The sequence below is a fragment of the Nocardioides sp. HB32 genome, from assembly GCF_054058995.1.
The window spans coordinates 1-55,802 of sequence record NZ_JBSSBS010000001.1 but is presented as its reverse complement, the minus strand read 5'-3'; the positions used below and the strand labels follow the sequence as shown (position 1 = coordinate 55,802).

At 72.4% G+C, this 55,802-nt stretch carries 56 protein-coding genes, 1 tRNA gene and 1 pseudogene (1 of these 58 running past the window's edge); 33 read left to right on the top strand and 25 right to left on the bottom strand.

What is annotated here, in order from left to right; all coding sequences use genetic code 11:
- The 4 genes from ACVW2K_RS00290 to ACVW2K_RS00275 all read right to left on the bottom strand — a co-directional run.
- Positions 1-832, bottom strand: partial view of a hypothetical protein gene (locus ACVW2K_RS00290; RefSeq protein WP_457201119.1) — the 5' portion only. It extends 836 nt beyond the left edge of the window; the window shows 832 of its 1,668 coding nt (coding positions 1-832); the start codon lies at positions 830-832; its stop codon lies off the left edge, out of view.
- Complete coding sequence (locus ACVW2K_RS00285; RefSeq protein ID WP_457201118.1) at positions 829-2,964, bottom strand: glycosyltransferase; 2,136 nt, start codon at positions 2,962-2,964, stop codon at positions 829-831. Before ACVW2K_RS00285 ends, ACVW2K_RS00290 begins: the two co-directional genes overlap by 4 nt.
- Complete coding sequence (locus ACVW2K_RS00280) at positions 2,961-3,227, bottom strand: hypothetical protein (RefSeq protein ID WP_457201117.1); 267 nt, start codon at positions 3,225-3,227, stop codon at positions 2,961-2,963. The genes ACVW2K_RS00285 and ACVW2K_RS00280 overlap by 4 nt, the downstream gene beginning before the upstream one ends.
- Before the next feature lie 188 nt (positions 3,228-3,415).
- Positions 3,416-4,594: a cellulase family glycosylhydrolase gene (locus ACVW2K_RS00275; RefSeq protein WP_457201116.1), complete on the bottom strand. Its 1,179-nt coding sequence runs from the start codon at positions 4,592-4,594 to the stop codon at positions 3,416-3,418.
- A 45-nt stretch (positions 4,595-4,639) separates the two neighbouring features.
- Between ACVW2K_RS00275 and ACVW2K_RS00270 the strand changes: the two genes are divergently transcribed.
- The 8 genes from ACVW2K_RS00270 to ACVW2K_RS00235 all read left to right on the top strand — a co-directional run bounded on the left by ACVW2K_RS00270 (position 4,640) and on the right by ACVW2K_RS00235 (position 13,027).
- Positions 4,640-5,866, top strand: a complete 1,227-nt coding sequence (locus ACVW2K_RS00270; RefSeq protein ID WP_457201115.1) for a hydroxyacid-oxoacid transhydrogenase — start codon at positions 4,640-4,642, stop codon at positions 5,864-5,866.
- Between the two features lies 1 nt (position 5,867).
- On the top strand, positions 5,868-8,531 hold the full coding sequence (locus ACVW2K_RS00265) for an FAD-binding and (Fe-S)-binding domain-containing protein (protein ID WP_457201114.1): 2,664 nt from the start codon (positions 5,868-5,870) through the stop codon (positions 8,529-8,531).
- A 79-nt stretch (positions 8,532-8,610) separates the two neighbouring features.
- The gene (locus ACVW2K_RS00260; RefSeq protein WP_457201113.1) at positions 8,611-9,804 is read left to right on the top strand and encodes a class I SAM-dependent methyltransferase; all 1,194 of its coding nucleotides are present in this window, start codon (positions 8,611-8,613) and stop codon (positions 9,802-9,804) included.
- Positions 9,804-10,580: a hypothetical protein gene (locus tag ACVW2K_RS00255; RefSeq protein WP_457201112.1), complete on the top strand. Its 777-nt coding sequence runs from the start codon at positions 9,804-9,806 to the stop codon at positions 10,578-10,580. Before ACVW2K_RS00260 ends, ACVW2K_RS00255 begins: the two co-directional genes overlap by 1 nt.
- Positions 10,564-11,568: a DNA topoisomerase IB gene (locus ACVW2K_RS00250; RefSeq protein ID WP_457201111.1), complete on the top strand. Its 1,005-nt coding sequence runs from the start codon at positions 10,564-10,566 to the stop codon at positions 11,566-11,568. Before ACVW2K_RS00255 ends, ACVW2K_RS00250 begins: the two co-directional genes overlap by 17 nt.
- Positions 11,569-11,571: 3 nt before the next feature.
- The gene (locus tag ACVW2K_RS00245) at positions 11,572-12,063 is read left to right on the top strand and encodes a macro domain-containing protein (RefSeq protein ID WP_457201110.1); all 492 of its coding nucleotides are present in this window, start codon (positions 11,572-11,574) and stop codon (positions 12,061-12,063) included.
- Complete coding sequence (locus ACVW2K_RS00240) at positions 12,060-12,494, top strand: hypothetical protein (RefSeq protein ID WP_457201109.1); 435 nt, start codon at positions 12,060-12,062, stop codon at positions 12,492-12,494. The genes ACVW2K_RS00245 and ACVW2K_RS00240 overlap by 4 nt, the downstream gene beginning before the upstream one ends.
- Complete coding sequence (locus ACVW2K_RS00235; protein WP_457201108.1) at positions 12,491-13,027, top strand: ATP-binding protein; 537 nt, start codon at positions 12,491-12,493, stop codon at positions 13,025-13,027. The genes ACVW2K_RS00240 and ACVW2K_RS00235 overlap by 4 nt, the downstream gene beginning before the upstream one ends.
- Positions 13,028-13,101: 74 nt before the next feature.
- On the opposite strand, the gene ACVW2K_RS00230 is transcribed toward ACVW2K_RS00235, so the two are convergent.
- On the bottom strand, positions 13,102-14,322 hold the full coding sequence (locus ACVW2K_RS00230; RefSeq protein ID WP_457201107.1) for an HNH endonuclease signature motif containing protein: 1,221 nt from the start codon (positions 14,320-14,322) through the stop codon (positions 13,102-13,104).
- A gap of 554 nt (positions 14,323-14,876) precedes the next feature.
- On the opposite strand from ACVW2K_RS00230, the gene ACVW2K_RS00225 reads away from it, so the two are divergent.
- Positions 14,877-15,011: a hypothetical protein gene (locus tag ACVW2K_RS00225; RefSeq protein ID WP_269320327.1), complete on the top strand. Its 135-nt coding sequence runs from the start codon at positions 14,877-14,879 to the stop codon at positions 15,009-15,011.
- On the opposite strand, the pseudogene serC reads toward ACVW2K_RS00225, so the two are convergent.
- From serC to ACVW2K_RS00210, 3 genes and pseudogenes are all read right to left on the bottom strand, one after another.
- Positions 15,012-16,134 (bottom strand): annotated as a pseudogene (gene serC, locus ACVW2K_RS00220) (phosphoserine transaminase).
- A gap of 79 nt (positions 16,135-16,213) precedes the next feature.
- Complete coding sequence (locus tag ACVW2K_RS00215) at positions 16,214-17,074, bottom strand: ABC transporter permease (RefSeq protein WP_457201106.1); 861 nt, start codon at positions 17,072-17,074, stop codon at positions 16,214-16,216.
- Positions 17,071-18,003, bottom strand: coding sequence for an ABC transporter ATP-binding protein (locus tag ACVW2K_RS00210; RefSeq protein ID WP_457201105.1), 933 nt, complete (start codon positions 18,001-18,003; stop codon positions 17,071-17,073). The genes ACVW2K_RS00215 and ACVW2K_RS00210 overlap by 4 nt, the downstream gene beginning before the upstream one ends.
- Before the next feature lie 130 nt (positions 18,004-18,133).
- On the opposite strand from ACVW2K_RS00210, the gene ACVW2K_RS00205 reads away from it, so the two are divergent.
- From ACVW2K_RS00205 to ACVW2K_RS00195, 3 genes are read left to right on the top strand one after another with little or no spacing between them, the layout of a single operon-like run.
- Positions 18,134-19,219, top strand: coding sequence for a sensor histidine kinase (locus ACVW2K_RS00205; protein ID WP_457201104.1), 1,086 nt, complete (start codon positions 18,134-18,136; stop codon positions 19,217-19,219).
- Entirely contained in the window at positions 19,216-19,884 is a 669-nt protein-coding gene (locus tag ACVW2K_RS00200; RefSeq protein WP_028637340.1) for a response regulator, read from the top strand. The genes ACVW2K_RS00205 and ACVW2K_RS00200 overlap by 4 nt, the downstream gene beginning before the upstream one ends.
- A 59-nt stretch (positions 19,885-19,943) precedes the next feature.
- Positions 19,944-20,228 (top strand): hypothetical protein, encoded by a 285-nt coding sequence (locus ACVW2K_RS00195; RefSeq protein WP_457201103.1) that lies wholly within the window; start codon positions 19,944-19,946, stop codon positions 20,226-20,228.
- Here the strand turns inward: ACVW2K_RS00195 and ACVW2K_RS00190 are convergent.
- Entirely contained in the window at positions 20,225-20,815 is a 591-nt protein-coding gene (locus ACVW2K_RS00190) for a class I SAM-dependent methyltransferase (RefSeq protein WP_028637342.1), read from the bottom strand. The two genes, ACVW2K_RS00195 and ACVW2K_RS00190, sit on opposite strands and share 4 nt — an antisense overlap.
- 248 nt (positions 20,816-21,063) lie before the next feature.
- Between ACVW2K_RS00190 and ACVW2K_RS00185 the strand changes: the two genes are divergently transcribed.
- Complete coding sequence (locus ACVW2K_RS00185) at positions 21,064-21,438, top strand: hypothetical protein (RefSeq protein WP_457201102.1); 375 nt, start codon at positions 21,064-21,066, stop codon at positions 21,436-21,438.
- A gap of 124 nt (positions 21,439-21,562) precedes the next feature.
- On the opposite strand, the gene ACVW2K_RS00180 is transcribed toward ACVW2K_RS00185, so the two are convergent.
- From ACVW2K_RS00180 to ACVW2K_RS00170, 3 genes are read right to left on the bottom strand one after another with little or no spacing between them, the layout of a single operon-like run.
- A complete protein-coding gene (locus tag ACVW2K_RS00180; RefSeq protein ID WP_457201101.1) occupies positions 21,563-22,060 on the bottom strand; it encodes a YciI family protein in 498 nt (165 codons plus the stop codon).
- A gap of 9 nt (positions 22,061-22,069) precedes the next feature.
- The gene (locus ACVW2K_RS00175; protein WP_457201100.1) at positions 22,070-22,897 is read right to left on the bottom strand and encodes an SDR family NAD(P)-dependent oxidoreductase; all 828 of its coding nucleotides are present in this window, start codon (positions 22,895-22,897) and stop codon (positions 22,070-22,072) included.
- Positions 22,894-24,000: a citrate synthase 2 gene (locus tag ACVW2K_RS00170; protein WP_457201099.1), complete on the bottom strand. Its 1,107-nt coding sequence runs from the start codon at positions 23,998-24,000 to the stop codon at positions 22,894-22,896. Before ACVW2K_RS00170 ends, ACVW2K_RS00175 begins: the two co-directional genes overlap by 4 nt.
- 23 nt (positions 24,001-24,023) lie before the next feature.
- Between ACVW2K_RS00170 and pdxH the strand changes: the two genes are divergently transcribed.
- Genes pdxH through ACVW2K_RS00150 form a run of 4 tightly spaced genes read left to right on the top strand, consistent with a single transcriptional unit; the run spans position 24,024 to position 29,007 of the window.
- Entirely contained in the window at positions 24,024-24,656 is a 633-nt protein-coding gene (gene pdxH, locus ACVW2K_RS00165; RefSeq protein ID WP_457201098.1) for a pyridoxamine 5'-phosphate oxidase, read from the top strand.
- A gap of 42 nt (positions 24,657-24,698) precedes the next feature.
- Positions 24,699-25,307, top strand: a complete 609-nt coding sequence (locus ACVW2K_RS00160) for a TetR/AcrR family transcriptional regulator (protein ID WP_457201097.1) — start codon at positions 24,699-24,701, stop codon at positions 25,305-25,307.
- Entirely contained in the window at positions 25,307-27,043 is a 1,737-nt protein-coding gene (locus ACVW2K_RS00155) for an ABC transporter ATP-binding protein (protein WP_457201096.1), read from the top strand. Before ACVW2K_RS00160 ends, ACVW2K_RS00155 begins: the two co-directional genes overlap by 1 nt.
- Complete coding sequence (locus ACVW2K_RS00150; protein WP_028637349.1) at positions 27,040-29,007, top strand: ABC transporter ATP-binding protein; 1,968 nt, start codon at positions 27,040-27,042, stop codon at positions 29,005-29,007. The genes ACVW2K_RS00155 and ACVW2K_RS00150 overlap by 4 nt, the downstream gene beginning before the upstream one ends.
- Positions 29,008-29,269: 262 nt before the next feature.
- Here ACVW2K_RS00150 and uvrA read toward each other — a convergent pair whose 3' ends face one another.
- From uvrA to ACVW2K_RS00135, 3 genes are read right to left on the bottom strand one after another with little or no spacing between them, the layout of a single operon-like run.
- Positions 29,270-31,723 carry an excinuclease ABC subunit UvrA gene (gene uvrA, locus ACVW2K_RS00145; protein ID WP_457201095.1) on the bottom strand — a complete coding sequence of 818 codons (2,454 nt, stop codon included), beginning with the start codon at positions 31,721-31,723 and terminating at the stop codon, positions 29,270-29,272.
- A 47-nt stretch (positions 31,724-31,770) separates the two neighbouring features.
- Positions 31,771-32,391: a hypothetical protein gene (locus ACVW2K_RS00140; protein WP_457201094.1), complete on the bottom strand. Its 621-nt coding sequence runs from the start codon at positions 32,389-32,391 to the stop codon at positions 31,771-31,773.
- Positions 32,388-32,906, bottom strand: a complete 519-nt coding sequence (locus ACVW2K_RS00135; protein WP_457201093.1) for a SigE family RNA polymerase sigma factor — start codon at positions 32,904-32,906, stop codon at positions 32,388-32,390. The genes ACVW2K_RS00140 and ACVW2K_RS00135 overlap by 4 nt, the downstream gene beginning before the upstream one ends.
- A gap of 197 nt (positions 32,907-33,103) precedes the next feature.
- On the opposite strand from ACVW2K_RS00135, the gene ACVW2K_RS00130 reads away from it, so the two are divergent.
- From ACVW2K_RS00130 to ACVW2K_RS00120, 3 genes are all read left to right on the top strand, one after another.
- Entirely contained in the window at positions 33,104-34,726 is a 1,623-nt protein-coding gene (locus tag ACVW2K_RS00130) for an MDR family MFS transporter (RefSeq protein ID WP_457201092.1), read from the top strand.
- Position 34,727: 1 nt separating this feature from the next.
- A complete protein-coding gene (locus ACVW2K_RS00125) occupies positions 34,728-35,204 on the top strand; it encodes a MarR family winged helix-turn-helix transcriptional regulator (protein WP_457201091.1) in 477 nt (158 codons plus the stop codon).
- Between the two features lie 61 nt (positions 35,205-35,265).
- Positions 35,266-35,442, top strand: a complete 177-nt coding sequence (locus ACVW2K_RS00120) for a hypothetical protein (RefSeq protein ID WP_155992057.1) — start codon at positions 35,266-35,268, stop codon at positions 35,440-35,442.
- On the opposite strand, the gene ACVW2K_RS00115 is transcribed toward ACVW2K_RS00120, so the two are convergent.
- Together ACVW2K_RS00115 and ACVW2K_RS00110 are read right to left on the bottom strand one after the other, a co-directional pair.
- On the bottom strand, positions 35,403-36,983 hold the full coding sequence (locus tag ACVW2K_RS00115) for a glycoside hydrolase family 13 protein (RefSeq protein WP_457201090.1): 1,581 nt from the start codon (positions 36,981-36,983) through the stop codon (positions 35,403-35,405). The genes ACVW2K_RS00120 and ACVW2K_RS00115 overlap by 40 nt on opposite strands.
- Before the next feature lie 51 nt (positions 36,984-37,034).
- Positions 37,035-38,354 (bottom strand): cryptochrome/photolyase family protein, encoded by a 1,320-nt coding sequence (locus ACVW2K_RS00110; RefSeq protein ID WP_457201089.1) that lies wholly within the window; start codon positions 38,352-38,354, stop codon positions 37,035-37,037.
- Between the two features lie 48 nt (positions 38,355-38,402).
- Between ACVW2K_RS00110 and ACVW2K_RS00105 the strand changes: the two genes are divergently transcribed.
- Together ACVW2K_RS00105 and ACVW2K_RS00100 are read left to right on the top strand one after the other, a co-directional pair.
- A complete protein-coding gene (locus ACVW2K_RS00105; RefSeq protein ID WP_028637356.1) occupies positions 38,403-39,089 on the top strand; it encodes a metal-dependent transcriptional regulator in 687 nt (228 codons plus the stop codon).
- A 66-nt stretch (positions 39,090-39,155) separates the two neighbouring features.
- Positions 39,156-40,586, top strand: a complete 1,431-nt coding sequence (locus ACVW2K_RS00100) for a serine/threonine-protein kinase (RefSeq protein WP_457201088.1) — start codon at positions 39,156-39,158, stop codon at positions 40,584-40,586.
- A 12-nt stretch (positions 40,587-40,598) separates the two neighbouring features.
- Here the strand turns inward: ACVW2K_RS00100 and ACVW2K_RS00095 are convergent, their stop codons facing one another.
- A complete protein-coding gene (locus ACVW2K_RS00095) occupies positions 40,599-41,408 on the bottom strand; it encodes an NAD-dependent protein deacetylase (RefSeq protein WP_457201087.1) in 810 nt (269 codons plus the stop codon).
- Entirely contained in the window at positions 41,405-41,674 is a 270-nt protein-coding gene (locus ACVW2K_RS00090) for a DUF2277 domain-containing protein (protein ID WP_028637357.1), read from the bottom strand. Before ACVW2K_RS00090 ends, ACVW2K_RS00095 begins: the two co-directional genes overlap by 4 nt.
- 43 nt (positions 41,675-41,717) lie before the next feature.
- On the opposite strand from ACVW2K_RS00090, the gene ACVW2K_RS00085 reads away from it, so the two are divergent.
- Positions 41,718-42,875, top strand: a complete 1,158-nt coding sequence (locus ACVW2K_RS00085) for a saccharopine dehydrogenase family protein (RefSeq protein WP_457201086.1) — start codon at positions 41,718-41,720, stop codon at positions 42,873-42,875.
- Positions 42,876-42,912: 37 nt separating this feature from the next.
- Here the strand turns inward: ACVW2K_RS00085 and ACVW2K_RS00080 are convergent, their stop codons facing one another.
- Positions 42,913-43,278, bottom strand: coding sequence for an ArsR/SmtB family transcription factor (locus tag ACVW2K_RS00080; RefSeq protein WP_457201085.1), 366 nt, complete (start codon positions 43,276-43,278; stop codon positions 42,913-42,915).
- Positions 43,279-43,386: 108 nt separating this feature from the next.
- Between ACVW2K_RS00080 and ACVW2K_RS00075 the strand changes: the two genes are divergently transcribed.
- Positions 43,387-44,403 (top strand): cation diffusion facilitator family transporter, encoded by a 1,017-nt coding sequence (locus tag ACVW2K_RS00075; protein WP_457201084.1) that lies wholly within the window; start codon positions 43,387-43,389, stop codon positions 44,401-44,403.
- 45 nt (positions 44,404-44,448) lie between these two features.
- Here the strand turns inward: ACVW2K_RS00075 and ACVW2K_RS00070 are convergent.
- Positions 44,449-44,524 (bottom strand) — tRNA-Arg (locus ACVW2K_RS00070).
- 159 nt (positions 44,525-44,683) lie between these two features.
- Here ACVW2K_RS00070 and ACVW2K_RS00065 point away from each other — a divergent pair.
- Both ACVW2K_RS00065 and ACVW2K_RS00060 read left to right on the top strand, forming a co-directional pair.
- Positions 44,684-45,868, top strand: coding sequence for an LCP family protein (locus tag ACVW2K_RS00065; RefSeq protein WP_028637361.1), 1,185 nt, complete (start codon positions 44,684-44,686; stop codon positions 45,866-45,868).
- 24 nt (positions 45,869-45,892) lie between these two features.
- Positions 45,893-46,063: a hypothetical protein gene (locus ACVW2K_RS00060; protein ID WP_197025306.1), complete on the top strand. Its 171-nt coding sequence runs from the start codon at positions 45,893-45,895 to the stop codon at positions 46,061-46,063.
- On the opposite strand, the gene ACVW2K_RS00055 is transcribed toward ACVW2K_RS00060, so the two are convergent.
- The 3 genes from ACVW2K_RS00055 to ACVW2K_RS00045 are packed head-to-tail and all read right to left on the bottom strand — an operon-like array spanning position 46,064 to position 47,427.
- A complete protein-coding gene (locus ACVW2K_RS00055) occupies positions 46,064-46,438 on the bottom strand; it encodes an MscL family protein (protein ID WP_028637362.1) in 375 nt (124 codons plus the stop codon).
- A gap of 9 nt (positions 46,439-46,447) precedes the next feature.
- Entirely contained in the window at positions 46,448-47,068 is a 621-nt protein-coding gene (locus ACVW2K_RS00050; RefSeq protein ID WP_457201083.1) for an SAF domain-containing protein, read from the bottom strand.
- Between the two features lie 53 nt (positions 47,069-47,121).
- Positions 47,122-47,427, bottom strand: a complete 306-nt coding sequence (locus ACVW2K_RS00045) for an FmdB family zinc ribbon protein (RefSeq protein ID WP_457201082.1) — start codon at positions 47,425-47,427, stop codon at positions 47,122-47,124.
- Between the two features lie 81 nt (positions 47,428-47,508).
- On the opposite strand from ACVW2K_RS00045, the gene ACVW2K_RS00040 reads away from it, so the two are divergent.
- Positions 47,509-50,091 (top strand): penicillin acylase family protein, encoded by a 2,583-nt coding sequence (locus ACVW2K_RS00040; protein ID WP_457201081.1) that lies wholly within the window; start codon positions 47,509-47,511, stop codon positions 50,089-50,091.
- An 8-nt stretch (positions 50,092-50,099) separates the two neighbouring features.
- Here ACVW2K_RS00040 and ACVW2K_RS00035 read toward each other — a convergent pair whose 3' ends face one another.
- The gene (locus ACVW2K_RS00035; protein ID WP_457201080.1) at positions 50,100-50,687 is read right to left on the bottom strand and encodes a 5-formyltetrahydrofolate cyclo-ligase; all 588 of its coding nucleotides are present in this window, start codon (positions 50,685-50,687) and stop codon (positions 50,100-50,102) included.
- 23 nt (positions 50,688-50,710) lie between these two features.
- Here ACVW2K_RS00035 and ACVW2K_RS00030 point away from each other — a divergent pair, with 23 nt between their 5' ends.
- From ACVW2K_RS00030 to sepX, 6 genes are all read left to right on the top strand, one after another.
- Positions 50,711-52,111 (top strand): UTP--glucose-1-phosphate uridylyltransferase, encoded by a 1,401-nt coding sequence (locus tag ACVW2K_RS00030; protein WP_457201079.1) that lies wholly within the window; start codon positions 50,711-50,713, stop codon positions 52,109-52,111.
- Entirely contained in the window at positions 52,104-53,336 is a 1,233-nt protein-coding gene (gene glp / locus ACVW2K_RS00025) for a molybdotransferase-like divisome protein Glp (protein ID WP_457201078.1), read from the top strand. The genes ACVW2K_RS00030 and glp overlap by 8 nt, the downstream gene beginning before the upstream one ends.
- A complete protein-coding gene (moaC, locus tag ACVW2K_RS00020; protein WP_457201077.1) occupies positions 53,336-53,821 on the top strand; it encodes a cyclic pyranopterin monophosphate synthase MoaC in 486 nt (161 codons plus the stop codon). The genes glp and moaC overlap by 1 nt, the downstream gene beginning before the upstream one ends.
- Positions 53,818-54,297 (top strand): MogA/MoaB family molybdenum cofactor biosynthesis protein, encoded by a 480-nt coding sequence (locus ACVW2K_RS00015; RefSeq protein ID WP_457201076.1) that lies wholly within the window; start codon positions 53,818-53,820, stop codon positions 54,295-54,297. Before moaC ends, ACVW2K_RS00015 begins: the two co-directional genes overlap by 4 nt.
- Positions 54,294-54,905 (top strand): GNAT family N-acetyltransferase, encoded by a 612-nt coding sequence (locus tag ACVW2K_RS00010; protein WP_457201075.1) that lies wholly within the window; start codon positions 54,294-54,296, stop codon positions 54,903-54,905. Before ACVW2K_RS00015 ends, ACVW2K_RS00010 begins: the two co-directional genes overlap by 4 nt.
- Positions 54,906-54,966: 61 nt before the next feature.
- Positions 54,967-55,773 (top strand): divisome protein SepX/GlpR, encoded by an 807-nt coding sequence (sepX, locus tag ACVW2K_RS00005; protein WP_457201074.1) that lies wholly within the window; start codon positions 54,967-54,969, stop codon positions 55,771-55,773.
- Positions 55,774-55,802 lie beyond the last annotated feature (29 nt).

The window sequence follows — 55,802 nt, the reverse complement described above, 5'->3', positions numbered from 1 at the left end:
CGAGGCCGCCGGACGCCGCGGCGTCGCTGCTCCGGGTGATCCACGAGAACGGGCTCAGCAGGAGGACCAGGTTGAAGACGGTCCACAGCGCGATGACGTACACCGTCGGAGCGGCGAACCCGACCACCGTCCCCTCGACCTCGGTGCCGTCGGCGCCGAGCCGGGCCAGGATCGCGCCGATCATGATCGCGCTCAGCACGAAGAACGTCAGCGACGAGTAGCCGGAGAGCGCGGCCACGGAGTAGGCGATGCCGGCGAGCATCACGAACCGCACGTCCGCGGTGATGTACCAGGCGAACAGCGAGCCCAGCCCCGTGACCACGAACGCGATCCACACGAAGTGGCGGGTGCCGGTGGTCGCGTAGAGCAGCACGAGCGGGTTCGCGCCGAGCGCGAGCAGGAGCGCGTACCGCAGCGGGCCGGCGACCAGCGCGCGGCGCATCATGGTGTTGAGGCCGACCATGGTGATCGCCGCGAAGATCGCCGAGGCGAGCGGTACGGCGGCCATCGAGGTCACGAAGCCGCGGAAGACCGCGAGCGGCGCGATGAGCAGGGTCGCGAGCGGCGGGTAGTCGAAGCCGATCGCGGACAGCTTGGCCGGGTCGTTGTGCCAGACCATCAGCGCGCGGTTCAGGCGGTCGAGGGTCTCGAAGCCGACCACGTGCTGGTCGACCACGACCCAGTAGCCGAACCACGTGTAGCCGACGGTGAAGAACAGGAAGACCAGCGCGCTCTCCCACCAGCGGCGGGGCACGTCGCTCGGCCGGCGGCCGACCGACTGGACGACGCCGCTGAGGCGCTCCTTGGTGTGGACGACGGTGGCGGTGCTCACGACTGGCCCGCCGATCCGTCGTCGAGGCCGTGGGTCGTCTTCTCCCAGTAGAACGGGTTCGTGAACAGCTGGATGAAGCCCTTCCAGGCGGCCCAGCTCATCAGGCCCCAGTAGACGGGCGACAGCAGGGCCGTGCGGGTCAGGCTGAACTCACCGCGCTGCAGGCTGCCGGCCACGCTGAGGTACACGAAGATGAAGTTGCCGACGAAGAGCAGGGCGCTCGCGACGTAGAAGATGATGCCCGGGAAGAGCTGCTGGATGATCCCCGCCTGGGTGAACACGTAGAGCGTGGTCAGGCCCCAGAAGATCGGGTTCAGCAGCAGCACGAACGCGGTCCCCATCGTGAGGTTGATGCTGAGGAACCCGCGCAGGCCGGTGGCCGCGAGCAGCTGGAACGGGTGCCGCATGTGCACCAGCCAGGTCTGGATGTAGCCCTTGTTCCAGCGGCTGCGCTGGCGGATCCAGTTCGGGACCTGGGAGTTGGCCTCCTCGAGCGTGGTCGAGTCGATCATCGCGGTGCGGTAGCCCTCGCGATGCAGCCGGATGCCGAGGTCGGCGTCCTCGGTCACGTTGAACGGATCCCAGGCGCCCAGCTCGCGGAGCTTCGAGGTGACGAAGTGGTTCGAGGTGCCGCCCAGCGGGATCGGCGACTCCGCTGCGCCCATCGCCGGGAGGATCAGCTCGAAGTGCATCGAGTACTCGTTGGCGAACCACGCGGTCAGCAGGTTCTGGTCCTGGTTGAAGTGGTTGAGCTTCGCCTGGACGCAGACGACGTTGTCGGCGACCCGGCCGAAGGCGATCACCGCCTTCTTGAGCTGGTCGGGGTCCGGCCGGTCCTCGGCGTCGAAGATGACGCAGTACGAGCCGGTCGCGAGCTGGAGGCCGTAGTTGCAGGCCTTGGGCTTGGTCTTCGGCTGGCTGTCGGGGACCACCACCAGGTGGAAGTGCGGCGGCAGCTCCATCGCACGGATCTTCGCGACCGTCTCCTGGTCGTCCTCCTCGCAGAGGAGCTTCACGTCGAGCCGGGTGCGCGGGTAGTCGAGCGCGTTGATGTCCCGCACCAACCGCGGCACGATCGCCGCCTCCTTGTAGAGCGGGACGAGGATCGTGTACCTCGGCAGGTGCCGCTCGTCGAGCGCCGCGATCTCCTCGTCGGTGACGTCGGTCTCGAGGTGGGTGCCGAGCGCCCGCAGGGTGAGCCGGAACTTGTAGAACGACACCACCAGATACAGCAGGCTGCAGGCCGCGATCACACCGATCACGGTGCTCATCGGCCAGATCACGCCGCACACCACGACGACGATCGCCACGAGCACGAAGGTCGCCTTCTGGCCCCCGGAGACGACGATGTGCGCCGACTCCTCGGGGCGGGTCTCCATCAGCAGCCGGGTCGACACCTCGGCGTAGTGGCGCGAGTGCACGTGCTGGATCAGCTGGTCGAGCTCGGTGCGGTTCGCGAGCAGCTGGCGGAACGGCGAGCCGAGCGCCTCCTCGACCTCGCCGGCCTGCTCCGCGTCCAGCGGGCGGGCGACGGCGAGCAGGACCAGCTCCTCGGTCGCGGCCACGGGCACCACCTGGAAGGCTTGGGCGATCGGCTCGGGCAGTCGGCGGGCCACCTCCATGTCGGGCGCGAACTCCGACAGGCCGACGCGCTGCATCTGGTACATCTCCGAGAGCGCGGCGACCAGGACGTCCTCGGTGATCGCCCCGTGCGAGACCAGGATGTCGCCGAGCGGGTCGCCGGTGCGGGAGTACTCGAGCATCGCGCGCTGCAGCTGGTCGTCGGTGATCAGCCCGCTGCGGGTCAGCATCTGGGCCATCTGCATCCGGGCCCGGCGCGCCTCCGGCGTCTCGACCTCGGTCTCCTGGGGCGGGTACACCGTGTCGATCGCCGAGACGATCTCGTTGACGGTGTGCCGCACCAGCAGCACCGGCCGGTCGATCCGCTCCGCCACGACGTGCGCGGTGATGGTGTCGTCGGCGTCCGCCGCAGCCACCAGCACGGTGCCGTCGACGGCCGCGTACGGCATCACCCGGAACGTGCGGCAGATGCCCTCGGGAATGAGGTGCCGCAGGTCCTGGTCGACACCGTCGGTGAGCCGCGGGTTCCGGCGGGTCTGGGTGGTGGTCATGTCGCCGTTCCTGCTCCGAAGCCATGGGCGGGTCCGGCCGGCCCGGCCGGGCCACCGCCGCCGCCGGCCGCGGGTGCGGCCTTCCTCTTCCCGCGGGGCCGCAGCACGGCGTACACGAGGTAGGCGATGGCCAGGGCGAGGAGCGGCGCGATCAGGAACGAGAGCAGCACGACGACGAGGATCACCAGCGTCAGCACGATGTCCACGAAGGCAGCGCCGATCGACTTGGCAGCCGGACGTGACGGGCTCGCCTGCACCGACATGATGCATCCCCCCTGCTCGGCGCCCCCCGGACGCCGCCTCGAATCGACCACCCCCATGGTGGACTCGATCGCTGTCACCGTAGTCGGCTTTCCGGCACATCCCGGAGCGGTCTGGTCCAGCGTTGATCGACTGTGGCAGAGACGTTGACGGGGCGTGGACCGGCTGTGGATCTGCGGGCCCGGACGGCCTACTCCTGGTGGCCCGTGAGCCAGTTCCTGGCGGCCGTGCCGTACGCCGTCGGGTGGCCCCGCTCGTCGGTCACCAGCGCCATGGGGTCGGCCGGATGGTCCGCCCAGACCCAGAACAGCGCCCCGAGGTTGTGGGCGTCGGACCAGTCCAGGTAGCGCTCGACGTACCCCTGCTCCGGGTGGTCGGCGCCCAGCTCGGAGGTGAGCACCGGGACGCTGTCGGCCAGCTGGCCGAGGATGCCGTTCCAGCAGTCCTCGTCCGCGCACTTCTTGAAGTCGTAGGAGTGGAAGGCCGCGACCAGCTGGTCGTCGTCGGGCGCGAACTCCAGCCAGTGGCCGAGGTCGTTGGCGTAGTCGAGCCCGCCGAGCAGCACCGGCTGCTCGGCGCCGGCGTTCCTGATCGCGGAGACGACCGCCGCCATGCCCTGCACCGGGTAGGTGACCCGGCCGGTGGACGCCGTCTGGTCGTCGTCGACGGGCGCCTGGCAGCCGCCGTCGCGCCAGCACTTCCAGGTCAGGTCGAACACCGAGCGGGTGCCGCTGGCGTTGTAGCGCGAGTAGGGCTCGTTGAATGCGTCGAACATCACCGACTGGTTGCCGGCGTACGCACCTGCGACCGAGGTCCAGAACGCGATCGACTCCGAGTCCGGCATCGCCAGGTTGCCGAACTCCGGCTGCCCGATCCGCTTGCGGCTGTGCAGGTCCAGCACGACCACGATGCCCTCGTCGTTGAGGGCGTTGACGAACTCGTGCACCTCGGAGCGGTAGCCGTCGACGGTGCGCTCCTCGTACTGGTCGCTGACCGGAGCGCCGCGGGTGCCGAGCCAGCAGTCCTGGTTCAGCGGCAGGCGGACCGTGTTCGCGCCCCACTTGGCGATCATCTTCGCCTCGGTCGCGTACGGGTCGCGGGCCACGACGTTGTCGAGCGCGGAGTAGCCCCAGCCCTGCGCACAGGCGTACTCGAAGCTGCTCCAGTTCACCCCGCGCGGGACGAACTCGCGACCGCTGCGGGCGTCGACGATCCGATTGCCGTCGACGACGGGCTGCGCGGCGCCGGTGTCGGGCGCGGCGAGGGACGCGATCGGCGACCTCAGCTGGGCGTACAGGGCGCCCCCGGAGACGAGCACGACGACGACCGCCAGCACGACCCACCGCGCACGGCGCCACACGTGACGCATGGAAGCCCCCCTCTTCGCCGCGCCCCAGCCTAATAGGTTGGCAGGGTGAGCGAGACCGTATTCACCTATGCAGCCCCGGCCCTGAAGTTCGGCATCGGCGCCGCCGCCGAGATCGGGCACGACCTCACGACGTACGGCGCCCGCCGGGTGCTGCTCGTCACGGATCCGGGCGTCGCCGCCACCGGTCACCCCGCGCGGATCGCGGAGCAGGTCGCCGCCCGCGGGGTCGAGGTCACGACGTACGACGGCGTGCACGTCGAGCCCACCGACGAGTCGCTGCGGGAGGCGATCGACTTCGCCCGCGATGCCGGCCCGTTCGACGCGATCCTGGCCGTCGGGGGCGGGTCGTCGATCGATACCGCGAAGGCCGTCAACCTGCTCACGACCAACCCCGGCGAGCTGCTGGACTACGTCAACGCGCCGATCGGGAAGGCGCTGGCGCCGCGGGAGAAGCTGCTGCCGCTGGTCGCGGTCCCGACCACGACGGGGACCGGCGCGGAGAGCACCACGATCTGCGTGCTGGACGTGCTGTCGCTGCACGTGAAGACCGGCATCAGCCACCCGGCCCTCCGGCCCACGCTCGCGGTCGTGGACCCCCTGCTGACGGTGACCCAGCCGGCGTCGGTGACGGCGGCGGCCGGCATGGACATCCTGTGCCACGCGCTCGAGAGCTGGACGGCGCGCTGGTACGCCGACTTCGACGCCAAGCGCCCCGAGCAGCGGGTGCCGTACTGCGGCGCGAACCCGATCGCCGACATGTGGGCCGAGAAGGCGATGACCCTGCTCGCGGGGGTCTTCCGCGACGCCGTGCGCGACGGGAGCGACCTGGCCGCCCGTGAGCAGATGGCGATGGCGGCGACGTTCGCGGGCCTGGGCTTCGGGAACGCCGGCGTGCACATCCCGCACGCGAACGCCTATCCCATCGCCGGCCGCGCCGCGGAGCTCGTCCCGCACGGGATGGCGGTCTCGCTGACCGCGCCGGAGGCGTTCCGCTTCACCTTCGACGCCGCGCCCGAGCGGCACGTGCACGCCGCCCGCCTGCTCGACCCGTCCGCGACGCCGGGGCCGGACGCCCTGCCGACGGCGCTGACGGCGCTGATGCGCGACATCGGCATCCCGAACGGCCTGGCCGCCGTGGGGTACGGCGCGGCCGACGTGGACGACCTGGTGGCGGGTGCCCTCCAGCAGCAGCGGCTGCTGGCGACCGCGCCGAAGAGTCCCACGGACGAAGACCTTGCGTCGGTGTTCCGGGGCTCGATGGAACACTGGTGACGTGACGAACCCCGCCCCGGACCTGGTCGCAGCGTTGCGCCAGCGGGGGGTCTCGGACGTCGACGACTCGACGCTCACCCGGGCGCTCTACTCCTCCGACGCGTCGCTGTACCGGGTGGTGCCGCAGGTCGTCGTCCGGCCGCGGCACGCCGACGAGCTGGACGCGATCCTCGACGCCTCGGCGGGGACCGGCGCGCCGGTCACGATGCGCGGCGCCGGCACCTCGATCGCGGGCAACGCGGTCGGCGCCGGCATCGTCGTGGACACGGTGCGGCACCTCAACGCCGTCCTCTCGGTGGACCCGGACGCCCGGACCGCCGTCGTGCAGCCGGGGGTGGTGCACGCCGACCTCCAGCGCGCGGCCGCGCCGTACGGGCTGCGCTTCGGGCCGGACCCGTCGACGCACACGCGCTGCACGATCGGCGGGATGATCGGCAACAACGCGTGCGGCTCGCGGGCGCTCGGCTACGGCCGCACGGTCGACAACGTGGTCGGGCTCGACGTCGCGTACGGCGTCGGCGCCACCGACGTCGAGGCGCGGCTCACCGCGCTGGTCGACCAGCACCTCGCCCACGTCCGCACGACGTTCGGCCGGTTCTCCCGGCAGGTGAGCGGCTACTCGCTCGAGCACCTGCTGCCCGAGAACGGCCGCTCGGTCGACCGGTTCCTCGTCGGCTCCGAGGGCACGCTCGCCGTGGTCCGCGGCGCCACCGTCCGGCTGGTCGAGGACGACCCGGACCGCCGGCTGGTGGTGCTCGGCTACCCGTCGATGGCCGATGCCGCCGACGCCGTCCCCGCCCTGCTGGCGGCGGCTCCGGCCATGACCGCGTGCGAGGGCCTCGACTCCCGGATCGTCGACCTCGTCCCGGGCGCCCCGGAGCTCCCGCGCGGCGCCGGCTGGCTGTTCGTCGAGGCGCGCGGCGCCGACACGGCCGCGGTGGTGGCGGCCGCCGGCGCGCTCGGCCACCGGGTCGTCGAGGACGCCGCCGAGGCCGCCGCGCTGTGGCGGATCCGCGAGGACGGCGCCGGGCTCGCGGCGCGCTCGCTGTCGCGGCCGGCGTACTCCGGGTGGGAGGACGCCGCGGTGCCGCCGGAGCGGCTCGGCGCGTGGCTCCGGGACTTCGACGAGCTGCTGAAGGAGCACGGCCTGGACGGCGTGCCGTACGGCCACTTCGGTGACGGCTGCGTCCACGTGCGGATCGACTTCCAGTTCGCGGACGGCGGGCTGGCGTTCCGCGAGTTCCTCACCGCGTGCGCGCTGAAGCTGAAGGAGCACGGCGGCTCGCTGTCCGGCGAGCATGGCGACGGGCGGGCGCGCTCGGAGCTGCTCGCGACGATGTACGACGAGGAGTCGCTCGCGCTGTTCCGCGCGGTCAAGGACGTGTGCGACCCCCGCGGCCTGCTGAACCCCGGCAACATCGTCGAACCCGCGCCGCTGGACGCCGACCTCCGGCCGGCCCGGCCGCGGCCGTCGATCCCGCTCGCGGACGCGGTACACCGCTGCACCGGCGTCGGGAAGTGCGTGGCGCCGCGGACCAACGGCGTGATGTGCCCGTCCTACCTCGCCACCCGCGAGGAGAAGGACTCGACCCGAGGCAGGTCGCGGGTGCTGCAGGAGGCGCTCGACGGGTCGCTCGTGCACGGGCTCGCCGACCCCGCGGTGCACGAGGCCCTCGACCTCTGCCTGTCCTGCAAGGGCTGCGCCTCGGACTGCCCGACCGGGGTGGACATGGCGAGCTACAAGGCCGAGGCGCTGCACGCGACCTACGCCGGCAGGCGGCGGCCGCGCAGCCACTACCTGCTCGGCCGGCTGCCGACCTGGGCCCGACGGGCCGCGCCGATGGCGACGACCGCGAACCGGCTGATGAGGCTCGCCCCCGTCGCCCGGCTCGCGAAGGCGACGGCCGGCATCGACCAGCGCAGGTCGATCCCGGCCTTCGCTCCCCGCACGCTGCGGCGCACGACGGGGGTCCCCGACGTGGTCCCCGACGTGTGGATCTGGGCGGACTCCTTCACCGACCACTTCTTCCCCGCCAATGCGCTGGCCGCGATCGACTTCCTGGCCTCGGCCGGCGTCACCGCTCGGGTGATCGCGGACGACGCGTGCTGCGGGCTGACCTGGATCTCGACCGGGCAGCTCGACCAGGCCCGCACGATCCTGTCGCGAACGGTGCGGACGCTCACGCCGTACGTCGAGTCCGGGGTGCCGGTGGTGGGGCTCGAGCCGTCCTGCCTCGCGACGCTGCGCAGCGACGCCGAGGAGCTCGCGGGTTCGGCGGTCGGGGTGCTGACGTTCGCCGAGCTGCTGGAGCGGCTGGACGTGCCGCTGCCGTCGCTGGCGGGCGTCGAGGTGGTCGCGCAGCCGCACTGCCACCACGCGTCGGTCCTGGGCTGGGCGGCGGACCGGCGGATCCTCGAGAAGGCCGGCGCCCGGGTCACCCAGGTGGCCGGCTGTTGCGGGCTGGCCGGGAACTTCGGGATGGAGAAGGGGCACTACGAGGTGTCCGTGGCGGTCGCGGAGACGCACCTGCTGCCCGCCGTGCGCGCGAACCCCGGCGCCGTCGTCCTCGCCGACGGGATGTCCTGCCGGGTCCAGCTCGACGACCTCAGCGGGACCCCCACGATGCACCTGGCCGAGCTGCTCGCTTCTACACTCAGGGCGTGAACCCCCGCCACCGCCGCCTCGTCATCCCGATCGCGCTGGCGGCGCTGCTGGTGATCGTCGTCCTGGCCGCGGTGCTGTGATGGACGAGCCGCTGCTGCGCGCGCTGAACCGGATGCGCGGCTTCATCCTCGACCCCGACGTCCTGGTCAAGGCCGTCGCGTCGGGCAAGCAGAAGGGGACGCAGCCGACCTGGCGGCGGGCCGAGCTGCGCTACGTCGACCTCAAGGCCGGCCGGCACCTGCAGGTCACGACGTACGACGCGACCCAGGCGCACACCGCCAACCACGTCGGTGAGGCGGCGCGGGACGCGGTGGACGCGCTCCTGGACGAGCCGTTCGGCAACTGGCACGTCGACACGACGACGCAGTCGCACCAGGTGCGGGTGACCAAGAAGCTCGAGGCGGTCGTGCACACCACCGACCGCACGGAGCCGGTCGAGGCCGAGCGCGGGCACGACCGGGACAAGTCCCGGCTGCTGGCCGAGGACGACCCGGTCTTCGTCGCGCTCGGCATCTCCGACGCGTCCGGTCGGCTGAAGCCGAGCCGGCAGGCGAAGTACCGCCAGGTCGAGGAGTTCCTGCGGCTGCTCGACGCCTCGATCACGGACGCGCTGGAGAAGGGCCACCTGCGCCGGCCCACGGCCGACGACCCGCTGCGGATCGTGGACCTCGGCTGCGGCAACGCCTACCTGACCTTCGCCGCCGAGCGGTACCTGTCGCAGAAGCTGCCGGTGCGGCTCACCGGCGTGGACGTGAAGGAGCAGTCGCGCGAGCACAACGCGGAGGTGGCCGCGGAGCTGGGCGTGGACGCCGAGTTCGTGGTCGGCACGATCGGCGGTGTCGTGCTCGACCCCGCGCCCGAGGTGGTGCTGGCGCTGCACGCCTGCGACACCGCGACCGACGAGGCGCTGGCGCAGGCGGCCGCGTGGGAAGCGCAGCTCGTCCTCGCCGCGCCGTGCTGCCACCACGACATCGCCGCCCAGCTGCGCAGGGCACCGACGCCCGCGCCGTACGCGATGGTCACCCGGCACGGCATCCTCCGCGAACGGCTGGCGGACACGCTGACCGACGCGCTGCGCGCATCGCTGATGCGGCAGCAGGGCTACCGCGTCGACGTGGTGCAGTTCGTCGAGAGCCAGCACACGCCGCGGAACACCATGCTGCGCGCCGTCCGGACCGGGGGACCGGTGAAGGGCGGCTCGGTGCGCAAGGAGTACGACGACCTCGTCGCCACGTGGGGGCTGCAGCCGAAGCTTGCCGAGCTGCTGGCGTGATGCTGGTCGCGGACTTCGCCTGGCAGGACCCGGCCATCGTCGAGTCCAGCGGGCTGGTGGTCAGCGACGGGCTCTTCGTGACCGTGAACGACTCCGGCGACACCGGCCGGGTCTTCACCGTGGACGCCGCGGGCACGACCGTCGGCGTGACCTCGTGGCCGGGCGAGCCCACCGACGCCGAGGCGCTGGCGCCCGCCGGGCCGAGCGAGGTATGGGTGGGCGACATCGGCGACAACACCGCGTCGCGGTCGTCGGTCACTGTCATGCGGGTGCCGTTCGGCCCCGGCGACCGGACGGTCACGCCTCCGGCGTACTCGCTGGTCTACCCGGACGGGCCCCACGACGCCGAGGCGCTGCTCGCGGCGCCGGACGGCCGGCTGCTCGTCGTGTCGAAGGAGCTGTTGGGCGGCGCCGTGTACGCCGCGCCGCAGCACCTGTCGGCGACCGGGCCGAACGAGCTGCAGAAGGTCACCCGGACGATGGGGTTCGTCACCGACGGCGCGTTCTTCCCGGACGGCCGGCACTACGTGCTGCGTGACTACGGCACGGCGGCGGTGTACACCTACCCGCGCAACGTGCGGGTCGCGTCCTTCCGGCTGCCGGACCAGCAGCAGGGCGAGGGGATCGCCGTCGACGAGGACGGCTGGGTGCACGTGAGCTCGGAGGGCGAGCACTCCGACGTCCTGCGCGTGGTCTCGGTGTCGGTGTGGGGCTGGCTGCGCGCGTTTGTCGCGACGGCTGCGCGGCTACTCAGCGGCCATGCCGCGGCTGCGTAGGACATCGCCCGACCAGCCGGGGTGGACCCGGCGGCGGGTCGGACGGGGCTTCGTCTACCTGGACCGGTCCGGCGACCGGCTGCCCGCCGAGGACGTGGAACGCATCAAGTCGTTGGTCATCCCGCCTGCGTGGACCGACGTCTGGATCACGCCGTACGAGAACGGTCACCTGCAGGCGGTCGGCACGGATGACGCGGGCCGGCGGCAGTACCTCTACCACCCGCAGTGGCGGGCGCGGCGGGACGCCGAGAAGTTCGACCGGATGCTGGAGTTCGGGCGCGCCCTCACCCGGGCGCGGGAGCGGGTGGTGGGCGACCTGGGGCGCGACGGGATGCCGCTCGAGCGCGCGTGTGCAGCCGCCGTACGCCTGCTTGATCTCGGGTACTTCCGGATCGGGAACGACGTGTACGCCGACACCCACGGCTCTTTCGGACTCACCACCCTCGAGCGCAGGCACGTGCGGAAGCACCGGGGCCGCCTGGTGTTCGCGTTCACCGGCAAGTCCGGGGTCGACCACCGGATCGAGATCGACGATCCGGTCGTGATCGAGACGATCGAGATCATGCGGCGCCGCCGGGGCGCCGACGCCCGGCTGCTCGCCTACAAGAACAGCCGGGGTTGGCGCTCGCTCCTGCCGGAGCTGGTCAACGACTACGTGCGATCCACGACCGGGCTGCAGGCGACCGCGAAGGACTTCCGCACCTGGCACGCGACCGTGCTCGCCGCCGCGGCCCTCGCCGAGACGCAGGAGCCCGGAGACACGAAGGCCTCGCGCAAGCGCGCCGTCGCCGGTGCGATGAAGGAGGTCTCGGAGTTCCTCGGCAACACTCCGACGCTCGCGCGCTCGTCGTACGTCGATCCGCGGGTCATCGACGCCTACGAGGAGGGCCGGACCATCGAGCGGGCGACCCGTCGCACCTACGACAGTCCCGACGAGCGACAGGCGGCGCTGGAACGTGCGACCGTGAAGCTGATCCGCAATCCTTGACCCGTGGACATCACGGTCGTCCCGGGCGACATCACGACCCAGCAGGTCGACGCCGTCGTCAACGCCGCGAACCGCGCGATGCGTGGCGGTGGCGGCGTCGACGGCGCCATCCACCGGGCCGGCGGGTCCGCCGTGCTCGAGGACTGCATCGCCCGCTTCCCCCACGGCCTCGCCACCGGTGACGCCGGCTGGACGACCGCCGGCAACCTGCCCGCGCGCTGGGTGATCCACGTGGTCGGGCCCGACTACACCGCCGGCGAGCGCGACCGGTCGCTGCTGCTCTCCTGCTACTCCCGGGCGCTCGCCGTCGCCGACGAGCTCGGCGCCGCCACCGTCGCCTTCCCGCTCGTCTCCGCCGGCATCTACGGCTGGCCGAAGGCCGACGCCATCGCCGCCCCCCTCGAGGTCTTCCGCTCCACCTCCACCTCCGTCACCGAGGCCCGCCTCGTCGCCTTCGACCGGTCGACGTACGAACAGATACTGTCCGCCGTGTGAGGCTCCTGCTCGCGGCCCTGCTGCTCGCGCTCGCGGGCTGCTCGTCGTCCCCGTCCTCCGCGTCCCCCGACCCGGTCGTCGCCCCCGACTCCTGGCTCGGCATGCCGCCCGGCGACGCCCGCGCCTTCCACGGTCCCGGCGGCAAGCTGATCCTGATCGCCGTCGACGAGACCTACGCCATCGACGGCACGAACGCCTCCGCCGTCACCTGGGAGCTCGGCGACCACTACACCACCGACTACTGGGTCGAGACCGACGACGGCACCGTCCAGTGGTACGGCCGCAGAGGCTCCTGGCGTGCGGGCCGTCAGGGCCAGGAACCCCGCGACGTACCCATCGTCGACGGCACGGCGACGTTCGGCGACCGGTCCATCACCGTCGGTGACGACGGTCCGACGGAGCTCGAGACGCCTGACGGCGTCTACCGGTGACCCACCCGACCCTGTTCCTCACGGTCGGACTTCCCGGCACCGGCAAGACGACCGCCGCTCGACGCATCGAGCTCGAGCACGGGGCGCTCCGCCTGACGAAGGACGAGTGGGTGAAGGCCCTCTACGGGCACGAGAACCCCTCGTCGGCCCAGGACGTCATCGAGGGACGCCTCATCCAGATCGGCCTACGTGCCCTCGAGCTCGGCGCTGACGTCGTCATCGACTTCGGCCTCTGGAGCCGGGACGAGCGCTCCGCCCTGCGACAGGCGGCAGCAGACCGCGGCGCGGCGGTCGAGATCCGCTACTTCGAGCTCACCCCGGCCGAGCAGCGGAGACGGCTTGACGAGCGCGCGACCGAGTCGGCCCACACGACGTGGCACATGTCCGACGAGGAGCTCGCCGAGTGGGCTGCGCGCATCGAGGTCCCGACGCCGGGCGAGCTCGACGGCAGCGAGCCCATCGACGACCCGCCTGCGGGATGCACGACCTGGGACGAGTGGCGCGGGCGTCGCTGGCCGCCGTCGGTCGCTTGATCGCAGAGGTGCTCGCCTCCGCGTCCGCTTGTTTCAAGGACGACCGATCCCACGTCGAGCGTGGTCCAGCAGGCTCAGTTGAGCGCGGTCGTGCCGTCGGGGGTGACGTGGTACTGCCGGTGGTGGAGGCCGGTCCAGGTGTAGGTGCCGTCGGGGTCGCGTTGGTAGCGCCATCGGCGTCGGGTCTTGGCGCGGTGGTGGCGTCGGCACAGCGGTGCCAAGTTCGACGGGTTGGTACGGCCGAGCGGCCAGGGGGTGATGTGGTCGAGGTCGCAGGATCGGGCGTCGGTCTGGCAGTGCGGGAACACGCAGTGCTGGTCGCGGAGGATGACGAGCTCCCGCATCCACGCCGGCGGGTCGTGCCGGTCCACGGCGTCGTCGCGGTCCATGCGCAGGACGGGGAGGATGTTGACCTGGGAGTGGCCGACCCAGTCCTTGATCCGGGCGGTGGTGAGGGGTCCGAGGCGTTCGACGGAGCCGGTGCCGATGGTGTGGTCGGTCAGGTCGGTGAGGTCGGCGTGCACGATGAGCTTGATGCGGGGTGAGCGGCCGCCGTTGATCTTGCGGGACACGATGCCCACGGCCATGGCCTGGCGCACCTCGAGGGGGTCGTCGGTGTCGATGGTGGCGGCCTCGGTGGTGATCTGGTCGTAGAGGTCGGTGAGATCGTGGGTGTCGCCGGTGATCTGCAGGATCGAGGTGCCGGCCCAGCGGCCGGGTCCGGCCATGGGTCCGTGGAAGAGCCGGACCTCCCAGTGGGACCGGTCCAGGGCTTCCTGCTGGTCCTGGACCTCGACGTCGGTGGCTTCGGCGATGGCCTTCTCGATGGCCCGGGTCCCGCACTTGTCCGCGCGGGGCGCGAGGATGGCGTCGACGGCGGCAGCCTGCTCGGCGGTGAGCTGGCCGGTGGCCTGGGCGATCCGGCGGGCACGCCAGGCGGGCACCTCGAGCGCCTCGACGCGGGCCCAGGTCTGCGGGAGCCGGTGGTGCAGGTCGAGGGCGTCGGAGATCAGCTGGAGGGCGGCGTGGGCGGTGATCCCGAACGCCGCGGCGAGGGGCTCGGCGGTGAACTCCTCGATGTCGGGGGTGCCGTCTCCGCCGACGGCGTCGACGTACCCCAGGGCGGCCTGGTCGGGGTCGGCGGGGTGCAGGTGTGCCCACTGCAGGGCGTACCGCAGGCGGCGGCGGTCGGCCTCGCGGGACTGGATCTCGGCGTCCTCGCACAGCGCCAGCAGCCAGTCGGCGTCGACGTCGTCGACGCGGAATGGCTGGTGGGTGCGGTCGGTCTCGATCACGTGTCCACTCAAGCACCGGCCACCGACAGCCGAAGGCCCAGAACCCTTGTTTTGACCGGCATGTGAGACACCTTGTCGAATTTTTTCGAGCAGTTCCGGAAGGCCGGAAAGCCGCCGCAACCAGCCGCCTGCCGCACCCGCTTCGCTGCCTCTCGGTCGCAACCCGACACGAACCCGCAGCCCACCGACAGTCACGCCGAGAACCGCTGCTTGAACGGGAGACACTCTCCAAGTCTTTCGGAGCAACCTCAGGGGCTCCTCGAGCAGGTACGACGCCGGCCGGAGAGCCGGGAAGCGGCCGCAACCAACCGCCCGCCGCACCCGCCTCGCTGCCCGTCGGTCGCAACCCGACACGAACCCGCAACCCACCGACAGCCGCCCCGGATGGACCCCAGACAACGGTGGCCACGACGGTCGACCCGGGCGGACGGCGAGCCGGGCGACGGCCGCCACCACCTGCCGCAACCACCGCGGACGATGACCACATGGGACGTTCTCGTCGGTCGGAAGCCGGCGGCCCGTGAGCCGCCGGCGAACGTGGGTACCGGCCCCGCATGACGAGCGAACCGAACGGCCACGACCAGGACTCCGAGCCGCCGACGCCGGACGGCAAGGAGCCGGACACCGAGCAGCTGAAGCCGGACTCGGAGCCCGCGAGCGACCCGGACCCGGAGCCAGGGGACGGGTGACTAGAGGTTCTCGACGAGCCAGTCGATGCAGCGGGTGAGCGCCTCGATGTCCGCGGGGTCGATGGCGGGGTACATCGCGATCCGGAGCTGGTTGCGGCCGAGCTTGCGGTAGGGCTCGGTATCGACGATGCCGTTCGCCCGCAGCACCGCGGCCACGCGCGAGGCGTCGATGGACGGCTCGAAGTCGATCGTGCCGATCACCAGTGACCGGTGGGCGGGGTCGGCGACGTACGGGAAGGCGTACGGCGACTTCTCCGCCCAGGTGTAGAGGATGTCCGACGACTCCCTCGTCCGAGCCACCATCCCAGCGAGCCCGCCGGACGCGTTCATCCAGTCCAGCTGCTCGGCCATCAGGAAGAGCGTGGCGAGCGCGGGGGTGTTGTAGGTCTGGTTGAGCGCGGAGTTGGAGATCGCCGTGGGGAGGTCGAAGAACGCCGGGACGTGCCGGTCGGAGGCCGCGATCGACGCGGCCCGCTCCAGGGCAGCCGGCGAGAACAGCGCGATCCAGAGACCGCCGTCGGAGGCGAAGCACTTCTGCGGCGCGAAGTAGTAGACGTCGGACTCGCGTACGTCGACCGGCAAGCCGCCCGCTCCCGACGTCGCGTCGATGAGCACGAGCGCGTCGGGCGAGGCGCCGGCGGGCCGGACGACCGGCGCCATCACAGCTGTCGAGGTCTCGTTCTGTGCCCAGGCGTACACGTCGATGCCGTCCTCGGCGACGGCGACGGGAGCGGACCCCGGCTCCGAGGTGATCACGGAGGGCGCGGCCAGCCACGGCGCGGCCGAGGCGGGCTGCGGCGAACTTCGACGAGAACTCACCGAACGACAGGTGCTGCGAGCGCTCGCGGATCAGCCCGAACGTCGCGATGTCCCAGAACGCGGTGGCGCCACCGTTGCCGAGCACGACCTCGTACCCGTCCGGCAGCGAGAAGAGGGAGGCGAGGCCGGTCCGCACACGACCCACGAGGGCCCGCACCGGCTCCTGGCGGTGCGACGTGCCCATCAGCGACGTACCCGTCGCGGCGAGCGCGTCGAGGTGCGACGTCTGGATCTTCGAGGGCCCGGCGCCGAAGCGGCCGTCGGCGGGGAGGAGGTGCTGCGGGATCCGCGGGGCGTCGGTCATGAAAACCTTCCGGGGTGGTCGGGCGGTGCTTCCTGACGACGCTGTCAGCGACCCCATTGTGACACCTGCCGCGCCGGGGTCAGGACGCGACGTCGCGTCGCCGCACCAGCGCCAGGGAGAGCAGGGGCAGCGCGACGACGTACGCCAGCACGGTCCACGCCGCCTGCGTCCCCGAGATCGTGTCGACGACGCCGGGCGTCCCGCCGCCCGCGTCGACGCCGATGATGGAGCCGACCAGGGAGCCCGCGGCGGTGCCGGGCAGCACGTGCGTGAGTGCCTCGACGGCACCGAGCAGGTTCCCCACGCCGCGCAGCAGGTTCTCGACCACCAGTGCCCACACCAGGCCGAGGCCGACCGAGAGGGCGGGTCCGCGAGCGAGGGTTCCGAGGGCGAAGCCCGCCAGTGCCCACATCTCCAGCACCAGAACGCCGGCCAGCGTCGACTCGGCGAGCGACCCGGCCGAGGGCCACACGACGTCCTGCGACTCGCTGACCGCGATCGTCAGGGAGACGCCCAGGTAGAGGACCAGCGTGAACAGGACGGTGCCGACCACGAACACCGTCGTCGCGGCCAGGGAGCCGGCCAGCGTGGCCGCGCGCGACGGCCCCTGGGTGAAGACGGTCTTCCAGGTGCCCCAGCCGTAGCCGCTGCCGGCCACGATCGCACCCAGCACCATCATCAGCGCGCCACCGAACATCGGCATGCCCTGGAGCAGCACGTCGGGGACCGACACCGGCATCAGATCGTGGAGCACCGAGTCCATCGTCTGGCCCTCGTTGGAGAACGAGTTGTCGCCGGTCTTGTAGGCCAGGTAGCCGAACACGTAGCCGAACATCAGGGCCAGCGCCGTCCAGGCGCCGAGGATGACCCACACCGCCGGCCACCTCCGCAGCCGGAGCAGCTCCGCACGGGTGCTCCTCATCGCGTCGGTCGCCTTCATCGCACTGCCTCCTCGGTCTCGGGTGTCGGGTGGTTGGTCATCTCGAAGAACACCTCTTCGAGGGTGCGCTCCACGACCGCGAGCTCGAGCACGTCGACCTGGTCGGCGACGAGCTGCCGCACGAGCTCGGGTGCAGCGGCGGCGGGCAGGTCCAGTGCGAGCCGGTCCTGCTCGAGGCGTACGGCGTCGTCGCCCGCGATCCGGGACGCCACCGCGAGCGCCCGGTCGAGCGGCTCGGCCCGGAGCCGCAGGGAGGCGTGGCCGCGGAGGTCCGCAACCGTCGACTCGCGCAGCAGGCGGCCGTCGGCGATCACCCCGACCCGGTCGCAGATCTCCTGGACCTCGGCGAGCAGGTGGCTGGAGAGCAGCACGGTCTGCCCGGCGCGGGCGAGTGCCACGATCAGCGCCCGCATGTCCGCCATGCCCGCGGGGTCCAGGCCGTTGGTCGGCTCGTCCAGCACGATCAGCTCGGGGTCGCCCATGAGCGCGGACGCCACGCCGAGGCGCTGCTTCATCCCGAGCGAGTAGCTCTTGAAGCGGTCGGTGCCGCGGCTCGCCAGGTCCACCCGCTCCAGGGCGTCGGCGACGGCGGCCTCGCCCAGCCCGCGGTACCGGGCCATCACCAGCAGGTTGTCGCGCCCGCTCAGGTAGGGGTAGAAGCCCGGACCCTCGACCAGTGCGCCCACCCGCGCCGTCACGTCCGGGCGACCCGCCGGCCGGCCCAGGACGCTCACGCTCCCCGCGGTCGGCCGGACCAGCCCGAGCATCATCCGGAGCGTGGTCGTCTTGCCGGCTCCGTTCGGGCCGAGGAAGCCGTACACCTCGCCGCGCCGCACCGTCATGCTGACCCCGTCCACGGCCAGCCGGCTGTGGTCGCCGCGGCCATAGCGCTTGGTCAGGCCCTCGGTCTGCACCATGAGTTCGGTCATGGCCCCACCGTCGTCGGATCGACGCGCCGGCGCATCCGCTCGCGCGCGGCACCGGCGTACGCAGATCCGCGTACGCCGGTGCCGCGCCGCGCCGTACGTCCTCGCAGTCCTGGCCGCCTAGCCTCTGAGAGTGCTCCGATCGCCCTGGCTCTGGCTGCTGCCCGCCGCGTTGCTCGTCGTCGGCTCGCTGGGCGCCAACCACGCGAGCGGGGGCGGGCCGTACCTGGAGACGGCGGTGTTCTCGCTGGTGGCCGCCGGCGCCGTCCTGCTCGCGGTCCGCTTGCCCAGGGCGGCGCTGGTCCTGGCCGGCCTGGCAGTGGGTGGCTACTTCGCCGCCGGACTGTCCAACGGACCGATGTTCCTTGCGGTGCCGCTGACGCTGCTCGTCGCGGCGCCCCGGTCCCGGCCGAGCACGCTCGTGCCCGCGGCCGTCGTCGCTCTCCTGCTGGCCCTGACGGGCCTGGTGGTACGTGCCGCGGCCCACGACGTCCCGGCCCGCGAGACGTTCTGGGAGTGCGTCGGCCTCGCGGCGCTCTGTGCGGGTGCGGCCGTCGGCGGCTGGTGGCTGGTGGACCGGAGCCGGATGCGGGCCGAGCGAGCCGGCCGGGCGGCCAGCGACGAGCGACTGCGGATGGCGCAGGACCTGCACGACGGTGTCGGACACGGACTCGCGGTGATCGCCATGCAGGCGGGCGTCGCGCTGCACGTGCTGGAGCGCGACCCGGTCGCGGCCCGGCGGAGCCTCGAGGCGATCCGCGACACCAGCAGGGAGTCGCTGGACGCGCTCCGGGCGGAGCTCGCGCACATGTCGGGTGACCCGGCGCCCCGCCGGGTGGCGCCCGGCCTGTCCGAGCTGGCGCCCCTGCTCGACCGGGTGCGTGCCGGCGGGCTCGCCGTGCAGCTCGACGGCGAGGCCGGCGTGGTGCCGGAACGCATCGGGCAGGCGGCGTACGTCGTCGTACAGGAGTCGCTCACGAACGTGCTCCGGCACGCGCGGGCGTCGCGGGCGACCGTCGCGCTCGCCTCCACCGGGGGAGAGCTCGCCGTCACCGTGACCGACGACGGCGTCGGCCACGCGCCGGCGGGGCAGGATGGCGGCATGGGCATCGCCGGGATGCGGAGCCGGGTCGAGGCGCTCGGCGGCACGTTCGAGGCGGGGCCGGGCGCGGCCGGCTTCCGGGTCCGGGTCCACCTCCCCCTGGACGACGACCGGTGACCGCGCCGGTGCGGGTCGCCCTCGTCGACGACCAGCCGCTGGTCCTGATGGCCCTGGCCACGCTGGTCCGGGCGGAGGAGGACCTCGAGCTGGTCGGCGAGGCCCAGGACGGCCGTGCCGGGCTGGCCATGATCCGCCGTACCCGGCCCGATGTCGTCCTCTGCGACGTCCGGATGCCCGTGCTGGACGGGTTGGGCCTGCTCGCCGAGGTCAACGCCGACCCCGCGCTCGCCGAGGTGCGGGTGGTGGTGCTCACCACCTTCGAGCTCGACGAGTACGTCTTCGAGGCGTTGCGCCACGGCGCCAGCGGGTTCCTCCTCAAGGACTCCGAGCCGGCGCAGCTGCTCGACGCGATCCGGGTCGTCGCCGACGGCGGCTCGTTGCTCGCGCCGTCGGTCACCCGCCGGGTCATCGATCACTTCGGGAAGGCCGGCCCCCCGGCCAGGCCCCACCCGCGGCTGGGGGACCTGACCGACCGCGAGCGTGAGGTCCTGGCCTGGGTCGCGACCGGGCGGTCCAACGCCGAGATCGCGTCGCTCCTGGTGCTGAGCCCGGACACCGTCCGCACGCACGTCAGCCGAGCGATGGTGAAGCTGCACGCCCGGGACCGGGCACAGCTGGTGGTGTTCGCGATCGAGTCGGGGCTGGTCGCCGGGTCGCCGTGAGGAATGGGCCGTCGGTGCCTAGGCTGGCATCCGCACCGTCCACATCCTCGGGGGATTCCATGAGCAACCGCACCACCGGTCAGACCGCGCTCCTCGTGCTCGGAGCCCTGGTGCTCCTCGCCGGTCTCGTCTGCGTCGTCCTCGGCTTCGCGAGCTTCGCGGACACCGACCCGGGCAGCGACGACAACGGCTCGCTCTGGCTGTTCGCCGGCGGCGGCCTCGCGGCGGTGGTGGGCTTCGGCATCATCGCCTTCACGCGTGCCTCGATGCTGATCGGCAACGGCAGCTACGTGGAGGTCACCTACGAGCAGGGCCGCCGGCCCGAGGGCGACCCGCAGGACTAGCGCCGGCCGAGCACCAGGTACCGCTCGTCGTCCGTGCGCTTGCCCCAGTAGACCTGCTCGGTCAGCGGCTTCAGCGTGGCCGTGAGGCCGGCCCCCTCGACGAGCGCCACCGTCTCGTCGGCGGTCAGCCCGGTGCCGGTCGACCAGAATCCCTCGACGAGCACCAGCCGGCCGTCGGGGGTGAGCAGGTCCACCCAGCGCGACAGCGCCGCCGCCGGCGACGGGAGCGCCCAGAGCACGTGCCGGCACAGCACCACGCCGTACCGCCCCGAGGGGAACGGCGGGGCGGCGGCGTCGCCCACGACGAAGCCGGTGCCGGGGTAGGAGCCGGCCTTGGCCGTCGCCCGGCGGACCATCTCGGGGGAGACGTCCACGCCGTTGACGCTGTGCCCCTCGTCGGCGAGCAGCAGCGCGAGCGTGCCGGTGCCGCAGCCGAGGTCGGCGATCCGGGTCGGCACCGGGGGTACGACGGAGAGCAGCAGGGTCCGCCAGGCGTCCCGGACCTGGGGATCGTGGAGGCCGTGGTCGGGCTCGTCGTCGAAGGTCGCCGCCTGTGCGTCCCACAGCTCACGATCCCGAGATGTCACGAGCCCACCCTATGTTGGTGCCGTGCTGCTACCGCCCAAGATCGCACACGGCGTCGCCGACGGCTCGGTGACGCTCGCGTTCCGGCGGTGGCGCAAGCAGGACGTCCAGCCCGGCGCGGAGTTCCGCACCGTCGCCGGCGTGGTCCGCGTCGACGAGGTCGAGATCGTCGACGAGATCACCGACGAGGACGCTCGGCAGGCAGGCGGGCTGGCCGGACGCCGACCGGCTGCGCCAGCAGCTCGACAAGGTGCAACCGGACCCCGGGACGGGGGACCTCCCGACGTACCGGGTCCGGCTGTCGTGGGCGGGGCCGGACCCGCGGGTCGCCCTGCGGGAGTCCGCCGACCTCACCGACGACGACGTCGCCGCGATCGACGCGCGGCTCGAGCGGCTCGACCGTGCCAGCAGCCACGGGCCGTGGACGATGGCGACGCTCGACCTGATCCGGCGCCGGCCGCACACGCGGGCGCCCGACCTGGCGGCGGAGGTGGGACGCGAGCGGGACCCGTTCAAGATCGACGTCCGCAAGCTCAAGAACCTCGGCCTCACCCGCAGCTTCGAGGTCGGCTACGAGGTGTCGCCGCGAGGTCTCGCCTACCTCGAGCGGACCAGCCGCACGTAGGTCGACGACCATGCGCCTTCTCGGGATCGCGGTCCTCGGTCTGCCACGAGAAGCCCAAGGCCGGGACGGTCCCGCTGAGCCGGCAGGGCTCGCGCGGTGTCACCAGCTGGTACGACGACCGCCGCTAGCGTCGTCCGCCCGGCTGCCACCGGTGCACCTCGACGGCGGTGAACCGGTCGGGCGACAGGACGTCATCCGGTGATGCCGCCAGCGCGGCGACGCCGAGCAGCATCGTGCCGTCGTCCGAGAGCAGCGGACCGGATCCGAACAGGCCGGCCGGCGGTGCGGGAAGGCCGCTGTACGGCTCGGGTCGCGGCAAGAAGCCGAGCACGAGGCGGCCCTCGGCCGGGTCCGCGTGGCGTGTCCACGACGTGCGCCGCAGCAGCACGTCGCGGTAGGCGCCGGCCTGGTAGCAGGGCTCCTCGAAGACGAACGCCCGGGCCGCGGCGGCGTCCGGCAGGTCGACGACGTGCACGCTCCCGGTGAGGGTGTCGTCGTCGAGGAACGTCGGGCCCCGAGCGATCAGCTCGAAGCGGTCCATGTAGGACCAGTGCTCCTCGACCATCTCGGCCCGGATCGGCGTCGAGCCGGCCCGGTCCCGGTGGTAGCAGAAGAACTCCATCTCAGTCGGTCAGCGGGTGGCGAGCGCCCGCGCCTCCTGCCACTTCCGCTGCTTGGCGACGAACCGCACCGACGACCTCTGGATGAAGCCGGGGAAGTACCGGCCCAGCCGCCACGCGATCCGCGCCGTACGCGGCGTGACGAGCATCGCCCGGTTCTCCGCGACCGCCTCGAGCACCTGGTCGGCGAACACCTCCGGCGACAGCGGGTGCCGCACGCCCTGGCCCTTCAGGTAGTAGTCGCGGCCGTGGAACATGCCGACGTGCCCCTTGTCGAGGATCGGGGTGTCGACCGCCGACGGGCACACGACGGTGACGCCGACACCCTTGGCGGCGGCCTCGGACCGCAGCGCGAGCGACAGCCCGACCACCGCGTGCTTGGTCATCACGTACGACGTGATCAGCCCGGCCGCCATCAGCCCGCCCATCGAGGCGGTGTTGACGATCTGGCCGGACCCGCGCTCCACCATCTGCGGGTACGCCGCCGCGACGCCGTGCACGACCCCGCGGATGTTCACGTCGATGATCGCGTTCCACTGCTCGAGCGTGAGGTCCTCGGTCTCGCCGCCGAAGGTGATGCCGGCGTTGTTGAACAGCAGGTCCGGCTCGACCTCGTCGACGAGCGCCTGGACGGCGGCCGCGTCGGTGACGTCGAGAGCGACGGCCCGCGCCCCGATCGGGTCGGCGACCGCGGCGGCCGTCGTACCGTCCAGGTCCGCGCAGACCACCGAGGCGCCGGCGGTGACGAGCGCCCGCGACAGGCAGGCGCCGATGCCGGACCCCGCGCCGGTGACGATCGCGGACCTGCCGGCGTAGTGCTGGCCGACGGGGTGCGTCACCCGGCCCACTCGGCGCGCCAGCCCTCGACCTCGGTGGCCGGGCGCGAGGCCGGTCCGGTGTAGACGGCGGAGGGCCGGATCAGGCGTCCGGTGCGCTTCTGCTCGAGGATGTGCGCCGACCAGCCACCGGTGCGGGCGCAGGTGAACATCGAGGTGAACATGTTCGCGGGAACCTCGGCGAAGTCCAGGACGATCGCCGCCCAGAACTCGACGTTCGTCTCCAGCACCCGGTCCGGGCGCCGCTCGCGGAGCTCGGCGAGGGCGGCCTGCTCGAGCCTCTCGGCGACCTCGTAGCGCGGCGCGTCCAGCTCGCGCGCCGTACGACGCAGCACCCGGGCGCGCGGGTCCTCGGCGCGGTAGACGCGGTGCCCGAAGCCCATCAGCCGCTCGCCGTTGTCGAGCAGCTCCTTGACGTACGACGCCGCGTCGCCGTCCCGCTTCTCGACCTCCTCGATCATCCCGAGCACCCGCGAGGGGGCGCCGCCGTGCAGCGGCCCGCTCATCGCGCCGATCGCGCCGGAGAACGCCGCCGCGACGTCAGCCCCGGTCGAGGTGATCACGCGGGCGGTGAACGTCGAGGCGTTCATGCCGTGCTCCGCCGCGCTCGACCAGTAGGCGTCGATCGCGTGCGCGTGCTTGGGGTCCGCCTCGCCCTTCCAGCGGATCAGGAACTTCTCCGCGAGCGTCTTGCCCTCGTCGACGACCCGCTGCGGCACGACCGCCTGGTGCAGCCCGCGCGCGGACTGCGCGGCGTACGACAGCACCATGACCGCCAGCCGGCCGATGTCGTCGCGGGCCTGCTCGTCGCTGATGTCGTAGGTCTGCCCGAAGCCGAACGCCGGCGCCAGCATCGCCACCGCCGCCTGCACGTCGACCCGGACGTCGCCGGTGTGCACGGGCAGGTTGTACGGCTCGGCCGGTGCGAGGCCGGGCGTGTAGGAGCCGTCGATGAGGAGACCCCACACGTTCTCGAAGGGCACCCGCCCCACGATCTCCTCGATGTCGACGCCGCGGTAGCGCAGCGCCGAGCCTTCCTTGTCCGGCTCCGCGATCTCCGTCTCGAAGGCGACGACGCCTTCCAATCCGTGGTGTACGTCAGTCACGCAGCGCAGTCTAGGGTCGAGGGGTGGACCTTGCGGCGCTGAGGCAGGAGTACGGCCGGGCCGGGCTCGACGAGGCGGACCTCGCACCCGACCCGATCACGATGTTCGAGCGCTGGATGCGCGAGGCCGTGGACGCCGGCCTCCACGACCCGAACGGCATGGTCGTCGCGACCGCGGACGCCACCGGCGCGCCGTCCGCGCGGATGGTGCTGCTCAAGGGGCTGAGCCAGGCGGGGTTCGTGTTCTTCACCAACACCGGCTCGCGCAAGGGCACCGAGCTGGCCGAGAATCCCCGCTGCGCGCTGCTCTTCCCGTGGCACGTCCTCGAGCGCCAGGTGCGGGTCGACGGCGTCGCGACCCCGCTGCCGCGCGCGGACGTCGAGGCCTACTTCGCCAGCCGGCCACGCGGGTCGAAGCTGGGCGCCTGGGCGTCCCGCCAGTCGCGGGTCACCACCCGGGAGGAGCTCGCGGGCGCGTTCGAGGAGGCGGAGGCCAGGTACCCCGAGGAGGTGCCGCCGCCGGAGGAGTGGGGCGGGTACGTCGTCCGCCCGCACGCCGTGGAGTTCTGGCAGGGCCGGCCGGGCCGGATGCACGACCGGCTGCGCTACCGCCGGCCGCAGGGCGGCGACTGGGTCACGGAGCGCCTCGCCCCCTAAAAGACTTGTGAGTGAGTGCTCACTCACTTAGAGTCCTGGTTCGTGGACCTCACCAACCGACAGCCGCGGCGCGAGCGCGCTCGCCCGATGTCGCCCGACGAGCGGCGTGAGCACCTCGTCGACGCGACGCTCAACCTGCTGCGCGTGCACGGCCGCGAGATCACCACCCGGCAGCTGGCCGAGGAGGCCGGCGTCGCGGAGGGCACGATCTTCCGGGTCTTCCACTCCAAGGACGAGCTCGTCGACGCGGCGATCCGTCGCGCGTTCGAGCCCGGCGACGTCGTCGCCCGGATCGCGGAGATCGACCCGGGCCTCCCCCTCCGGTCCCGGCTGGTCGCCCTCGTGGCGATCCTGCAGCAGCGGTTCCGCGCGACCTTCGGCCTGATGCAGAAGGTCGGGCTCGTGGGCCCGCCCCGCGACGCCCGGGACTCGACCGCGGCCGCCGCCTGGCGCCACCAGCTCGAGGGGCTGATGGCCGAGCTGGTCGCACCCGACGCCGACCAGCTCACCGTGCCGGTCCTCGAGTTCGTGCACGTGCTGCGACTCCTGACCTTCGCCGGCAGCCACGAGCTGATCTCCGACGGCCGGCTGATGAGCCCGGACCAGATCGTCGACACCGTCCTCCTGGGCCTCACGAGAAGGAACCCCTGATGCTGCTCCAGCTCCTGCGCGAGCGACTCGCGCCGTACCGCACCTGGATCACGCTCGTGGTGCTGTTCCAGTTCGCCGCCGTGGTGGCGATGCTCTACCTGCCGAAGCTGAACGCCGACATCATCGACCGCGGCATCGCCACCGGCGACACCCGCTACATCATGCACACCGGCGCGCTGATGCTCGCGATCTCGCTCGGCCAGATCGTGTGCTCGGTGCTCGCGGTGTGGTTCGGCGCGCGGACCGCGATGGCGTTCGGCCAGGACGTCCGGGTGTCGCTCTTCCGGCGGGTGGGCGCGTTCTCGGCCCGGGAGGTGCAGGACTTCGGCGCGCCGTCCCTCATCACCCGCAGCACCAACGACGTGCAGCAGGTTCAGATGCTGGTGCTGATGGCCTGCAACATCGCGGTCCAGTCGCCGATCATGATGGTCGGCGGCGTGATCATGGCGCTGCACGTGGACTCCGGCCTCGGCTGGATCCTCGCGGTCGTCGTGCCGGCCCTGTTCCTCTGCGTCGGGTTCGTCGTCAGCCGGATGGTGCCGAGCTTCCGCGCCATGCAGGCACGGATCGACGAGGTGAACCGAGTGCTGCGGGAGCAGATCACCGGCATCCGCGTCGTGCGGGCGTTCGTCCGTGAGCCTCACGAGGCGAGGCGGTTCGGTACGGCGAACGACGACCTCACCGAGGTCTCGGTCCGGGCCGGACGCTGGATGGCCACGATGTTCCCACTCGTGATCCTGGTCGTGAACGTCTCCAGCGTCGCGGTCATCTGGTTCGGCGGCCACCGGATCGACAGCGGGCAGATGCTGCCGGGCGCGATGACGGCTTTCCTCTCCTACCTGATGCAGATCCTGATGTCGGTGATGATGGCGACGTTCATGCTGATGATGGTCCCGCGCGCATCCGTGTGCGGCGACCGGATCGCGGAGGTGCTCGGCACCGAGACGTCCGTCGAGCGGGCGGCCGAGCCGGTCGCCCCGGACCCGGCGCTGCGTGGGCACCTGCAGCTCGACCACGTCACGTTCGCCTACCCGGGCGCCGACGAGCCGGTGCTCAGCGACGTGTCCTTCCAGGCGCGCCCCGGCCAGGTGGTCGCCGTGATCGGCTCGACCGGGGCCGGCAAGAGCACGCTGGTCAACCTGGTGCCCCGGCTCTTCGACGCCAGCTCGGGCTCGGTGCGGGTGGCCGGCCAGGACGTCCGGCACCTCGACCAGGACCTGCTCTGGGCGCAGCTGGGCCTGATCCCCCAGAAGGCGTACCTGTTCAGCGGCACCATCCGCAGCAACCTCGAGTACGGCAAGGCGGACGCGACCGACGAGGAGATGTGGGCCGCGCTCGAGGTGGCACAGGGCCGCGACTTCGTCGAGGCGCTGCCCGAGGGCCTCGATGCCCCGGTCACGCAGGGTGGCACCAACTTCTCCGGAGGCCAGCGGCAGCGGCTCGCGATCGCGCGGGCGCTGGTGCGCAAGCCCGGGATCTACCTGTTCGACGACTCGTTCTCCGCGCTCGACCTCGCGACCGACGCGCGGTTGCGCGCCGCGCTCAGGCCCGAGACGCGGGACGCGACGGTCGTGATCGTGGCCCAGCGGATCAGCACCATCAAGGACGCCGACCTGATCCTGGTGCTCGAGGACGGCCGGGTGGTCGGCCGCGGCACGCACCACGAGCTGCTGGCCGAGAGCACGACGTACCAGGAGATCGTCACCTCGCAGATGACCGCGGAGGAGGCGGCATGAGCCAGACCGAGAACCAGACCCCGACCCGGTCGAAGCCCCAGGGTTTCAAGCAGACCGAGCGCATCGAGGCGCCGATGGGCGGCCCGGGCCGCGGCCCCATGGGCGGCGGCATGGTCGGCCAGAAGGCGATGGACTTCGGGCCGTCCGGCAAGCGGCTCGCCGCCCGGATGCGGCCGGACCGCGGCAAGGCGGTCCTCGTCGTGCTGCTCGGCATCGCCAGTGTCACGCTGATGTCGATCGGCCCGCGGATCCTGGGCCACGCCACCGACCTCGTCTTCAACGGCTACATCGGCTCGAAGATCCCGCCGGGCACCCCGGAGTCCGCCTGGCCGCAGGCGATCCAGGGCATGGACGTCGTCCCCGGCCGGGGCGTCGACTTCACCGCGGTCGGGCACGTACTGATGATCGTGCTCGCGATCTACGCGGTCGCGTCGCTGCTCTCGTGGCTCCAGGGCTTCGTCCTCAACACCGTCGTGCAGAACACGGTGCGCACACTGCGCCAGGACGTCGAGGACAAGATCAACCGGCTGCCGCTGGGCTACTTCGACCGGTCCCCGCGCGGCGAGCTGCTGTCGCGGGTCACCAACGACATCGACAACGTCAGCCAGACGCTCCAGCAGACGATGAGCCAGCTGCTCACCTCGGTGATGACGGTCGTCGCCGTGCTGGCGATGATGATCTGGATCTCGCCGCTGCTGGCCCTGGTGGCGCTGATCACCGTGCCGCTGTCGCTGGTCGTCACCGCGCAGATCATGAAGCGCTCCCAGGGCCAGTTCGTGGCGCAGTGGCGCCGCACCGGCGCCCTCAACGCGCACGTCGAGGAGTCGTTCTCGGGCCACGCGCTGGTCAAGGTGTTCGGCCGCCAGGCCGAGGTCGAGAGGAAGTTCGCCGAGGAGAACGACGAGCTGGCCAGGGTGAGCTTCGGCGCGCAGTTCGTGAGCGGCCTGATCATGCCGTCGATGATGTTCATCGGGAACCTCAACTACGTGCTCGTCGCCGTCATCGGCGCCCTCCGGGTCGCGCACGGCCAGCTGTCGCTGGGCGAGGTGCAGGCCTTCATCCAGTACAGCCGGCAGTTCACGCAGCCGCTGACCACCGTGGCCTCGATGGCGAACCTGCTGCAGTCCGGCGTCGCGTCCGCGGAACGGGTCTTCGAGCTGCTCGACGCCGACGAGGAGCCCGAGGACGCCGGCGGCCTGCCGGCGCCCGGCCGCCGTGGCGAGGTGGCCTTCGAGCACGTGTCGTTCCGGTACGACGTGGACCGCCCGCTGATCACCGACCTCTCGCTGGTCGCGCGACCCGGGCAGACGGTCGCGATCGTGGGCCCGACGGGCGCCGGCAAGACCACGCTGGTGAACCTGGTGATGCGGTTCTACGACGTCGACGCCGGCCGGATCACCCTCGACGGCGTGGACATCGCGGGCATGCCGCGGGCCGCGCTGCGTGGGCAGATCGGGATGGTGCTCCAGGACACCTGGCTGTTCGCAGGGACGATCCGGGACAACATCGCCTACGGACGTCCGGACGCGACCGAGGAGGACATCCTCGAGGCCGCGCGGGCGACGTTCGTGGACCGGTTCGTGCACTCGCTGCCCGACGGGTACGACACCCTCATCGACGAGGAGGGGTCGAACCTCTCCGCCGGCGAGCGCCAGCTGGTGACGATCGCACGGGCCTTCCTGACCGACCCGGCCCTGCTCATCCTCGACGAGGCGACGTCCTCGGTCGACACCCGCACCGAGCTGCTGCTCCAGCACGCGATGGCGGCGCTGCGGACCGACCGCACGTCGTTCGTGATCGCCCACCGGCTCAGCACGATCCGCGACGCCGACCTGATCCTGGTCATGGAGGACGGCGCGATCGTCGAGCAGGGCAGCCACGACGAGCTCATCGATCGGGACGGCGCCTACGCCCGGCTCTACCGGGCCCAGTTCACCGCCGCGCTCGACGAGGAGGTGGCCTGATTAATCCCTTGAACCGCCCCGCGTGCCGACCTACCGTTGCCGCACACGGGAAAGGAGGTGGTCCGAAGAATGAGTTCTTCTGGGACGCGTGAGGTGGCTGCCCGCTAGCAGCCCACTGGCATGAACCCGGGGTGGAGTCACTCCGGGCAGGCTGCTGGTGAATCCATCGCAGTCACCCGACCCGCAGGTGATCCGGTCATCACGTCCACCGGAGCGGGCTCCGTCAGGAGTCCACACCTGCGGGTCGCTGCACGTCCGGACCTCAGACCCTCCGGAGCCGCCTCGCGAGGTACGGCGCGGTCGCGCTGTTCTGGGCCCTGGCGACCTCGGTCGGCGGCCCGGTGGCGACCACCCGCCCGCCCGCGTCGCCACCGCCGGGGCCGAGGTCGACGACCCAGTCGGCCGACGCGATCGTGTCGAGGTCGTGCTCGACCAGGACGACCGTGTTGCCGGCGTCGACCAGCCGGTGCAGCTGGTGCAGCAGCAACGTGATGTCGGCGGGATGCAGCCCGGCCGTCGGCTCGTCCAGCAGGTAGAGCGCATGACCCCGGCGGGCACGCTGGAGCTCGGTGGCCAGCTTGATCCGCTGGGCCTCACCGCCGCTGAGCTCGGTCGCCGGCTGGCCGAGCCGCAGGTAGCCCAGCCCGACGTCGCGGAGCGTCTCGAGGCTGCGCGCGGCAGCGGGGAGATCGCCGAGGAACGTCGCGGCGCCGTCGACCGACAGCGCCAGCACCTCGGCGATGTTCCTGCCCCGGTAGGTCACCTCCAGGGTCTCGGCGTTGTAGCGCGCACCGTGGCAGGTCGGGCACGGCGCATAGGTGCCGGGCAGGAACAGCAGCTCCACCGCGACGAAGCCCTCGCCCTGGCAGGTCTCGCACCGGCCCTCCGGGACGTTGAACGAGAAGCGCCCCGGCGAGTAGCCACGCTCCTGCGCCTCGTCGGTGGAGGCGTACAGCTTGCGCACCGCGTCGAACATCCCGGTGTAGGTCGCCAGGTTGGACCGCGGGGTCCGGCCGATCGGGCGCTGGTCGACGAGGACCAGCCGGTCGAACGCCTCGAGGCCGGCCGCGTCCCGGACGTCGACCTCGAGCCGCCCGTCCTCCCCGGCCTCGCCACGGCCACGGTCCTCGGGCGCCAGGCCCAGGTGCCTGCCGACGACCTCGGCGAGCACCTGGGTCACCAGGGTCGACTTGCCGGACCCGGAGACGCCGGTCACCGCCGTCAGCACGCAGAGCGGGACGTCGACGGAGACGTCGCGCAGGTTGTGCCGGGAGACGCCACGCAGGTGCAGCCAGCCCTGCGGGGGACGGGCCCGGCACTCCAGCGGCTCGGCGCGGCCGAAGAGGTAGCGGCTGGTGGCCGACTCCTCGACCTCCTCGAGGCCCGCGACCGGCCCGCTGTAGAGCACCCGCCCGCCGCCCTCGCCGGCACCCGGCCCGATGTCGACGATCCAGTCCGCCCGCCGTACGACGTCCAGGTCGTGCTCGACGACGAAGAGCGAGTTGCCCGACGCCTTCAGCCGGTCGAGCACGTCCAGCAGCGGCTCCGCGTCGGCCGGGTGCAGGCCGGCCGACGGCTCGTCGAGCACGTAGACGACACCGAACAGCCCCGATCGCAGCTGGGTGGCGATCCGCATCCGCTGGGCCTCGCCGGGTGAGAGCGTCGTCGACCGCCGGTCGAGGCTCAGGTAGCCCAGGCCGAGGTCGAGCAGGACCTCGACCCGGGCGAGCAGGTCGGTGCAGATCCGCACCGCCACCTCGTTGGTCTCCTGGGGGAGGTCGGCCACCGGCCGCAGCACGGTGACCAGGTCGGCGAGCTGCATGGCGTTGACGTCGGCGATCGACCGGCCGGCGAAGGTCACCGCCAGGGCCTCGGGCCGCAGCCCGCTGCCGCCGCAGTCGGGGCAAGGCGTGTCGACGACGAAGCGCAGCGCCCGCTCGCGCATCCGCTCGCTCTTGGAGTCGGCGAGCACGTGCATGACGTGCTTGCGGGCACTCCAGAAGGTGCCGTGGTAGCCGTAGTCGATCCGGTCGCGCTCGGGCTTGATCAGGACCGCGGGCTGCTCGTCGGTGTAGAGCAGCCAGTCGCGGTCCTTCTTCCTGAGCCGGCGCCACGGCTTGTCGATGTCGATGCCCAGGCCGGCCACGATGCTGCGCAGGTTGGCGCCCTGCCAGGCCCCCGGCCAGGCGGCGATCGCGCCGTCGCGGATGCTCAGCGACGGGTCGGGGACCAGGAGGTCCTCGGTGACGTCGTGGACCACCCCGAGGCCGTGGCACCGGGGGCACGCGCCCGCCACGGTGTTGGGCGAGAACGCCTCGGCGTCCAGGCGCGGAGCTCCGCGCGGGTAGCTGCCGGCCCGCGAGTAGAGCATCCGCAGCAGGTTGGACAGCGTGGTGATGGTGCCGACGGTCGACCGGGAGCTCGGCGCACCGCGACGCTGCTGCAGGGCGACCGCGGGCGGCAGCCCGGTGATCTCCTGCACGTGCGGGGCGCCCACCTGCTGCAGCAGCCGGCGCGCGTACGGCGCGACCGACTCGAAGTACCGGCGCTGCGCCTCGGCGTACAGCGTGCCGAACGCGAGGGAGGACTTCCCGGAGCCGGAGACGCCGGTGAAGGCGACCATCGCGTCACGCGGGATGTCGACATCGACGTTGCGCAGGTTGTTCTCGGCGGCTCCGCGGACACGGACGAAGTGGTCGATCGCATCGTCTGGCACGCCCGACCCGTACCCAGCGCCCGGTGGCCGGACGCACGGGTGCCAGGTCAGGGGGCGACGTAGGCGAGGTCCATGGTGTCGGTGCGTCCGGCCCACTGCAGGGTCAGGTGCCAGCAGCCCGTCCTCGGCAGGTCGATGATCGAGGGACCGGGCCCGCCGTCGACCACGCGGGTGGCCGTGGCCGATCCGTCCGCGAGCGTCGCTGTGATGCGGAGCGACGAACCGTCGGAGACGGGCGAGACCCAGAGGATCTTGTTGTTGTGGTCGGCGGACGGCGGGGCGGTCAGCGGCTGGGCGAAGAGGATCGCGGCGATGTCACCGCCGTCGCCCAGCACGTACGGCATCCGGGGACGCGGATCGGTGAACCCGGTGCGGGCCCAGTCGGGCAGCACCCGGGTCGGCACCGGATCGGCGCACGACGCGCCCGGTGTGGTCGTCGTGGGCTCCCCGGAGGCGCCGGTCCGGCCGGACGGCGCGGAGCCCAGTGCGAGGGGCACCGCCACCGAGACGGCTGCCACCGCGGCCGCGGCGACGCCCGCGACGGCCCACCGGCGGCGGCGTCGCCGCCTGCTGCCGGCGCCGGCGAGCTCGCGCGTCGGGGGGACCTGCACCGAGATGTCGTCGGTCGCTGCGCGCAGCAGCTCGGCGACCTGTCGTTCGTCGATCATCGGTTCTCCTCGTGCGTGCGGGTGATGAGGTCATCGAGTGACCTGTCCTCGGACAGCACTGCGATGGCTCGCGACGCCCGGCTCTTGACCGTTCCGGGCGCGATCCCCAGGACGGTCGCGATCTGGGCCTCGGTGAGGTCGGCGAAGTACCGCAGGACCAGGACCTGGCGCTGTTCCCGACCCAGTCGGGCGAGCGACGCGCGGATGCTCTGGCTCAGCGACACTCCCGCGGCCGGGTCCTCCGTCGCCGGGGGCTCGGGCAGGTCCCGGTACGGGATCTCGCCGCGCCACCTGCGCCGCCGGCTGCGCGTGATGCCGTTGACCAGCACCCGGTACGCGTACGCGTCGCGATCGTCCGCGGTCGAGACCCGGCCCCAGGCTCCGTAGCACCGGATGAGGGCCTCCTGCACGGCGTCCTCCGCGTCCTGCTCGCTGCAGCCGAACAGGACCGCCGAGCGGACCAGCCGCGCGTAGCGGGCGTCCACGAACGCCTGGTAGTCCTCGTCTGGCCTCACGGTCGTCCTTCGCTGTGTGCTCTCCTACCCACAACGAGCACCTGGACCATGATGACGGTTCCATGGCCGGCGCTGGAGACTGCTGGGACGCCGGGACGAACCCGCCGCGTGACCTCCGACATAGAAGTTGCCGGTGTCAACGATCGAGGAATATAGTTGCCATCAGCAACCTTGTACTCCACGTGAATCGAGCTTCTGTGTCCCAGGCGTCCACCGCCCCCGTCTCCGCCCCGGTCTCCGCCGAGGAGTCCGGGGAGATGACCCACCGCCAGATCCTGGAGGCCCTGAGCGGCCTGCTGCTGGCGATGTTCGTCGCCATGCTCTCCAGCACGGTCGTCACCAACGCGCTGCCGCGCATCGTCAGCGACCTGCACGGCAGCCAGACCGGCTACACGTGGGTGGTCGTCGCGACCATGCTCGCGATGACGGCGACGACGCCGATCTGGGGCAAGCTCTCCGACCTGTTCAGCAAGAAGCTGCTCGTGCAGCTCGCCCTGGTCATCTACATCGGCGGCTCGCTGATCGCGGCGTTCGCGCCCTCCATGGAGGTGCTGATCGGCGCCCGGGTCGTCCAGGGCCTCGGGGTCGGCGGCCTGACCGCGCTGGTCCAGGTCGTGATCGCCACGATGATCTCGCCGCGCGAGCGCGGCCGGTACTCCGGCTACCTCGGCGCGACGTTCGCGCTGGCGACCGTCAGCGGACCGCTCATCGGGGGCGTGATCGTCGACTCCGCGCTGGGCTGGCGCGGCTGCTTCTTCGTGGGGCTGCCGTTCGCGATCGTCGCGTTCTTCCTCCTGCAGAAGACCCTGCACCTGCCGGTCGTGAAGCGCCCGGTGCACATCGACTACCTCGGCGCAACGCTGCTGGTCGGCGGCGTCTCGACGCTGCTCGTGTGGGTCAGCCTGGCCGGCAACAGCTTCGCCTGGGCGTCCGCGACCACCGCGGTGCTCGTCGTGCTCGGCCTGCTGATGCTCGGTGCCGCGGTGTACGTCGAGGCCCGCGTCGCCATCGAGCCGGTGATCCCGCTGCGGCTCTTCAAGGACCGCACCACCACGCTCGCCACCATCGCCTCGGTGATGATCGGCGTGGCGATGTTCGGCTCGACCGTGTACCTGAGCCAGTACTTCCAGACCGCCCGCGGCATGAGCCCGACCGAGGCGGGACTGATGTCGATCGCGATGGTCGGCGGCCTCTTCCTGTCCAGCGTGGTCAGCGGCCGGATCATCAGCGACACCGGACGGTGGAAGCGCTTCCTGGTCGGGGGCATGGTCCTCGTCGTGATCGGCCTGGCCCTGCTCGGCACCATCGACGAGACCACCAACCTGGTCGTGATCGGTGCGTTCATGGCGATCCTGGGCGTCGGCCTGGGCGCCACCATGCAGAACCTCGTGCTCTCGGTCCAGAACAACGTCACCATGTCCGACATGGGTGCCGCCAGCTCCGTCGTCGCGTTCTTCCGCACCATGGGCGGCTCGATCGGCGTGTCCGTCCTGGGCGCGCTGCTCAGCCACCAGGTCGCGCAGCACGTCACCGAGGGGTACGTCGCCGCGCAGCGGCCGCCGACCTTCTCCGCGGACAGCCACGCGGTGCCGGAGGTCGCGTCACTCCCCGGCTGGGAGCAGTCGATCTGGGAGCACGCCTTCGGCTCGTCGTTCGGGCACATCTTCCTGGTCGCGACGCCGTTCGCCCTGGTCGCGCTCGCCTGCGTGCTGCTGATCCGCGAGGTCCCGCTCCGCACGTCGAACCTCGAGGCCGAGGCCGTCGCCTCGCCCGAGGTCGCCGCCGAGCTGCACCGCGCCGTGGTCCGGAGCGAGGCCTGAGATGGCGACCCGTACGGACCGCGGTACTGACCGTGCCGCCCGCGCCGACCTGCTGACCGGCCTGGAGCAGGAGGTCGGCGCGATGGTCCGGCGGCTCCGCCGGATCATCCGCGAGCGGGCCCAGGGGGTGCATCCCGACCTGCAGTCCTCGTCGTACCTGATGCTGTCCTGGCTCGAGCAGCACGGGGCGCAGCGCGCCTCCGCGATGGTCGAGTCGTTCGGCATCGACAAGGGCGCGATCAGCCGCCAGATCCAGCACCTCGTCGAGCTCGGGCTGGTCGAGCGCTCACCCGACCCGGCCGACGGTCGCGCCACGCTGGTCTCCATCACTGACGACGCCCTGGTCCGGATGGCCGCGGTGAACGAGGAGCGGCGCCGCTGGATCGACGAGCGGCTCCGCGACTGGTCCGACGACGAGCTGACCGACATCGTCGCGCTGCTCGGCCGCTACAACGCGGCGCTGGACGAGCGGGACTGACGAGCGCTCACGGCGTACGGGCCGCGCATCCGCACCCGCCGTCGCGGGTACCGCCGCCGGCATGGACGAGAGCGAGCGGCAACCGGTCCGCACGACCCGCCGGGTCATGTTCCTCGCGGTCGGCGGGATCCTGGCCGTGCTCCTGGTCATGCTGGTGATCGTGCTGCTGCTCGGTGACCCGACCGACCACCTCGGCGATCAGCGGACCCAGACGGCGGTGTTCGCGGGCAGGTTGTAGTCGATCGGCCCGCTGGCCATCAGCACCTCGCCGTCCGGCAGCGGCACCGGGTCCGACCCGCAGTTGAGCACGACCGTGATCGGGCCGCGGCGGAACGCGAGCACGTCGGCGCCGCGGTCGAGCAGCTCGACGCGGTCGCCGGCGGACGTTGCGAACGTGCGCCGGGTGGCCAGCGCCGCGCGGTAGAAGGAGAGGGTCGACGAGGGGTCGGCCTCCTCGGCCGCCACGGTGAGCGGACCCCACGTGGCCGGCTGCGGGATCCACGGCTGGCCGGTGCCCGGCCCGAAGCCGTACGGCGGGGTCTCGCCGCTCCACGGGATCGGGACCCGGCAACCGTCGCGCCCGGGCTCGCCGGTCCGGAACCAGGCGGGGTCCTGGCGGAACTCCGGCTCGACCTCGACCTGCTCCAGGCCGAGCTCCTCGCCCTGGTAGAGGTACGCCGAGCCGGGCAGCGCCAGCATCGCCAGCGTCGCGGCCCGAGCGCGGGCGAGGCCGACATCGCCGCCGCCGTACCGGGTCGGGTGGCGTACGACGTCGTGGTTGGACAGCACCCAGGTGGGCGTGCCGTCGACCAACCCGACCGCGTCCAGGGTGCTGGTGACGACCTCGGCGAACGCGCTCGCCGACCAGGGCGCCAGGAGCCAGGCGAAGTTGAACGCCTGGCTCATCTCGTCCTCGCGGATGTAGCGGGCCATCGACTCCGGCGTGGGGGTCCAGGCCTCGGCCACCAGCATCCGGTCGCCGTCGTACTTGGCCAGCACCTCGTGCCAGCGGCGGTAGACGTCGTGCACCTCGGGCTGGTCCCACATCGGTCCCTCGACGTCGGGGGCCTCGACCATCGACTCCTTGCGCGCGCTCGTCACGGTGTCCGGGAGGCCCTCCTCCTTGAAGAGCCCGTGCGCCACGTCGACGCGGAAGCCGTCGACGCCGCGGTCCAGCCAGAACCGCAGCACGTCGACGAACATGTCGCCGACCTCGGGGTTGCGCCAGTCCAGGTCCGGCTGGCTCGCGTCGAAGAGGTGGAGGTACCACTGACCGACCTCGCCTGGGCCGGCCTCGACCTGCGTCCAGGCGGGACCGCCGAAGACCGACCGCCAGTTGTTCGGCGGGCCGTCCGCGCTGTCGCGGAAGATGTACCGCGCGCGCTCGGGGCTGCCCGGCCCGGCGGCCAGCGCCGCGCGGAACCAGGGGTGCTGGTCGGAGGTGTGGTTGGGGACCAGGTCGACGATCACCTTGAGCCCCACCTCGTGCGCCTGCTCGAGCAGGACGTCGGCGTCGGCGAGGGAGCCGAACAGCGGGTCCACGTCCCAGTAGTCCGCGACGTCGTACCCGTGGTCCTTCTGCGGGGACCTGTAGAACGGCGAGAGCCAGATCGCGTCGACGCCGAGGTCGCGCAGGTACGGCAGCCGCGACGTGATGCCCGGCAGGTCGCCGACGCCGTCGCCGTTCCCGTCCGCGAAGCTGCGGGGGTAGATCTGGTAGGTGACCGCGTGCCGCCACCACTCGTGACGACCGGCGCTCGTTTGATCGTTCAAACCCATGGCCTCCATCGTAGTGGTCGCCCGGCGGGACTCACGCGGGCACGCGCGCCGTCACCGGATGGCCTCCCACCTCGCCAGCGCCTCGCGTCGCTCCGCGGCGTGGTCGACGACCGGCTCGGGGTAGCCGGCCGCGCGCCGGTCCTCGAGGCTCGGGTCGTGCGGGTCCGCGGCGTCCGCGAGCTCCGGCACCCAGCGGCGCACGTAACTGCCGGCGGGGTCGAACGTGCGGCCCTGGGTGGTCGGGTTGAAGACCCGGAAGTACGGCGCCGCGTCGACCCCGCTGCCCGCCGCCCACTGCCAGTTCTGCTGGTTGGAGGCGAGGTCGGCGTCGGCCAGCCAGCGCATGAAGTGCCGGGCGCCGTGCTGCCACTCCAGGTGCAGGTCCTTGACGAGGAAGCTCGCGACCACCATGCGCACCCGGTTGTGCATCCAGCCGGTCGCCCGGAGCTGGCGCATGCCGGCGTCGACGATCGGGAAGCCGGTGCGGCCCTCCTGCCAGGCCGTCAGCAGCGGGCCCGGCTCGTCGTGCCGCATCCGGGCGTACTCGGGCCGCAGGTACTCCCGGGCCGTCTCCGGTCGCGCCGCCAGCACGTCGGCGAAGAACTCGCGCCAGGCCAGCTCCTTGCGGTACGTCGCGGCGCCCGCGCTGCGCCTGCGGGCCAGGTCGGCGAGCAGGGTCCGCGGATGCACCTCGCCCCACCGCAGGTGGACCGACATCCGCGACGTGGAGTCCAGGTCGGGCCGGTCCCGCTCCTCGTCGTAGCCGTCGACCCGGTCGAGGAAGTCCTGCCACTGGCGCAGCGCGGCCTCCTCGCCGGCCGCGGGGAGCTCCAGGCCGTCGGGCAGCGCCGGCTCCGGGAGGTCGGTGGTGCCCCCGGCGAGCCCGAGCCAGCGGACCCCCGTCGGCGCGTCGACCGGCCCGCGCCAGCCGTGCTCGGCCCAGGCGCGCGAGAACGGCGTGTAGACCCGGTACGGCTCGCCGCTGCCGCTGGTCACCCGTCCCGGCCCGACGGCGTACGGCGAGCCGGTGCGCACCAGCTCGACCCCGTGCTCGGCCAGCGCCGCCTCGACCGCGGCGTCCCGGCGGGCGCCGTACGGCCCGAAGTCCGCGGCGACGTGCACCCGCTCGGCCGCCACCGACTGCGCGGCCAGCAGCACCCGGCGTACCGGGTCGCCCGCCACGACCGCGACCGGCGCGTCGAGGGCGCGGAGCGACGCCGCGAGGTACGCCCGCCGGCTCGGGCCGGCCGGCCCCCAGAGCGCGGGGTCGAGCACGAACAGCGGGAGGACCGGCCCGTCCGCGGCGGCATCGACGAGCGCGGGGTTGTCACGGAGCCGCAGGTCGCGGCGGAACCACATCACGGAGGGCATCACCCGCCAGCCTGCCAGCCGCTGGAGGCATGGGACAGAATGAGCGACGTGAGCGATCTGATCGACACCACCGAGATGTACCTCAGGACCATCTACGAGCTGGTCGAGGAGGGCATCGTCCCGCTGCGTGCCCGGATCGCCGAGCGACTCCACCAGAGCGGCCCGACCGTGTCCCAGACGGTGGCGCGGATGGAGCGCGACGGGCTGCTCACCGTCGAGGGGGACCGCCACCTCCAGCTCACCGACGAGGGTGACCGGCTGGCCACCCGGGTGATGCGCAAGCACCGGCTGGCCGAGCGGCTGCTGACCGACGTGATCGGCCTCGAGTGGGAGCTCGTGCACGAGGAGGCCTGCCGCTGGGAGCACGTGATGTCGGAGACCGTCGAGCGGCGGCTCCTCGAGCTGCTCGACCACCCGACCGAGTCGCCGTACGGCAACCCGATCCCGGGCCTGGACGAGCTCGGCGAGAGCGAGGTCGGCGAGGAGTTCATGGACGGCGTCGAGCCGCTCTCCACCGCCGCCAGCCCGCAGGAGGGCCGGGTCCTGGTCCGCCGCATCTCCGAGGAGATGCAGAAGGACGAGGTGCTGATGAGCGCGATGCGCCGGGTCGGCGCCCTCCCCGACAAGACCGTCACCGTGGTCGCGACCGCCGAGGGCATCCTGGTCGGCTCCGGCGGCGAGACCGCCGAGATCGAGCCCGAGGCGGCCGCCCACATCTTCGTCCGGAAGCTCTGAGCGGCCTCGACCCGCGTCGCGACCGCGACAGGCTTCACCCTGGCCCGGTGCGGGTACCGCCCCCGCATGCCACCGGAGACCATCGCGGGGCGCTACCACGTCGAGCGCGCCATCGGCCGGGGCGGGATGGGCACGGTGTGGCTGTGCCGGGACGAGGTCCTGGGCCGGGAGGTCGCGGTCAAGCAGGTCGGCCTGATGCCCGGCGAGTCGGCACCCGACCTCGCCCGTGCCCTGCGCGAAGCCCGCTCGTCGGCCGCCCTCAACCATCCGCACGTCGTATCGGTCTACGACGCCGTGGAGGTCGACGACCACATCTGGCTGGTGATGGAGTACGTGCCCGGCTCCACGCTCTCGGAGCTGATGGCGCGGGAGGGTCGGCTCGACCCCGAACGGGTGGCGTCCATCGGTGCCCAGGTGGCCGACGGGCTGGCCGCTGCGCACGCGCGCGGGACCGTCCACCGCGACGTCAAGCCGGGCAACGTCCTCATCGACGGTGACGTCGCGAAGATCAGCGACTTCGGGATCGCCCGCACCGCGGGTGACGCCCAGCTGACGCAGACCGGGATGGTGATGGGCACCCCTCTGTACTTCTCGCCGCAGCTGGCCCGGGGTCTGGCCCCGACTCCGGCGGACGACGTCTGGGCGCTCGGCGCCACCCTCTACGCCGCCGTCGAGGGCTCCCCGCCCATCGAGGACCGGGGCAACGTGATCGCCACGCTGACCGCCATCGCGGAGACCCGGCCGGCTCCGCCCGCGCATGCCGGGTTCCTGACCGACGCGATCGGCCGGATGCTGGACCCGGACCCGGTCTCGCGGTGGTCGATGGCCGATGCCGCCCACGCGCTGAGGCGGTTGCACGAGCAGCACCGGGCGCCGGCCACGCTCGAGACGGCGCCACGACGCCCCGGACCCGACACCCCGGTGGCGGGGACGGCCGCGGCGTCCCCGCCGGACGACGGCACCGGGCACCGCACGCGGTGGCCGCTGGTCGTCGCGCTCGTGGTCCTCCTGCTCGTGGGCGGCGTCGCCGCGGCGGCGTATGCGCTGCGCTCCGACGACCCCGCGGGAGGCTCCTCGGCCGGGCATCCGAAGACCTCGACCAGCCGGTCGTCCACGCCCTCCGGGGAGCCGTCCACGGCGACGGCGACGGTGACGACGACGGCGACCGCCCCGGCGGAGGCGTCGCCGACCGGGTCGGTGCCCGTCGCGACCGATCCCGAGCAGGCGGTCGAGGCCTACTACGGTCTCCTGCCCGACGACACGGAGGACGCGTGGCAGATGCTGGGGCCGCAGGCGCGGGCGAGCGCCCACGGGTACGGCAACTACGCCGCGTTCTGGGGCGGGATCGAGTCGGTCGAGGTGGGCGGGACGTCACTCTCGGACGACGTCGTGTCGGTCGAGCTCACCTACAACGGGGACGACTCCGAGACCCGGCAGCTGCGGATGGAGAAGAGCGGTGCGGGCTGGATCATCGCCGAGGACCTCGGGACGGGATGACCGGGCGGTCGATCACGCGGCAGCTCGTGACGACCTGAGCCCCGCCAGGAACTCACTGCACCCGGCCTCGACCTTGCAGGTGGCCAGCTCGTCGCCCCTGGTCTGTCCGCGGTTGACGATCACCACCGGGACACCGGCCTTCGCGGCGCGCCGCACGAAGCGGAAGCCGGACATCACGGTGAGGCTCGAGCCCGCCACGAGGAGGGCACCGCCCGTGCCGGCGAGGCCGTCGACCGCCGCGTAGCACCGCTCGACGCGCGGCGCGGGGACGTTCTCCCCGAAGAACACGACGTCCGGCTTCAGCACGCCGCCGCACGCGGCACACGGCGGTACGACGAACCCGGCGGTCTCCTCGAGGTCGACGTCGCCGTCCGGGCGGACCGCCACGTCGGCGTACCGCTCCGCGAAGCCGGGGTTCAGCTCCGCCAGGCGCTGCTGCAGGGCCGCCCGCGCCGACGTCTGCCGGCAGCCGAGGCAGACCACGTCGGCGATCCGGCCGTGCAGCGCCACCAGGCGTGGGGTGCCGGCGCGCTCGTGCAGGCCGTCGACGTTCTGGGTGATCAGCAGCTCGGGCGCGATCTCGGCGAGCGCGAGGTGGCCGGGGTTGGGGTCGGCCCGCCGCATCCGTCCCCAGCCGAGGTGGCTGCGCGCCCAGTACCGCTGCCGGGCGGCCGGTCCGGAGACGAACTCCTGGTAGGTCATCGGGAGCCGCGACGGGGAGCCAGGCCCGCGGTAGTCCGGGATCCCGGAGTCCGTGGACAGCCCGGCGCCGGTCAGCACGACCAGCGGACGGCCGTGCAGGAGGTCGAGGGCCTCGATCACCGGGCGTAGCGGAGCTCGGCGCGCGCGCGGGCCTTGGCGGCCTCGACGTCGCGGTCCTTCGGCGGCGCCGTGGTCACCAGGTCGTCGAGCAGGTGCTCGGTGATGTGCGCGATCTCGGCGACCGCGCGGTCGAACGCTGCCTGGTTCGCCTGGCTCGGCTTCGTCGTGCCGCTCACCTTGCGGACGTACTGCAGCGCAGCCGCGCTCACCTCGTCGCGGGTCGCCGGCGGCTCGAAGTTGTTCAGGGGGCGGATGTTCCGGCACATGCCCCGAGCGTACGTCGCCCACGCACCTGCCAGCATGGCCTCCATGACCTCCGCGAACCGCGAGCACGACGTCGTCCTGGTCGGCGCGACCGGCTTCACCGGTGGGCTGACCGCCGAGTACCTCGCCCGGCACGCACCGGCGGGCCTGCGCTGGGCGCTCGCCGGGCGCAACCCGGCCAGGCTCGAGGCCGTCCGGGACCGGATCGGGGTGGACGTGCCGCTGCTGCACGCCGACACCAGCGACCCCGCCTCCCTGGCCGACCTCGCGGCGAGCACCCGCGTGGTGATCACGACCGTCGGGCCCTACCTCGAGCACGGCGAGCCGCTGGTCGCCGCCTGCGCCGAGGCCGGGACCGACTACGTCGACCTCACCGGCGAGCCGGAGTTCGTGGACCGGGTCTACCTGCAGCACCACGCCACGGCTGAGCGCACCGGCGCCCGGCTCGTGCATGCCTGCGGCTTCGACTCGATCCCGCACGACCTCGGCGCGATGCACTGCGTCCAGGAGCTCGCCGCCTCCGGGCCCGTGCGGATGCGCGGCGTCGTCCGCACCGGCGCGACGGCGTCCGGCGGCACCATCCATTCAGCCCTCGGCCAGTTCTCCCGGGCCCGCCAGATGCGCGCCGTGATGCAGGAGCGCCGCCGGGCGGAGCCGCGACCCGAGGGCCGCAGGTCGCGCGCCGTGTCCGGCAAGCCGCACCGCGACCCGCTGCTGAAGTACTGGCTGCTCCCACTGCCCACCATCGACCCGTTCGTCGTCGCCCGCAGCGGCGCCGCGCTCCCGGCGTACGGCCCCGACTTCAGCTACTCCCACTACGCCGGCACCAGGACGCTGCGGTACGCCGTCGGCGGCGCGGTCGGCGTCGCCGCGCTGTTCGGTGCCGCCCAGGTCCCGCCGGTGCGGAACTTCCTGCTCGGCAGGGTGCCGCAGGGCGAGGGTCCCGACGAGGGGCGCCGCGCGAAGTCGTGGTTCCGCGTCGACTTCGTCGGCGAGGGCGACGGCCGCACCGTGCACACCCGGGTCAGCGGCGGCGACCCCGGCTACACCGAGACCGCGAAGATGCTCGCCGAGTCCGCCCTCTGCCTCGCGCTGGACGACAACCCCCCGACCGCGGGCCAGGTCACCACCGCGCAGGCGATGGGCGACAACCTGCTCGCGCGGCTGCAGGCGGCGGGGATCCGGTTCGAGGTCATCGAGTAGGGGTGCCCCGGGCGGTGAGCGTACTGCCCACGCAGGATCACGGCCGGAGGACCGGTTCACCTGCGAGCTGGACGTGTTCGGTGTGCGAGAGGGCCTGGTCGATGATGTCGATGACGTGGTCGTCGAACAGCCGGTACACGACGTGGCGGCCGTGACGTTCGGCAACGACGAATCGCAGCTCGCGCAGCTTCCGCAGCTGGTGGGACACGGCGGACTGGGACATGTCGACCGCGGCGATGAGCTCACCCACCGTGCGCGGCCCGTGCTGGAGAGCAACGATGAGGTGGAGACGGCTGGGGGTCGCGAGTCCGTGAAGGACTGCCGCAACGGTGGTGGCGTCGTCGTCGCCCAGCCGGTCGCGTGCTGCTCCTGCGAGTCGGTTGCCGTTGCGCTGGTGTCCCACGAGCCAACCGTACGCCAAATATGAGCGCTTCTTCATGTGTTCTACGATGGTCGGCGTCGGCGCCCGCGCCCTTCAGCCCCGCCAGGTCGAGTCCATCGGAGCACCACCATGAGATCCACCCACCACGACCACGACCACGAGCACGAGCACGACCAGGGCCACGACCACGGGCATGCAGGCGGCGTGAAGGGCTGGCTGTCCGAGCTGTTCCGGCCGCACAGCCACGATGCGGCGGACTCGGTGGACCATGCCCTCGAGGCCAGCTCCCAGGGCATCCGAGCGGTCAAGACCAGCCTCGTCGTCCTCGGCCTCACCGCGCTCGTCCAGGCGGTCCTCGTCGCCGTCACCGGATCGGTCGCCCTGCTGGCCGACACCATCCACAACTTCTCCGACGCGCTGACCGCCGTCCCACTGTGGGTCGCGTTCGCGCTCTCCCGCCGCCGCCCGAACGCACGGTTCACCTACGGGTACGGCCGCGCCGAGGACCTGGCCGGCATCTTCATCATCGCGATGATCGCCGCGTCGGCCGTGGTCGCCGGAGTCGAGTCGATCCGCCGGCTCCTCGACCCCGCCGATCTCGGGCATCCCTGGGTGCTGATGGCTGCCGGGGTCATCGGGTTCGTCGGCAACGAGGTCGTCGCGTCCTACCGCATCCGGGTCGGGCGCCAGATCGGCTCGGCGGCGCTGGTCGCGGACGGTCTGCACGCCCGCACCGACGGGTTCACCTCCCTGGCGGTCGTGCTGGGCGCAATCGGGGTGCTGGTCGGGTTCCCGCTCGCCGACCCCCTGGTCGGCCTTCTCATCACCCTGGCGATCCTGGTGGTGTTGCGCGGCGCGGCGCGCGACATCTACCGGCGTCTCATGGACGCCGTCGACCCGACGACGACCGATCGGGCCCGTGGCATCCTCGCCGCCACGCCCGGCGTCCTCGAGGTCGAGCACGTCCGGCTGCGGTGGCTCGGGCACCGGATGAGCGCCGACGCGGGCATCGTGGTCGCTGACGACCTCGACGTGGTCGCCGCCCACGACATCAGCCACCACGCCCAGGACCGCCTCGTGGCGGGCATCGCCAGGCTGACCGATGCCGTCATCCACGTCAGTCCAGCAGCACCTGCACGACGGTGACCGCGAGCCCGAATGTCGCCTCTCAGGCGACGTAACACACGTGGTTGGTGCCCCAGGCAGGAGTCGAACCTGCGACCTTTCGCTTAGGAGGCGGCTGCTCTATCCGCTGAGCTACTGGGGCAGCGACGCCGGTGTGACGTCGGCGCACAGTGTTTCACGTGGGGCTGGCGGGCCGGCTCGGCGTACCGACGTTTTGTTTGAACGCGCTGGTCACAGGGAGACTTAAGGTTCGGGCCGTACGTTGACGACGGCCCTGTCCCCGAGACCACGAGGTTCGACGATGTCCGACGCTGCGCCTGAGAGCGCCGAGCGCGACCCCGTCGTCCCCAAGCGCCGCGGCAAGGTCCGCAAGCGGCACACGGTCGGCAAGGTGCTGCTCGCCAGCGTGCTCGTCCTCGCCATGGTGACCGGTCTCGGCACCATCTGGCTCTACCGGCACCTCAGCGGCAACCTCAACGGCATCGACATCACCTCGCAGCTGGAGAACCGGCCGGACAAGTTCGCCGTCACCGGGCCGCAGGAGCCGCTCAACGTGCTCGTGATGGGGTCGGACAGCCGTGACTGCGCCGGCTGCAACATCGACAACCTGACCGGCGGCGGGCAGCGCTCGGACACCACGATCCTGTTCCACCTCTCGGCGGACCGGGAGCGGGCGTACGGCATCTCGATCCCGCGCGACCTCCTGGTCGACCGACCGGACTGCAAGGCCCAGGACGGGTCGACGATCCCCGGCGCGGACAACGTGATGTGGAACGAGGCGTTCGGCCTCGGCGGGCCGGCCTGCACCATCCAGCAGTTCGAGCAGCTGACGGGGATCCGCCTCGACCACTTCGTCGTGGTCAACTTCGAGGGCTTCCAGGGCATGGTCGACGCGATCGGCGGCGTCGAGGTCTGCATCCCCGAGCCGATCGTCGACCCCTCGCACGGCATCAACATCCCGGCGGGCACCCGCAAGATCAAGGGCAAGGAGGCCCTCAACTACGTGCGGGAGCGGTACGTCGTCGGCAACGGCTCCGACATCGGGCGGATGAAGCGCCAGCAGGCGTTCATCGCCTCGATGGCCCACCAGGTCGTCACCGCCGGCACCCTGGCCCGACCGGACCACCTGCTGCGGTTCCTCGACGCCGCGACGAAGTCGCTGACCGTCGACAAGGGCTTCGACAACCTCGTGGACATCACCAAGCTCGGCATCCAGTTCAAGAACATCGGGCTCGACAACATCCAGTTCATCACGATCCCGAACGTGCCGGACCCGGCCGACCCCAACCGCCTGGTCTGGAAGCAGCCCGAGGCCAAGCAGGTGTGGAAGAAGATCGCCCACGACGAGCCGCTGACCAAGAAGCTCAGCGACGACGTGATCAGCGCGGGCAACGTGCCCGGCTCCGGGTCGCCCTCCTCGTCCGGCAACGGTGGCAAGAACGAGGCCGACAAGCAGGCGCTCGAGGACGCCGGCCTGTGCACATGAGGCAGCGCAGATGAGGCAGCGCCCATGACCGAGCGCCAGTCCGAGACCGCCTGGGAGCGCCGCAAGCGGCTCGCCGAGGTGTTCGGCGACGCGCTCCCGGAGACCACGAGCGACGAGCGGGACGACGCGCCGGCGCAGGAGCGGGACGGCGACCAGTGGCTGCGGGACCAGGTGCCCCCGCACCACGGGACCTGATCAGATCGTCGGCGGACGGCCCTGCTGTGCGGCCAGGAGGTCGCGGATCTCCTCCAGCAGCTGGATGTCCACGGGGGTGCCCGGGTCCTCGGCAGGGAAGAACTTCTCGTTGGCCTTGGTGTAGGGCATCACGATGAGGAAGTAGACGACGGCCGCGATGATCACGAAGCTGATCACCGCCGTGACCCAGGCGCCGAAGGGGAGACCGCCCGGCGTCCAGCCCGTGAAGTCCGGCTGGCCGCCGACCTTCCCGATCAGGCCCATGATCAGGTCGACGGTGGCGGTGATCACCGCGGTGAAGGCGAGCGCCATGATCAACGCAACCGCCAGCTCGACGAGGTTGCCCCGGAGGATGAAGTTCTTGAAGCCGGTCATGCCCGCACGCTAGCCGGGAAACGCGACCGTGAGGAAGGTCCGCACCGACGCGTCCGCGATCCGCGCCACGTCCGCAGGCGCCGCGCCCACCACGACCAGCCGGCCGGTCAGCCCGGCGGCACCGACCTCGCCGTCGCCGGCGGGGAGCGCCAGCACCGGTACGCCGGACGCCACCACCGTCGCGCCGCTGCCCTGCGGATCTGCCGAGACCAGATCCACCCGGTCGCCGACCGCCAGCAGGTCCGCCATCGCCGCGTCCGGCAGCCGCACCGGCACGGCCGCCAGCCCGGGATAGCCCTCGGTCAGTGACGGCCCGACGAGTCGGACGTCGGTGACCGGCTCGCCCGCGCGCAGCGGCGCTGCGAGGGTGCGGCCCGCGGGCGCGGCGGCCACACCGGCGGGGACCGAGCCGGGTCGGAAGCCGACGGTGCGCAGGTCGTCGTCGCCGAGGACCGTCCCGGACGGGAGGTCGCGCGCGGCGACGACGACCCGCACCTCGGGGGGTGGGGTGGCGGTGGCCGCGTGCAGGCCCGTGGCGACCGCGACGGCGGTCAGCAGCGCGGCCAGCAGCCGGCGCCGGGCGAGCACGGCCCGGCGTACCGGGCGGAGGATCGGGGCGAGGCGGCGCATGCCGCGACGCTAGGCGGGATCAGCCGGCGGCGCGTCGGCCCTCCACAGGGCCCTCAGTCGGAGGACGTCGAGGCGGCCGCGGCTGCGGGCTTCGCCTCGCTCTTGGTCTCCGTCTTGGTCCCGGCCTTCGTCTCGGTCTTCGTCTCGGTCGTCGAGGCCGCGGGGGCGTCCGAGGCGCTCCCGGAGCGGCTGTCGGTGCGGTAGAAGCCCGAGCCCTTGAACACCACGCCGACCGCGTTGAACACCTTGCGCAGCCGGCCGCGGCACTCGGGGCACTCGGTGAGCGCGTCGTCCGAGAAGCTCTGGACCTGGTCGAAGGCATGGGCGCACTCGGTGCAGGCGTACTGGTAGGTCGGCACGGTTCTCCTCCGCGATGGCCGGTCATTGGCACTCGGCCCTGACGAGTGCCAATGGTACGACACGGCACAATGAGCGGCGACATGGTTGGTGGGCTGGGGTTCCGGGGGTGGCCGCGCGCGGCCCGGATCGCGACGTACGTCGCTGCCGGCGTGGTCGTCCTCCTGATCGCGACGCTGCTCACCGCCGTCCACCTGGTGCGGGAGCCGTTCCCGCAGACGACCGGCGAGATCGACGTCCCCGGGCTCGCCGGGAAGGTGACCGTGGTGCGCGACGACGCCGGGATCCCGCAGGTCTACGCCGACTCCGTCGACGACCTGATGATGGCGCAGGGCTACGTGCACGCCCAGGAGCGGTTCTTCGAGATGGACGTCCGTCGGCACGCGACCGCCGGACGGCTCGCGGAGATGTTCGGCACGGCCGGGCTGGAGAGCGACGAGTACGTCCGCACCATGGGCTGGCGCCGGGTCGCCGGGCAGGAGCTCGCGCTGGTCTCGCCGGGGACCCGCGCCGCCCTCGAGGCGTACGCCGACGGGGTCAACGCCTACCTCGACACGCACACGCCCAGCCAGATCGCCGTCGAGTACACGGTCCTCAACGCCGGCGGCCTCGGCTACGAGCCGGAGCCGTGGACACCGGTCGACTCCCTGGCGTGGCTGAAGGCGATGGCGTGGGACCTGCGCGGCAACATGACCGACGAGATCGACCGGGTCCTGGCGCTGACGGGGCACACCGCGCGCCAGGTGCGGCAGCTCTACCCGGCGTACGACTACGACGCGCACGCGCCGATCGTGCGGCAGGGCGCCGTGGTCGACGGCGTCTTCGAGCAGGACGCGACCGGCCCGGGCACGCGCAACCCCCGCCGGCCGGCGTACACCGCCGACATGCGCGGCGCGCTGGCGCGGCTGCGTGCCGGCCTTGCGAAGCTGCCGCCGCTGCTCGGCCACGGCGACGGCCTCGGCAGCAACAGCTGGGTCGTCGCCGGGGACCACACCGACACCGGCGAGCCGCTGCTCGCGAACGACCCGCACCTCGGCGTCTCGCTGCCCGGTGTCTGGATGCAGATGGGCCTGCACTGCCGCGAGGTCACCGACGACTGCCCGCTGGACGTCGCCGGGTTCACCTTCTCCGGCGTGCCCGGCGTGATCATCGGCCACAACCGGGACATCGCGTGGGGCTTCACCAACCTCGGCCCCGACGTCAGCGACCTCTACCTCGAGCGGGTCGAGGGCGACCGGTGGCGGTACGACGGGCGCTGGCGACCACTGCGCACCCGGACCGAGACGATCAAGGTGGACAACGGGGACGACGTCACGCTGACGGTCCGGTCCACCGCGCACGGGCCGCTGCTCTCCGACGTCGCCGACGACGTCGCGGACGTGGGGGAGGACCCGCCCGGGGTGCGCGCCGGGACATACGCGGTCGCGCTCCAGTGGACCGCGCTCCAGCCGTCGCCGACCGCGGACGCCGTCCTCGGGATCGACGCCGCGACGGACTGGGACAGCTTCCGGGCCGCGGCCGCGTCGTTCGACGTACCGGCCCAGAACCTGGTGTACGCCGACCGCGACGGTCACATCGGCTACCAGGCGCCCGGGCGCGTCCCGATCCGCAAGTCCGGCAACGACGGGCTGCTCCCGGCCGCGGGCTGGAAGCCGGAGGACGACTGGACCGGCGACGACGTGCCGTTCGACGGCCTGCCGAGCGTGCTCGACCCCGAGGACGGGTTCGTGGTGACCGCGAACCAGGCGGTGACCGGGCCGGACTACCCCTACTTCCTCACCGACGACTGGGACCGGGGCTACCGCTCGCAGCGGATCCGTGACCTGCTCCAGCGGCAGCTCGACGGCGACGGCACGGTGTCGATGGACGACATGCTCGCCATGCAGCTGGACGACCTGCACCCGCTGGCGGCCGAGCTCACGCCGTACCTCCTCGACGTCGACCTGCCGCACGGCTACTACTCCGCGGGCCAGCAGCAGCTGCGGGCCTGGGACTTCCACCAGGACGCCGACAGCCCGGGCGCGGCGTACTTCAACGTGGTGTGGCGCAACCTGCTGGCGCTCACCTTCCACGACGACCTGCCGACCGGCATCTGGCCCGACGGCGGGGACCGGTGGTACGCCGTCGTCACGAACCTGCTGCACGACCCGAGCTCCGCGTGGTGGGATGACGCGAACACGGCCGACGTCGACGAGACCCGCGACGACATCCTGCGGCAGGCGATGCTCGACGCGCGCGACGAGCTGACCCGGCGGCAGGCGCTGGACAGCGACGACTGGACCTGGGGGCACCTGCACCGGCTGGACCTGCACAGCCCGTCACTCGGCGAGTCCGGCACCGGCGCGGTCGAGTGGCTGGTCAACCGGGACGGCTGGGAGGTCGGCGGCGGCTCGTCCACCGTCGACGCGTCGTCGTGGGACGCCGCGGAGGGGTACGGCGTCGAGAGCGCCCCCTCGATGCGGATGGTCGTGTCGCTCGCCGACTGGGACGACTCCCGCTGGATCAACCTCACCGGCGTCTCCGGGCACCCCTTCGACCGGCACTACACCGACCAGACCGACCTGTACGTCGACGGCAGGACCCTCCCGTGGCCGTTCTCCCCCGACGCGGTCGAGCGCGCCGGCGCCGACGTACTCACCCTCCTCCCTGCCCCTGCCGACGGTTGAGTCGGGACTCAACGGCGGAGGGGGCGGAGGCCGGAGGGGGTGGCCGCGAAGAGGACCGGGCGGTCGTGGGGCTCCACGGGGATGTCGAGGCCGATCTCCCCGTCGTAGAGCAGGGCGCAGGTGAAGGTGCCGACGGGCACCCGGCCGAGGGCGCGGTCGTAGGAGCCGCCGCCGCGGCCGAGGCGTACGCCCGTGGGCGAGACCGCGAGCGCCGGCACGATCACCACGTCGGCGGTCGCGACCGCGTCCGGGCCGAGCCGCTCGCCGATGGGTTCCAGCAGCCCGAGCCGCGCGGGCGCCAGGTCGCCGGCGTCGCGGTACACCGCCCAGTCCAGGTCGCCGTCGGGCAGCAGGACCGGGAGGATCACCCGCTTGCCGGCCCGGCGCAGCCCGTCGAGCAGGGGACCGGTGCCGGGCTCGCCGTTCATCGAGACGTACGCCGCCACGGTCGCCGCCCGCCGTACGTCCACCGTGGTCAGCAGGTGCTCGGCGAGCTTCTGCGCCGCCGCGCCGACCTCGGCGATCGGGCGGCGGTTGCGGGCGGTCAGCAACCGGTCCCGAACCGCGATCTTCGCGGGTGATTGCGTGCCCTTCACGGGGGAAGCCTACGATCGTGAGCATGGGAAGTGCTGGCCTGAACAAGGCACGCGACAAGATGACGGCGGCCGGGGTCGACCCGGTGGCGATCGACACGTTCGCTCACTACTACCGGCTCCTCGAGCACGGTGAGACCGGGATGATCCCGGAGGCGTCGATCGAGCCCGTCGACATGGAGTCGCTCGCCGGCGTCGACGTCTCCGACGAGGCCGCCGCCGCGGCCATCCGCAGCACGGCCGTGATCAAGCTGAACGGTGGCCTCGGCACCTCGATGGGCATGGACCGAGCCAAGTCGCTGCTGTGCGTGCGCCGCGGCCTGTCCTTCCTCGACGTGATCGCCCGCCAGGTCCTGCACCTGCGCGAGGAGTACGACGCGACGCTCCCGCTGCTCTTCATGAACAGCTTCCGGACCTCGGCCGACACGATGGCCGCCCTGGCACGGTACGACGGTCTCCCGGTCGAGGGGCTGCCGCTGGAGTTCCTGCAGAACAAGGAGCCCAAGCTGCTGGTCAAGGACCTCACGCCGGTGAGCTGGCCCAAGGACCCCGACCTCGAGTGGTGCCCGCCCGGCCACGGCGACCTCTACACCGCGATGCGTGGCTCCGGCCTGCTCGACAAGCTGATCGCCGCCGGCTACGAGCGGGTCTTCGTCTCGAACTCCGACAACCTCGGCGCCGTGCCCGAGCCCCGGATCGCGGGCTGGTTCGCCGGCACCGGGGCGCCGTTCGCGATCGAGGCGGTACGCCGTACGCCGTCGGACCGCAAGGGCGGCCACTTCGCCCGCCGCAAGGCCGACGGCCGGATCGTGCTCCGCGAGACCGCCCAGACGCCGGCCGAGGACCAGGCGGCGCTCGCCGACCTGGACCGGCACCGGTTCGCCTCGACGAACAACCTCTGGTTCGACCTGGCCGCGATGAAGCACGCCCTCGACGTGCGCGACGGCATCCTCGGGCTGCCGCTGATCCGCAACGTCAAGAACGTCGACCCGGGCGACAGGTCCACCCCCGAGGTGATCCAGGTCGAGACCGCGATGGGCGCCGCCGTCGAGGTCTTCGACGACTCCCGGCTGATCGAGGTCGGCCGCGACCGGTTCGTGCCGGTGAAGACCACCAACGACCTGCTGGTACTGCGGTCCGACGTCTACGACATCCGCGGCGACTTCGTGCTCGACCAGGCCGCCGCCGAGGTGCCGTACGTCGACCTGGACAGCGAGCACTACAAGCTGGTGCGCGACTTCGACAAGCGCTTCCCCGAGGGCGCGCCCTCGCTGAAGAAGGCGGGCTCGCTCAAGGTCTCCGGGGACTGGACCTTCGGCCACGGCGTCCAGGTGATCGGCGACGTCGAGCTCGACGCCACTTCGGCCCAGCGGGTCGGCGCCGACACCGTCCTCTCGACCGACGGTGCCGACGGTGCCGATGGCTGACGGCCTGACCACGGTCGACGACCACCTCGCGCGGATCCTGGCGGCCATCGAGCCGCTGCCGGCCTACCCCCAGCCGCTGATGGAGGCGCTCGGGCTCGCCGCTGCCGAGGACGTGGTCGCGACGATCGACCTGCCCTCCTTCGACAACTCCGCCATGGACGGGTACGCCGTCCGGCACCAGGACGTCGCCACGGCCTCGGCCGAGGCCCCGGTGCACCTGCCCGTGGTCGGCGAGATCGGGGCCGGCCAGGCGCAGCTGCTCGCGATGTCGCCGGGGACCGCGGTCAAGATCATGACCGGTGCCCCGGTCCCGGCCGGGGCGGACTCCGTGGTGCCGTACGAGTGGACCGACCGCGGCGTCGCGCAGGTGCGCATCGAGCGCGCCCCGTCGTACCGCCAGCACGTCCGGCCGGTCGGCGACGACGTGCGGGTCGGCGACGTGCTCGTCTCCGAGGGCACCGTGCTCGGCCCGCGCCACCTCGGGCTGCTCGCGGCCGTGGGGCGTCCGACCGTGCCCGCCCGGCCCCGTCCCCGGGTGGTGGTGATCTCGACCGGGTCGGAGCTCCGGGAGCCCGGCGCCGAGCTCGGCCACGACTCGATCTACGACGGCAACTCGTTCCTGCTCGCGGCGTCCGCGCGGCGAGCGGGCGCGATCGCGTACCGCGTCGGCATCGTGCCCGACGAGCCGCGGGCGTTCCTCGAGGCTCTCGACGACCAGCTGGTCCGCGCCGACCTCGTGGTCACCAGTGGCGGGGTGTCGCAGGGCGACTTCGACGTCGTGAAGGAGGCGCTCGCCCCACTCGGGTCGGTGTGGTTCGGCGGTGTCGCGATGCAGCCCGGCAAGCCGCAGGGCTTCGGCCGGCTCGGCGACGACGGCACGCCGATCTTCACGCTGCCGGGCAACCCGGTCTCCTCCTACGTCTCCTTCGAGACCTTCGTGCTCCCCGCGATCCGCAAGCTGATGGGGCTGCGGCCCTACGCGCGTCCGACCACCACGGCGCGGCTCACCCATGACCTCACCTCGCCGGACGGCCGCCGGCAGTTCGCCCGCGCGTCGTACGCCGTCGACAAGGCCGGCCCCGCCGTGACGCCGGTCGGCGGACACGGTTCCCACCTGATCGGCGATCTGGCACAGTCCGACGCGCTGGTCGTGGTGCCCGAGGGCGTGGCCCGGATCGCGGCCGGCGAGCAGGTCCAGGTGCTGAGGCTCGACGAGGAGTTCTGATGTCCGCTCTGCCGGATCCGGGAGGCCTGACGCACGTCGACGAGTCCGGCGCCGCGCGGATGGTCGACGTGTCCGGCAAGGACGTCACGGCACGTACGGCGACCGCGTCCGGCCGGGTGCTCGTCTCGGCCGAGGTGGTGGCGCTGCTGCGCGCCGAGGGCGTGCCCAAGGGTGATGCACTCGCGGTGGCGCGGATCGCCGGGATCATGGGCGCGAAGCAGACGCCCGCGCTGATCCCTCTCTGCCACCCGCTCGCGATCTCCGGCGTGACCCTGGACCTGACCGTCGCCGACGACGCCGTCGAGATAACCGCGACGGTCAAGACCTCCGACCGGACCGGCGTCGAGATGGAGGCGCTCACCGCCGTCGCGGTCGCCGGACTCACCGTGGTCGACATGGTCAAGGCCGTCGACAAGTCCGCGGTCATCACCGAGGTGCGTGTCGAGGCCAAGTCCGGCGGGAAGTCGGGGGACTGGTCGCGATGACCAGCCTGCGGGCCGAGGTCGTGGTCGCGTCCAACCGCGCCGCGGCCGGTGTCTACGAGGACACCACCGGGCCGCTGCTCGTGGACTTCCTGCGCGGGCTCGGCTTCGCGGTCCAGCCGCCCGTCGTCGTACCGGACGGCGAGCCGGTGGGCGCGGCGATCCGCGCCGCTGCCGACGGCGGCGCTCGTGTGGTGCTGACCACTGGCGGCACCGGCCTCACCCCGACCGACCGGACCCCCGAGGTGACCCGGACGCTGCTCGACCGCGAGGTGCCGGGCATCGCCGAGGCGATCCGGGCGTACGGCGTCGCGCAGGGTGTGCCGACCGCCGTGCTCTCGCGCGGGCTGGCGGGCGTGGTCGGCACCAGCCTGGTCGTGAACCTGCCCGGCTCGCGCGGCGGCGTGAAGGACGCGATCGCCGTGCTCCGGCCGATCCTCGTGCACGCTGCCGAACAGGTCGTGGGGAGTGACCATTGAGGCAGTGGTCGAGCGCGTGGCCGGCCCGGCTCACCGCCGGCGAGGTCACCGTCCGTCCGCTCGCCTACTCCGACGCGCGCTCCTGGCGTGACGCCCGGCGGCGCAACGCCGCGTGGCTCCGGCCCTGGGACGCCACCGTCCCACCGGGCGCCGACGCCCGGCCCTCGTCGTTCCGCGCGCTGGTCTGGCGGCTGCACCGGCAGGCCCGCGCCGGCACGACGTACCCGTTCGCCATCGACGTGGACGGGAGGTTCGCGGGCCAGGTGACGGTCAACAACGTGGTGCGTGGCTCGGCGCAGTTCGGCTCGATCGGCTACTGGCTGGACCGGGAGCACGCCGGGCACGACGTGATGCCGCGCGCCGTCGCGCTGGTGATCGACCACTGCTTCACCGCCGCCGGGCTGCACCGGATCGAGGTCGCGATCCGGCCGGAGAACTCCAACTCGCTGCGGGTGGTCGAGAAGCTCGGGCTGCGGGAGGTCGGGTACGCGCCGAAGTTCCTGCACATCGACGGCGAGTGGCGCGACCACCGGCTCTATGCGGTCACTGTCGAGGAGGTGCCGGACGGGCTGCTCGCACGACTCCAGCACCACGAGTCACATGAGTGATTTTGCGACACACTGGTGGACATCCGAAGCCAGCTGCGGTAGCGCTCCTAACCTCTGACTCGTGGACCTGAGCGCACTGATCTTCGTCGCCCTCGCTGTGGCGTGGGCCGTCTACCTCGTTCCCATGGCGCTCCGTCACCACAGCGACGGCGCCACGTCGCGGTCCGTCGACGGCTTCTCGCACCGGATGCGGGTCCTGGCCCGGCGTGAGCCGGTGAGCCCCAGGTCGGCCCGGCTGGTCGTCAACACCGCCGCGCCGGCAGCCACCGCTGCCGCCACGGCCGAGCTCGACCCGGCGCAGGCCCGCGCCCGACGTGCAGCGGCCAAGCGGGCCACCAAGCGCCGGCGCAACGTCCTGGCGCTCATCCTGGTCGCGAACCTGGTGGTGGCCGGCGTCGCCGCGTCCGGCGTGGTCGCCTGGGCGTACGTCGCGATCCCGGCCGGCCTCCTGGTCGCGTGGCTGGTCGCCTGCCGGATCATGGTGAAGGGCGAGCGGAAGGCGCTGTCGCCGGCCGCACGCGTCGCGACTGCGATGGAGACCGATGCCGAGGCCGGGTCCATGGAGGGCCGCGTCCTCGTCGAGGATGAGAAGGAAGAGCAGGACGCCGACCCGATGGCCGACACCTCCGCCGGCATGGCCGCGATCGTCGATCCGGCGCTGTGGGACCCGGTCCCGGTCACGCTCCCGACGTACGTCGGCAAGCCGGCCGCGACGCGCCGCACCGTCCGCACCATCGACCTCGAGGGCACCGGCGTGTGGACCTCGGGCCGCACCGAGTCCGACGCGCAGCTCGCCCGCGAGGCCGACGAGGCGGACAAGGCGGCCCGCAAGGCGCGCGAGGACGCGGAGCGCGCGACCGGCTCCTGAGCCCTAGGCTCGAGGCATGGCCGTCGAGC

Coding starts and splice junctions, on each gene's coding strand:
- ACVW2K_RS00285 (WP_457201118.1), bottom strand. CDS start 2,964: ATGACCACCACCCAGACCCGCCGGAACCCGCGGCTCACCGACGGTGTC.
- ACVW2K_RS00280 (WP_457201117.1), bottom strand. CDS start 3,227: ATGTCGGTGCAGGCGAGCCCGTCACGTCCGGCTGCCAAGTCGATCGGC.
- ACVW2K_RS00275 (WP_457201116.1), bottom strand. CDS start 4,594: ATGCGTCACGTGTGGCGCCGTGCGCGGTGGGTCGTGCTGGCGGTCGTC.
- ACVW2K_RS00260 (WP_457201113.1), top strand. CDS start 8,611: ATGGACGAGCCGCTGCTGCGCGCGCTGAACCGGATGCGCGGCTTCATC.
- ACVW2K_RS00255 (WP_457201112.1), top strand. CDS start 9,804: ATGCTGGTCGCGGACTTCGCCTGGCAGGACCCGGCCATCGTCGAGTCC.
- ACVW2K_RS00250 (WP_457201111.1), top strand. CDS start 10,564: ATGCCGCGGCTGCGTAGGACATCGCCCGACCAGCCGGGGTGGACCCGG.
- ACVW2K_RS00225 (WP_269320327.1), top strand. CDS start 14,877: ATGACGAGCGAACCGAACGGCCACGACCAGGACTCCGAGCCGCCGACG.
- ACVW2K_RS00215 (WP_457201106.1), bottom strand. CDS start 17,074: ATGAAGGCGACCGACGCGATGAGGAGCACCCGTGCGGAGCTGCTCCGG.
- ACVW2K_RS00210 (WP_457201105.1), bottom strand. CDS start 18,003: ATGACCGAACTCATGGTGCAGACCGAGGGCCTGACCAAGCGCTATGGC.
- ACVW2K_RS00195 (WP_457201103.1), top strand. CDS start 19,944: ATGAGCAACCGCACCACCGGTCAGACCGCGCTCCTCGTGCTCGGAGCC.
- ACVW2K_RS00180 (WP_457201101.1), bottom strand. CDS start 22,060: ATGGAGTTCTTCTGCTACCACCGGGACCGGGCCGGCTCGACGCCGATC.
- ACVW2K_RS00155 (WP_457201096.1), top strand. CDS start 25,307: ATGCTGCTCCAGCTCCTGCGCGAGCGACTCGCGCCGTACCGCACCTGG.
- ACVW2K_RS00150 (WP_028637349.1), top strand. CDS start 27,040: ATGAGCCAGACCGAGAACCAGACCCCGACCCGGTCGAAGCCCCAGGGT.
- ACVW2K_RS00140 (WP_457201094.1), bottom strand. CDS start 32,391: ATGATCGACGAACGACAGGTCGCCGAGCTGCTGCGCGCAGCGACCGAC.
- ACVW2K_RS00125 (WP_457201091.1), top strand. CDS start 34,728: ATGGCGACCCGTACGGACCGCGGTACTGACCGTGCCGCCCGCGCCGAC.
- ACVW2K_RS00120 (WP_155992057.1), top strand. CDS start 35,266: ATGGACGAGAGCGAGCGGCAACCGGTCCGCACGACCCGCCGGGTCATG.
- ACVW2K_RS00115 (WP_457201090.1), bottom strand. CDS start 36,983: ATGGGTTTGAACGATCAAACGAGCGCCGGTCGTCACGAGTGGTGGCGG.
- ACVW2K_RS00110 (WP_457201089.1), bottom strand. CDS start 38,354: ATGCCCTCCGTGATGTGGTTCCGCCGCGACCTGCGGCTCCGTGACAAC.
- ACVW2K_RS00100 (WP_457201088.1), top strand. CDS start 39,156: ATGCCACCGGAGACCATCGCGGGGCGCTACCACGTCGAGCGCGCCATC.
- ACVW2K_RS00090 (WP_028637357.1), bottom strand. CDS start 41,674: ATGTGCCGGAACATCCGCCCCCTGAACAACTTCGAGCCGCCGGCGACC.
- ACVW2K_RS00085 (WP_457201086.1), top strand. CDS start 41,718: ATGACCTCCGCGAACCGCGAGCACGACGTCGTCCTGGTCGGCGCGACC.
- ACVW2K_RS00075 (WP_457201084.1), top strand. CDS start 43,387: ATGAGATCCACCCACCACGACCACGACCACGAGCACGAGCACGACCAG.
- ACVW2K_RS00065 (WP_028637361.1), top strand. CDS start 44,684: ATGTCCGACGCTGCGCCTGAGAGCGCCGAGCGCGACCCCGTCGTCCCC.
- ACVW2K_RS00060 (WP_197025306.1), top strand. CDS start 45,893: ATGACCGAGCGCCAGTCCGAGACCGCCTGGGAGCGCCGCAAGCGGCTC.
- ACVW2K_RS00055 (WP_028637362.1), bottom strand. CDS start 46,438: ATGACCGGCTTCAAGAACTTCATCCTCCGGGGCAACCTCGTCGAGCTG.
- ACVW2K_RS00050 (WP_457201083.1), bottom strand. CDS start 47,068: ATGCGCCGCCTCGCCCCGATCCTCCGCCCGGTACGCCGGGCCGTGCTC.
- ACVW2K_RS00040 (WP_457201081.1), top strand. CDS start 47,509: ATGGTTGGTGGGCTGGGGTTCCGGGGGTGGCCGCGCGCGGCCCGGATC.
- ACVW2K_RS00030 (WP_457201079.1), top strand. CDS start 50,711: ATGGGAAGTGCTGGCCTGAACAAGGCACGCGACAAGATGACGGCGGCC.
- glp (WP_457201078.1), top strand. CDS start 52,104: ATGGCTGACGGCCTGACCACGGTCGACGACCACCTCGCGCGGATCCTG.
- moaC (WP_457201077.1), top strand. CDS start 53,336: ATGTCCGCTCTGCCGGATCCGGGAGGCCTGACGCACGTCGACGAGTCC.
- ACVW2K_RS00015 (WP_457201076.1), top strand. CDS start 53,818: ATGACCAGCCTGCGGGCCGAGGTCGTGGTCGCGTCCAACCGCGCCGCG.